Here is a 57,671-nt window from a genome sequence, read left to right on the forward strand (position 1 = left end):
GCCCGCACCGATTGCGCAGTATATTGCCCAATACCAAGAACAACACTCAAGCTCCATACCTCGGACGGTGCCTCCCTATGAATGATCAGCCTCGCAGCCTTGCCTCGACCCTGTTTTCGGTCGGCCTGCTATTAATAGCCATGGCATCGATCCAGTCGGGAGCCTCGCTGGCCAAAAGCATGTTTCCTATCATCGGCGCCCAGGGAACCACCACCCTGCGATTGACCGTTGCCAGCGTGATTATGGTGTTATTGCTGCGCCCATGGCGGGCGAAGCTCACCGCAAAATCACTGCGCACCGTCATTGTCTATGGCATGGCACTGGGCGGCATGAACTTCCTCTTCTATATGTCCCTGCGCACGGTTCCCCTGGGTATCGCGGTCGCGCTGGAGTTCACCGGGCCATTGGCCGTTGCCATCTATGCCTCACGCCGCGCCATCGACTTTTTGTGGATTGCCCTGGCCGCTGTCGGCTTGCTGCTATTGATTCCAACGGGCGCAACGGCGCAAGGCATTGATCTGCTGGGGGCCGGTTACGCATTGGGTGCTGGTGTCTGCTGGGCGCTGTACATTCTTTTCGGGCAAAAGGCCGGTGCCGACAACGGTATACAGACCGCCGCGCTGGGCGTCGTGATTGCCGCACTGTTCGTCGCCCCGATCGGCATTGTTCATGCGGGTGCGGCGCTGCTGACCCCATCCTTGATTCCGATCGCCATTGGTGTTGCCGTGCTGTCCACGGCCCTCCCCTATACGCTGGAAATGGTCGCCCTCACCCGCATGCCGGCCAGGACCTTCGGCACATTGATGAGCATCGAGCCGGCGGTGGGCGCCTTGTCCGGTCTGTTGTTCCTGCAGGAGTACCTGTCTTTGTCACAGTGGATGGCCATCCTGTGCATCATCCTGGCTTCCGTGGGTGCCACAATGACCATGGGCAGCGCCGCCAAGCCCGCCGTTGCAGCCGATTGACGGCCCGATTTGCACAGACTCTGGTATTTGCCGCTCATTTAGGCCATGTTTAGCCCCGCAACCCAGTTCCAGAAATGGACTTTTTCAGGACAGGGACCTCAAAACGCTTCATGCGTAAGCGAATACTGCCAGACCGGGCGATAGATCCGGGAACGCTACAAGGATAGCAATGAAACGAATTTTGATACTGATCGCCGTTCTTGCAGTTGCGGGCTGCGCGGCGACCTCCAAACCCCAGACCAAACACGGCAAGAAAGGCATCCACATCAACTGTTCGGGGTTGTCGTCCTCATGGGAACAGTGCTACGCCAGCGCCGCCAACTCGTGCGCCCCCAAGAACTACAAGGTCATCGCCAAATCCGGCGACGCCGTGGAAGAACCGGGTGATTATCCGTTCGGACTCAACCCCGCTGGCTACACCAGCCGCAGCATGATCGTTATCTGCAAATAATATGAAGCCATTCTGTCAGGCCCTCGGGCCTGCCAGCTGACGGCCAATCTCCTCATGGCTGGAATTCAGCACCCTGCGCTGCAGATCCGGCGTGACCAGCATTCGGGCCACCACCAATGCACCGATGCATTGCGACAGAATCGCCCAGGCCAGGCTGTCGCTCTCCAGCACCCGCGCCCAACTCTCCTGAAGCTGGCAGATCCAGTGCTCCGCCTGCTGTCGAATCAGAAGATCGGAGCGTGCAATCTCCGCTCCCAATGCCGGTAATGCACAACCGGTTTCCGGGTGCTCGACGTGGGACATACTCAAGTAGAGCTTCAGGCAACGCTCGAATTTGTCGCGATCCTGATCAGCCCCCAACCGCTCCAGGCTTTGACGTAGCTCACGCTCGACAATGGAAGCGAACAACTCGTCCTTCGACGCGAAGTGACTGTAGAACGCCCCACCACTCAAGCCGATGGCTTTCATCAAACCGTCGACACCCATCGTGGAAAAACCGGATTGCTTGGCCGACACCGCGCTGCTTTGCAGCAGTTTCTCTCGGGTTTCCAGCTTGTGATTGGCTGAATAACGCATTGCCCTTCCCTCACGTTCGATCATCTTGACGCCTGTCGAATCGTAGCATAACGTTCGTTTAGTTAACGATCGTTTACTAAAGGGGTCCAGGCAATGAATAACAAGAAGGTCGTACTGGTTGTCGGTGCGGGAGATGCCACGGGTGGCGCTATTGCCAAACGGTTTGCACAGGAGGGGTACGTTGCCTGTGTGACCCGTCGCAGCGCGGACAAACTCCAGCCTCTGGTCGATGCCATCAGGGCCGGCGGCGGTGAAGCCCACGGCTTCGCCTGCGATGCCCGCAAAGAAGACGATGTGGTTGCACTGGTCGAGCAAATCGAAAGCGACATCGGCCCGATCGAGGCGTTCGTGTTCAACATCGGCGCCAACGTGCCTTGCAGCATTCTCGAAGAAACCGCCCGCAAGTATTTCAAGATCTGGGAAATGGCCTGTTTCTCAGGCTTTCTCAATGGCCGGGAAGTGGCCAAGCGCATGGCCAAGCGGCAACGGGGCACTATCCTGTTCACCGGCGCCACCGCCGGCTTGCGCGGTGCTGCTGGTTTTGCCGCGTTTGCCGGCGCCAAGCACGGGATCCGTGCGCTGGCACAAAGCATGGCTCGGGAACTGGGGCCAATGAATATTCATGTCGCCCACGTCGTGGTCGACGGCGCCATCGATACCGATTTCATCCGTGAAAGCTTCCCCGAGAAGTACGCAACCAAGGACCAGGACGGCATTCTCAACCCAGAGCACATCGCCGAGAACTATTGGTACCTGCACAGCCAGCCCCGCGACGCCTGGACCTTCGAGCTGGACCTGCGCCCCTGGAGCGAACGCTGGTAATCCCCCCCCTACAACAACAAAAAGAGTGCATCGACCATGAGCAAAACCGTGGAGTTCTATTTCGACCTGGGCAGCCCCGCCACCTATCTGGCATACACCCAGCTGCCGAAGATCTGTGAGCAGACCGACAGCCAGCTGACCTATGTGCCAATCCTGCTCGGCGGCGTATTCAAAGCCACCGGCAACGCCTCCCCGGCGACCATCCCTGCCAAGGGCCGTTACATGTTCATCGACCTGGATCGGTACGCCAAACGCTACGGTGTGCCATTGAAAATCAACCCGCACTTCCCGATCAACACACTAGTACTCATGCGTGCCGTAACAGGCATGCAGTTGCGTCACCCTGAGCGCTTTGCCGCGTTCATCGATTGCCTGTTCAAGGCACTTTGGATCGAAGGTCGCAACCTCAATGATCCGGCGACTGTCGGGGCAGTACTGAGCGAAAACGGTTTCGACCCGGAAGAAATCCTGGCCCTGAGCGCCGAGGAAGAGGTTAAAACCGCCCTCAAGGAAGCCACCGAAAAAGCGGTGCAACGCGGTGTATTCGGTGCACCGAGCATGTTTGTCGGTGATCAGCTGTTCTTCGGCCAGGATCGACTGGACTTTGTCATCGAAGCCCTGAGTTAAAACCCGAGGACCAGGTCGACAACATGAGCCGGGCGCTGGAAACAGCGCCCGGGCTACATCCGGTCAAATAGCCGCAGTACGCGTGTTCAACCACTCCAGCGCAGCGCCGTCGAGCAACGGGCTCACACGCTCGCGCACTTCGGCGTGGTAAGCGTTGAACCAGTGCTTTTCCTCTTCGCTCAGCAGTGAGGTTTCCAGGCAGCGCGTGTCGATCGGGCACAGGGTCAGGGTTTCGAACTTGAGGAATTCGCCAAATTCGCTGCTGCCTGCCTCGCGGTTCATCGCCAGGTTCTCGATGCGCACACCCCAGCGGCCTGGACGGTAAGTGCCTGGTTCGATCGAGGTGATCATGCCTGGCAGCATGGCGGTTTGCGGCGCGGGTGCGGCCTGGTAGGCAATGACCTGCGGGCCTTCGTGAACGTTGAGGAAGTAACCGACGCCGTGACCGGTGCCGTGACCATAGTCGACGCTTTCGGCCCAGATTGGGGCCCGGGCAATGGCGTCCAGCAGTGGCGACAGGATTCCTTTGGGGAATTGCGCTCGGGACAGGGCGATCACGCCTTTGAGGACGCGGGTGCAATCGCGCTTCTGTTCTGGCGTCGGCGTGCCGACCGCGACCATCCGCGTGATGTCGGTGGTGCCACCCAGATACTGACCGCCGGAATCGATCAGCAACAAGCCGTCACCTTCGATCACCGCGTGCTCTTCTTCGGTGGCGTGGTAATGGGGCATGGCGCCGTTGGCGTTGAATGCGGCAATGGTGTTGAAGCTAAGCGACACGTAACCCGGCCGGCGTTCACGCGCCGCGGTCAGTTTTTCGTCGATGGTCAGTTCGGTAATGCGCTCACGGCCCCAGGCCGATTCGAGCCAGGTGAAGAATTCGCACAGCGCTGCGCCGTCCTGCTCCATGGCCTGGCGGATGTGTTCGGCGTCCGCCAGGCTCTTCTGGGACTTGGCCAGGGTGGTCGGATTCAGGCCTTCGAGCAGTTTGACACCGCTATCGAGGTTATCCAGCAAGCCCGCCGTTACCCGCGCCGGATCGACCAGCAAGCTCGCCCCTGTCGGCACGGCGCGCAGGGCGTCAGCCACTTCGCTGTAATCGCGCAAGGTCACGCCGTCCTGTTCCAGGACCGCACGCAGCTGCGCATCGACCTTGCTCAACGCGACGAACAGCGTCGCCTGCTGCTGGCTGATCAAGGCGAAAGAAACGAACACCGGATTGAACGACACATCGCCGCCGCGCAGGTTGAACAGCCAGGCGATGTCATCCAGGGTGGCGATGAAATGCCAGTCGGCACCACGTGCCTGCAGGGTTTCGCGCAGCTTGGCGAGTTTTTCGCCACGGCTGACGGTGGCTTGTGGCGGCAAGTGCTGATAGATCGGTTCGTTCGGCAGGATCGGGCGGTCGGTCCAGACTTCGCTCAACAGGTCGATGTCGGTGCGCAGGCGTGCGCCCCGCTCCTCCAGCTTGCTGCCCAGCGTGCGTGCGGAAGCCACGGCCATCACCGCGCCATCGACCGCGACCACGCCGCCTCGTGGGGTTTGCTCAGCCAACCAGTCCAGCGGCCCGGGTTGTCCCGGTTGCAGCTTGACCAGCTCGATGCCACTGCCGTTGAGTTCCTTGCTCGCTTGTTCCCAGTAACGGCTGTCGGCCCAGACGCCGGCGAAATCCGCGGTAACGATCAGGGTGCCGACCGAACCGTGGAAGCCCGACAACCATTGACGCCCTTGCCAGTAACCCGGCAAATATTCGGACAGGTGGGGATCGGCCGACGGCACCAGCAAGGCATGGATGCCCTCCCGGCTCATCAGCTCGCGGGTTTGCGCCAGGCGCTGGGGCACTGACCCGGTGATCGTAAACTGCGTATTCATCGTGACTCCTGCTAACCACTTGTCATTATTGTTCAGTGCCGATCGAAGTCGGCGCTTTGTTGCCCTATTGCCAGAATGACGGAGCACTGGCGCAGGCGGTTTTAATCAGCTGTACCGCTTGATCGATATCCTGTTCGGTGGTGAAACGCCCCAGGCTCAAGCGAATGGTGCGACTCGCCGTGCGGGCATCATGCCCCAGGGCCAGCAACACATGGGATGGCGCATTGCTGGCGGAATTACAGGCCGAGGTCGCGGAAAACGCCATCGAGGCGAGCAATGCCGCCGAGTTGAACTCGCCTTCACTGAAGGTCAGGCTCAACGTATGCGGGATGCGTTGAGTCACGCTGCCATTGAGCCGTACACCGGGAATGCTCAGCAATTGCCCAAGCAGGCGTTCGCGCAGATGCACGATCAAGGCTTTTTCTTCATCGAACAAAGCCGCCGCCAGGGCAAAGGCCGCGCCCATCGCGGCAATCTGGTGAGTCGCCAGGGTGCCGGAGCGCAGGCCGCCTTCATGACCGCCGCCGTGGATCTGCGCCAGCAAGCGCTGGTGCGCACGCGGGCCGACATACAGCGCGCCGATGCCTTTGGGGCCATAGAGCTTGTGCGCCGAGAAGGACATCAGGTCCACCGGCGACTGCGCCAGGTCGATCGCCACCTTGCCCGCGCCTTGCGCCGCGTCGACATGAAACAACGCATTGCGCTCGCGCACCACCTGGCCGATGGCCGGGATGTCGTTGACCGTGCCAAGTTCATTGTTGACCAGCATCAACGACACCAGGAAGGTGTCCTCGCGCATGGCTTCGCTGACCATTTGCGCGGTGATCAGGCCATCGGCGTCTGGCACCAGGTACGTCACCGCCACGCCGCTGTCCTGCAACTGCTTCGCGGTGTCGAGGATGGCCTTGTGTTCGATCTGGCTGGTGATGATGTGGCCGCAGGCCGAGCCGCGTGCCTGGGCAACACCCTTGAGTGCGAGGTTGTTGGATTCGGTGGCACCCGAAGTCCAGACGATCTGTTCAGGCGTGGCGCCGACCAGTTCGGCGACCTGGCGCCGCGCCTGCTCGACCGATTGCCGGGCCTGTTGGCCGAATGCGTGGGAGCTGGAGGCCGGATTGCCGAAGTTACCGTCAAAGCCCAGGCACTCGACCATGATCTTGATGACTCGCTCATCCACCGGCGTGGTGGCGGCGTAGTCGAAATACAGCGGACGTTTATTCATAAAAGACTCGCAGAGCGTGTTCCGGGATCAGGAGGCTCATGACTGCAAACGGCGAAACGCAGCCTTATGAGCTGCGTGCGGTTTTCAGAAGGTTACCAATACCTGATCGGATGCCGTTAAAGAAGTACAACTTCATTTAAAAGTGCGTCGGAACGCTCCTGAAAAGCCAGCTTAACAGGCATCGGGCAAGCGGTTGAAGCAATGCGTCAGCTAAAGCTATCGAGCAATATCGGATACAGCGACGCCACCAGCAGCGCGGCCATGCCCCAGTTGAACAGGCGCAACCAGCGCCGGTCCTTGAGAACGTTGCGCAACAGCGTGCCGCAGGCGGCCCAGACACCGACGCTCGGCAGGTTGATCAGGGCGAAAACCGCGGCAATCACAATCACATTGGTGAAATAGCCCTGCATCGGTGTGTAGGTGCTGATAGCACCGATGGCCATGATCCAGGCCTTGGGATTGACCCACTGGAACGCGGCGGCGCCCAGGTAGCTGATCGGCTTGGCCTCGCCTTTCTCAGTGTCCGAGACGGGACCGGAATGGGCGATTTTCCACGCCAGATACAGCAAGTACGCCGCACCGACGTAGCGCAGTACGGTGTAGAGCACAGGATAAGCCTGGAACACCGCGCCCAACCCTAAGCCCACTGCCACGACCAGCACGAAGAATCCGCAGGTGATGCCCAGCATGTGGGGGATGGTCCGCTGAAAGCCGAAGTTCACCCCGGATGCCAGCAACATGGTGTTGTTCGGACCGGGTGTGATCGAGGTGACGAGGGCAAACAGGGCAAAGCCCAGCAGCAGATCGAGTGAGAGTGTCATGGGTGGCAGTCCATCGGGGTCAGTCAGGTATTGACCCTATCGCGAACTCTCAGGGAAACCCACGGACAGTTAGGCGAAAGTTCGAGCAGTACAGTTTTGGCTCAGCTCTGGCGACCGTGCAGCTGTACAGCTCGCTCGGCGTTCATTTCGCCCTGCTTGTCGAAGCCAACGGCTTTTTGTGGCTCGCCGAGCAATTCGGCTTTTTTCGCGTGGTATTCGTCGAAGGACAAGCTGCGGCGATTCAGTGCTTCCAGCGCCAGCTCCCGGGTTTCTTCAGCGGTGTAGGGCCGCAATTCCGGGGAAACATGGCTGGCACATCCGGCAAGTACAGAGACCGCGAGCAGCAAGAAAGTGGCGATTAGAGGTTTCATCTTCGGCGTCCTGGCATCGGGTTCGGGGCAATGAACACAGGCTACTCGCGCCTTTGCCCGAGCAGAAATCAACGCTCTCGATAGTCGCTATCGGGTTTTTCTAATGCAGCCCTTGCAGCCCTCACATATTTCCTAACGATCTATAAATATCGTTTTATTGTATTTTGAGGAATAACAGACAACCCTTATAACAACTGCATCCACTGTTGCCCATGCAACTGTTTGCCAGGCAACAGTCATTCAACATACAGCCCCTGAAAATCAACAGCGTGGTCCTGCTCAAGGCGCTGAAAGCCCGGTAATCCGGGACCTCAAGGGATTGGTACAGCTTTTGCTCAACCCGGTGACTACTCACTGCTCGCTGAGCAACTGTTTGAAAAGGAACTGATCATGTCGCGTCCATTGAAAGTCGTTGCCCTCTCCGGTGGTACCTGGCGTCCTTCGCGCACGCTGGTGCTGACCCAAGCAATTTTGGCGCAATTGGCCGAGCAACTGCCGATCGACAGCAAGCTGATCGAACTGGGTGATATTGCCCGGCCACTGGGCGCGGCGCTGTCCCGTCAGGAACTGAGTGCCGACATCGAAGCCGAACTGCAAGCGATCGAAAACGCCGACTTGTTGATCGTCGCCGCGCCGGTTTATCGCGGTTCCTACCCGGGTCTGCTCAAGCACCTGTTCGATCTGATCGACCTGAATGCGCTGATCGACACACCGGTTCTGCTGGCCGCCACCGGTGGCAGCGACCGTCACGCGCTGGTGCTCGATCATCAACTGCGCCCCCTGTTCAGTTTCTTCCAGGCCCTGACCCTGCCGATTGGCGTCTACGCCACCGAAGCCGACTTCTCCAATTACCAAATAACCAGTGAGCCCTTGAAGGCGCGCATTCGTCTTGCTGCAGAACGCGCGGCGCCGTTGTTCGGCGTGCACCTCAACAATCTGCTGAAAATCGCTTAAGGATTTGTTCATGGAAGTTTTCTGGTTTCTGCCGACCCACGGCGACGGTCATTACCTGGGCACCACTCAAGGCGCACGCCCGGTAACACTCAATTATCTGAAACAGGTGGCCCAAGCTGCGGACAGCCTCGGTTACCACGGTGTGTTGATCCCGACCGGGCGCTCCTGCGAAGACTCGTGGGTGATCGCCTCGGCGCTGGTGCCGCTGACCGAACGCTTGCGGTATCTGGTGGCCATTCGGCCCGGGATCATCTCGCCGACCGTGTCGGCGCGCATGGCCGCGACCCTGGATCGACTGTCCGGTGGTCGTTTGCTGATCAACGTCGTGACCGGCGGCGACCCGGATGAAAACCGTGGCGACGGCAGTTTCCTCGATCACAGCGAACGCTACGAAGTCACTGACGAATTCCTCAAGATCTGGCGCCGGGTGCTGCAAGGCGAATCGGTGGATTTCGAAGGTAAACACCTGCGGGTGCAGAATGCCAAGGCGCTGTATCCGCCGGTGCAGAAACCTTATCCGCCGCTGTACTTCGGCGGCTCCTCCGATGCCGCCCATGACCTGGCGGCCGAACAGGTCGATGTCTACCTGACCTGGGGCGAGCCACCGGCTGCCGTGGCACAAAAACTCGCCGATGTCCGCGAGCGTGCCGCACGCAACGGACGCACGGTGAAGTTCGGGATTCGCTTGCACGTGATCGTGCGCGAAACTGCCGAAAAAGCGTGGAAAGCTGCTGACAAATTGATCGAACACATCAGCGACGAAACCATTGCAGCCGCGCAGAAATCGTTCTCGCGCTTCGACTCGGAAGGTCAGCGGCGCATGGCTGCACTGCATGATGGGCGTCGCGACAACCTGGAGATCTCGCCCAACCTGTGGGCCGGTGTCGGGCTGGTGCGCGGCGGTGCCGGGACGGCGCTGGTGGGCGATCCGCAGCAGGTGGCGGCGCGGATCAAGGAGTATGCGGACCTGGGAATCGAGAGTTTCATCTTCTCCGGATACCCGCACCTCGAAGAGGCCTATCGCTTTGCGGAACTGGTGTTCCCGCTGTTGCCCGAGCCGTATGCCAGCTTGGCTGGGCGCGGAGTCACCAATCTTACCGGGCCGTTTGGCGAAATGATCGCCAACGATGTGTTGCCCGCCAAAGCCTGACGCACCCCTGTAGGAGCCAGGCTTGCCGGCGAACCATACGACTCTGTGCATCAGATGCACCGCGTTATCGTTCTTCGCCGGCAAGCCTGGCTCCTACGGGGGCAGAGTGAAATTCAAGAAGGAAAACAGCGTGACTGCCAAACCGCAAAGCGCCCTGATACCCCCGTTGCAGACCGCCCGCCAATTGGCCGCCGAGTTTGCCTTGACCGCCGTCGAGCGCGACGAACGCGGCGGTACGCCCAAGGCCGAGCGTGATGCCCTGCGCCACAGTGGCCTGCTCGCATTAAGTATTCCCACCCAGTTCGGCGGCCTCGGCGCCCACTGGAGCGAAACCCTGACCATCGTCCGTGAGTTCGCCAAGGTCGACAGTTCGATTGCCCATGTTTTCGGTTTCCATCACCTGATGCTCGCCACCGTGCGCCTGTTCGCCCGGCCCGAGCAATGGCAGCCGTGGTTTGAACAAACCGCACGCAAGAACTGGTTCTGGGGCAATGCCCTCAACCCGCTGGACACTCGCACCGTGGTGAAAAACCTTGGCGGCTGGCGTGAGTTTTCCGGCAAGAAAAGTTTCTGCTCCGGCGCCAGCGATTCAGAAATGCTGATCGCCTCGGCGGTGGACGAAAACGCCGGCGGCAAGCTGTTGATCGCCGCCATTCCCAGCGGTCGCAGCGGCATCACCCTGCACAACGACTGGAACAACATCGGTCAGCGCCAGACCGACAGTGGCAGCGCCACCTTCGAACGGGTGCGGGTCGAAGAGTCGGAACTGCTGCTCGATCCGGGTCCGTTGAGTACACCCTTCGCCTGTCTGCGCCCGCTGATCGCCCAGCTCACGTTCACTCATATGTTCCTCGGCATCGCCGAAGGCGCCTTCGAAGAGGCGCGGCAATACACGCTGACCGAAACCCGGCCGTGGCATAAATCCACTGCCAAGGAGGTGCGCCAGGACCCTTATGTGCTCGGTCACTACGGCGAATTCTGGGTGGCCCTCGAAGGTGTACGGCTGCTGGTGGAACGTGCCGCCGAGTTGCTCGACAAGGCCTGGGCCAAAGGCCCGAACCTCAGCGCCGAAGAACGCGGGCATCTCGCCACCGCCATCGCCACGGCCAAGGTCGCGGCAACGCGCAATGGCCTGGAGCTGTGCAGCCGCCTGTTCGAAGTGACCGGCGCGCGTTCGACCCATGCCTCGCTGCGCCTGGACCGTCACTGGCGCAACTTGCGCACGCAAACCCTGCACGACCCGGTGGATTACAAACTCCAGGAACTGGGTGACTGGGCGCTGAACCAGGCCCTGCCGATTCCGACTTTCTATTCATAGCTTGCCCATCAAGGAGCGTGCCCCATGCAACTGCTGACCTTACCGCCCTCGCCCGCTCTGGCCACGTCGATCCGCGCCACGGCGCAGGTCTTCGAAGACCCGAAATCCCAGGCCTTGCTGGCGCATCTGCAACAAGTCGCACCCAGTGATGCCAGTGTGCTGATCATTGGTGAAACCGGCACCGGCAAAGAGTTGGTGGCGCGACATATCCACAACCTCGGCGCCCGGCGCAACCGGCCATTCGTGGCAGTGAACTGTGGTGCGTTCTCCGAATCCCTGGTCGAAGCCGAATTGTTCGGTCATGAAAAAGGTGCGTTCACCGGCGCCCTGAGTGCCAAGGCCGGCTGGTTCGAGGAAGCCGACGGGGGCACCTTGTTCCTCGATGAAATCGGCGATTTGCCGATGGCTATCCAGGTCAAGTTATTGCGCGTGCTGCAGGAGCGCGAAGTGGTGCGCCTGGGTTCGCGCAAGAGCATTCCCATCGATGTGCGCGTGCTCGCGGCCACCAACGTGCAACTGGAAAAGGCCATCAACGCCGGGCACTTTCGCGAAGACCTGTATTACCGGCTCGACGTCGTCAGCCTGGAATTGAGCCCGCTGCGCGACCGCCCGGGCGACATCCTGCCGCTGACTCGTCACTTCATCAACGCCTACAGCCAGCGCCTGGGTTACGGCACCATCACCATCAGCAAAGAGGCCGAACTGAAACTGCGCAGCTACAGTTGGCCGGGCAATATCCGCGAACTGGAAAACGTGATTCACCACACCCTGCTGATTTGCCGCAACGGCGTGATCGAACGCGATGACCTGCGCCTGTCGAACATGCGCATCGAGCGTCAGGACGACTATCACACCCAGGTCGACGACTGCGCCGAAGCCCTGCTCGACCGGGCCTTCCAGAAGCTCTTCGAACAACAGGCCGGCGCGCTGCATGAGAAAGTCGAAGACGCCTTGATGCGGGCGGCCTATCGTTTTGCCCACTACAACCAGGTGCACACCGCCGCCCTGCTGGGGCTGAGCCGCAACGTGACCCGCACGCGCCTGATCAAGATCGGTGAACTGGCGGTCAACAAACGCCGGCCAACGGAAAACATTCAGGGCGAGCGCTTGATGCAGCTATCGATCTAACCCACCAGATTGCAGTGCAACGCGTGGTCTTGGCTGCGTTCCAGGCTGCAGCACCCGGAACGAGCCGAAGGTGATGCTGTTGTCGGCGCAGTGGAGTCGCGATCTGGATGAGCGGATCAATCAGCTGACGTTGTTGCGGGACAAGTTGAATGGCTGCATTGGTTGCGGATGTTTGTCGATGGAGGCATGTCCGTTGCGTAATTTTGGTGATGTGTTGGGGGAGCAAGGGTCGGGGGCGCAGCTGCTGGACCCGAGTTGATTACATACCTGTGGCGAGGGGATTTATCCCCGTTGGACTGCGCAGCAGGCCCTTTTTTTAGGGCCGCTTCGCGGCCCAACGGGGCGGTGCGACGTTTCGCTAAATCCCCTCGCCACAACGCATTCGCTTAGAACCCCGGCGCGATCTGGCCTTTGTAACGGGTCAAAATGAACTGCCGCACCTCATCGGAGTTCAACGCCTTAGCCAGTTTCTGCAGGCCCGGATCGTTGATGTTGTCCGGCCGTGCCACCAGGAACTCGATGTACAGGCTCTTGCCCTTCTCCACGATCAAGGCACTGTTGGTATCGATCCCTGCCTCCAGGGCGTAGTTGGCGAAGACGAACGCCAGGTCGACCTGACTCACCGAACGCGCCAGCAAAGCGCCTTCGAGTTCACGGATTTTCAGGTGCTTGGGGTTTTCGACGATGTCCCGTTGGGTCGCCAGCGTGTTGCTCGGGTCCTTGAGCTTGATCAGACCCGCTTCGTGCAAGAGCACCAGGGCTCGGCCGGTGTTGACCGGATCGTTGGGGATTGAAACGGTGGCACCGTTCTTGAGCTCGACGATGTTTTTGATCCTGGTCGAATAAGCACCGAATGGCTCGATGTGCACGCCCACCACCGGCACCAGGTCGGTGTGACGGGTCTTGTTGTAGTCCTCGAGAAACGGCCGGTACTGGTAATAGTTGGCGTCGAGATTCTTCAGCGCCAGCTGCTGGTTGGGCTGGATGAAATCGGTGAACACCTTGATGTCCAGGTCCACGCCTTCCTTGGCCAGCGTCGGTTTGACGAATTCGAGGATTTCCGCGTGCGGCACCGGGGTGGCGCCGACGGTAAGCTTTTCGTTGGCGTGAGCGCTCAACGAGATTAAGGCAGCCAGTATGGCCAGGGGTTTTTTCATGCTGTGCTCCAATGCAGATTTTCAATGGCCGTCGTGGGGCGGACGTGGGGCCGGGTTTCAGGTTTTTGATTTGAATCGTCAACGGTGGCTGTAACGCGCCACCAATCGGTCGCCGCTCATTTGCAGGGCCTGGACCAGGATCAACAACAGCACCACGGTGACCACCATCACATCGGTCTGGAAACGCTGGTAGCCGTAGCGGATTGCCAGGTCGCCCAGACCGCCACCGCCGATCACCCCGGCCATTGCCGTGTAATCGACCAGCACGATCGCGGTGACCGTGACCGCCGCCAACAGCCCTCCCCGAGCCTCCGGCAACAAGGTGTAGCGAATGATTTGCCAAGTGTTGGCGCCCATGGCCTGGGTGGCCTCCACCACCCCGCGATCGACTTCGCGCAGCGCGGTTTCCACCAGTCGCGCGAAGAACGGCGTGCAACCGACCACCAGCGGTGGAATGGTCCCCGGCACCCCCAGCGAAGTGCCCACCAACAGGGTCGTCAGGGGGATCAGCACAATCAGCAAGATGATGAACGGCAGCGAACGCAGCATGTTCACGATCATCGACAGCACCCGGTAGACGCCGACGGCTTCATGCAGTTGGCGCTTGCCGGTGAGGAACAGCAGTACCCCCAGCGGCAATCCCAACAGCACGGTAAAACCGAGGGCCGCGCCGAGCATGCTCAAGGTGTCGAGGCAGGCCTGGCCGATATCGGCCCAATAAATGTTCTTGAACAATTCGGCCATGGTCACGACCAGTCATGACGTGGCGGTTTCACGCCATTGAGCAGCCAGTTGCCGACCACGTGGTACTTCCAGCGCACCGGGTCGTGCAGGGTGTGAACCCGGGCGTTGCGCCAGTGGCGATCGAAGTTGTGTTTTTTCAGGGTCGAGCGGGTGCCACCGAGTTCGAACAGTTTGTTGGTCGCTTCAATGGCGATTTCAGTGGTCAGCACCTTGGCCTTGGCAACGGCCAGGGACGCACGGGCAACGTTGTCTTCATCAGGTGCTGGACGCGCGGCATCCAGTGCACGACCGGCCCGTTCCAGCAAGGCTTCGGCGGCTTCCAGTCGAATCTCGAGGCCCCCGACCTGAATGATGGTCAGGGGATCTTCGCTGGCTTTTTCCACACCCGCGTCGATCCATGCCCGGGCGGATTGGCGGACGAACGCGATGGTGTCGCGCAGGGCCGCACGGGCGATGCCGGCATCGATGGCGGCGGTGGTCAACTGGGCGAACGGGCCGGCCAGGGTCGGGTTTTCGTAGGAGCGATACGTCGGGAACAGGTTGAACGCCGCGACGTGCAGATCCTCGGCCAAAACAGTGCCGCTGGAGGTGGTGCGCTGACCGATGCTGTCCCAGTCGTCGACAATCACCAGGCCCGGTGTGCCGCGTTCGACGAAGGCCAACTGGCCCTTCTGCTCTTCATCCAGCGCCAGCACCGCCAGCCAGTGGGCATACAGCGACCCGGTGCAGTAACCCTTGCGTCCATTGATCACATGACCGTCGCCGTAACGGCGGATGGTCGCCTGAATGTCCTGCACGTTTTTGCCGCCGGTTTCCGACAAGGCATTGGCAAACCGGTGGCCTTGCAGGGCCAGGCCGAAGAAATGCGCCTGCTGCTCCCGGGTGCCTTGCAAGCGGATGTCTTCGAGCAGGCAATAGTGGTTTTGCGGGATCTGCCCCAGGGACGGATCGGCCGCCGAAATGATCGCGATGACCTGCGCCAACACCGCGTAGGACACTTGGGCGCCGCCGAATTCCTTGGGCACGCTGATGCCCCACAGGCCACTGTTGGAATATAGATCGACGATCTCGGCGGGCACCTGGCGAGTGCGGTCGCGTTCCGCATCCTGCTCCAGCAGGATCGCGGCGACCTGTTCAGCCACTTGCAGCGCTTCGGCTTCGTCGGCGATCCGGTGGGCGGCCGGCGGGTTGATCGGATAAACGGCAGATTGGGACATACAAGACTCTCGATACCAGTGTTTATCGAAGGTCAGTGCAGCTTCTGTGCCTGACGGCGTGGGCTAATGTTTAAAGGGGTTTCAGGGTGTTTTCGAGGGAGTTTGTATGAGGAAGACCAGCAATCTGTTGCTTCACTGTTGATAGCCGAACATTGCCGATGAACCTTGTAGGAGCTGCCGCAGGTTCGGGCCGCGTTCGGACGATCTTTTTGTGAACTTGAAACATGCTGAAGATCAAAACAAAAGATCGCAGCCTCCGGCAGCTCCTACACTTGGTCGGCTGGAGAGCGATCTTCAATCCACAACAAGAAAAGGGAGAACCATCATGAGCGTTAAACCCATTCCAGAGGGTTATCACAGCATCACCCCGTACCTGGGCATTCAAAAAGCCGCCGAAGCCATCGATTTCTACAAAAAAGCCTTCGGCGCCATCGAGGTCATGCGCCTGGCCATGCCCGACGGCGGCATCGGCCACGCCGAACTGCGAATTGGCGATTGCCCTATCATGCTCGGCACTCCGTGCGATCAAGGGCCGCTGAGCAATCCGGACAACTCGCCGTCGGTGGGCCTGCATTTGTACGTGACCGATGTGGACAAGTCCTACAAACAGGCGATCGATGCTGGCGGCATCGTCGTTTCCGAGGTCAAGGATCAGTTTTACGGCGACCGTTCCGGGACCTTGAAGGATCCCTATGGGCACATGTGGTTTCTGGCCTCGCGCAAAGAGGATCTGACTCAGGAGCAGATCGAGCAACGGGCGAAGGAGATGTTTCAGCAAGGGTGACACACCGTGTAATCGTGTTGAATTCTGTAGGAGCCAGGCTTGCCGGCGAACGAGACCCCGCGGTGTATCTGTTGTACCGCGTTATCGTTCTTCGCGGGAAAGCCTCGCTCCTACAGCGCCTACCGTGAACACGAAACATTTTCTTTCATATCACCCTTCGGGATTTCGGGTGCTCATCCGTCCTATATAGATGCAGTCCTGTCGCGTAGGCAAAAGCCACGACCGGACCTTCCATTGGCCTCATCGCTGCGAAGCCCGTAGCAGAGGCCTTTTCATCGATATAAGACCCTTAATCATGTCGAAGAAATCCCATTCAAAAATCTGGTTCCTGGTCCATAGCTGGCTGGCACTGCCGATCTGGTTTTTCGTGCTGATCGTCTGTGTGACCGGCACGCTGGCGGTGGTCAGCCAGGAGATCGTCTGGCTGGCTAATCCGCAAATGCGCGCCAGCCAGCCGGCGGACGATGCGCCGCGGCTCAATTACGACCAGATCGTCGCCGCGATCAAGCAAGCCGAACCCGACATCATCGTCGACAGCATCAGCCGCCCCGACGAATCGCATTTCGCGCTGGACGTCGGCGTCACCTACCCCGACGGGCGTGCGTTGACGGTGTACGTCAACCCTTACACCGGTGCCATTCAGGGCCCCGCTCCGCAATTCAACTTCCAGGCGTTCACGCGTGCCCTGCATGGCTGGTGGCTGGTGCCGTTCACCAACGGCTACAGCTGGGGTTGGTACCTGGTGTCGTTCCTCAGCCTGCCGATGCTGGCCTCCCTGGTGACCGGGCTGGTGGTGTACAAGCGCTTCTGGAAAGGCTTTTTCCGGCCAACCCTGCGCATTCGCCATGGCGCACGTATTTTCTGGGGAGACTTCCACCGTCTCAGCGGCATCTGGTCGATCTGGTTCATCGCGGTGATTTCCGTCACCAGCACCTGGTTCCTGATCGAAGCGTTCATGTTCGATAACCAGATTTCCATCTCGACCGCGCCGGTGGCTGCCGTGGTCCCGCGTGAAAACGTGCCGCTCACCACCGATGGATCGCCCACACCGATGATCAGCCTGGAGGCGGCGATCCGCGAGGCCAAGGAGCGTATCCCGGGGCTCGACGAGAGCTTTGTCAGTATGCCGGCCAATGCCTACAGCTACCTGTCGGTGGGCGGGCGCAGTTGGTATCCGCTGATGTTCCAGACCGCCGACATCAACCCGTACACCGGCGAAGTCGCCGCCACGCGCCTGCTGTCGGACCGCTCGGGCCTGGAGTTCGTGACCGAGTCCATGCGTCCGCTGCACACCGGTGATTTCGGCGGTATCTGGATCAAGCTGATCTGGTGCTTCTTCGGCCTGCTGTTGAGCATGATGGTGCTCAGCGGCCTGTTGATCTGGACCAAGCGTACCGCCCTGGCCACGGCCAACGCGCTCAAGCGCAGCAACAAACGCCCACGCAACGAGCCTGTTACGGCCAGCAGCGGTGAAACCACGGAGGTCAGCCAATGAGCCAGGTCGCCACTCAAGCACCCCGTTCGACGCTGAGCCGCTTCTGGCACAAATGGCGTTTCCACATCAACGTTTTGCTGTTGCTGGTGCCGCTAGGTTTCATGCCCAAGTACTTCGCCGATGCCGCGCTGTTTCGCGGTGACACGGGCCTGGGGGAGCGGGAAATCGGCGAAGTCCAGGTCGGCCCCTGGAGCCTGCGCCTGGCCGAACTTCGTAACGAAGCACCACGGCCCGATGGTCCGGCCGGCTACATGAAGAGCTTCAATGCCGCGCTGTGTGACAGCTGCCGCGAGCAGGTCAAGGCGACTTACCTGCGCATCGGCAAGCCACGCAGCCTGCGCGCCGCCGGGGTGATTTTCTTTAGCACGCCCTACCGCATGGGCGCCATGCTGCCGGTCCCGGAAAAAACCAAAGCCGACGCCGAACTGTGGATCACCATGGAAGGCTGGGACGGCTCCATGCATCAGGCATCCATTCCTCTGAGCCAGGCCTCCCCCGCCACCCTCGCCTGGCTGTCCACCCAAGGAGGCAAACCATGATCAACCTTACCCGCCCTTTGAGCGCCGCGTTACTGGTGCTCTGCGCCAGTTTCAGCGCCAGCGCCCTGGCCCACAACCCGATGTGCGAATGCAAGGCCATCGACGCTGAGCAGATCCAGTGCACCGGCGGTTTTTCCGACGGCAGTGGTGCACCGGGCGTTACCCTGGACGTGATCGGCTACGACGAAACCATTCTGGTGCCGGGCAAGCTCGGGGCCGACTCGACCTTGACCTTCAAGAAGCCCGGGGCCGAGTTCTATGTGCTGTTCGACGCAGGGCCTGGCCATGTGGTCGAGATCGACCAGGCGGACATCGAAAGCCCATGAGTACGCCAACCACGCAAATCGTCCGCCCGGCCGGTGCCGGCCATGAAACCCTCTACGTCTTGCTGTTGTGCCTGATGATCCTGGCGGTGGCCGGTTCGGTGGTCGCCTGGCGCGGCGAGTCGCAGCAAGTGAGCAGCGTCAACAGCCATCAACTGGATGCCCGTCGCGATCTGAGCGCCTCCGAACAAGGTATCTACGCCGATTTGCGCGTGACGCTGGATGAGATTCACTTATTGGGCCAGGAACAACACAGCCTGCCGACACCTGAAACCCTCGCCGATGAAGGCTTTGCACCCTTTGCCCAGGACGCCAGTTCAGTCAGCCGAGGTGGCCATGCCTGGCAGTTGCTCGACGCCAAGGCGTACTTCGGACACAGCCAGAGCGTCACCGTGGCCGGCTCGTTCCTGATGCGCCTGAGCGCTGACGACGACGCCCCGGACATCTGGCTCAACCGCGCCACCGACCTCAAGGCCCCTGTCGACCTCAGCGATGCCACGCTCGAAGGCGCCGGCTGGCAGCAGATCGTCGCGCAATTCGATGCCGGCGTAACCCGCCAGCACCGGCACTGAACCCTCGCCTTCATCCGAGAGAAGACCGCTTTCCCATGCCTATTTCATCGCTACGCTCTTTCCTGCGCCTGTCACTGGTCGGCCTGCTGGCCTGCCTGCTGACACCCCTGGCCAGTGCCGATGAGGCCAAGCGCCTGCGCATCGGCATCACCCTGCACCCGTATTACAGCTACGTGGCCAACATTGTCGGCGACAAGGCCGAGGTGGTGCCGCTGATTCCGGCCGGCTTCAACCCCCACGCCTACGAGCCACGGGCCGAGGACATCAAGCGCATCAGCGGGCTCGACGTGATCGTGCTCAACGGCGTCGGCCATGACGATTTTGCCGACCGCATGATCGCTGCCAGTGAAACGCCGAACGTGCCGGTGATCGAGGCCAACGAAAACGTGCCGCTGTTGGCCGCCACCGGCGTCGCCGCGCGGGGTGCAGGCAAAGTGGTCAACCCGCACACCTTCCTGTCGATCAGCGCCTCGATTGCCCAGGTCAACAACATTGCCCGCGAACTGGGAAAACTCGACCCGGCCAACGCCAAGACCTACACCGAGAACGCCCGTGCCTACGGCAAGCGCCTGCGCAAGATGCGCGCCGACGCCCTGGCCAAATTGACCGAGGCGCCGAACGCCGAATTGCGCGTGGCCACAGTTCACGCCGCCTACGATTACCTGCTGCGCGAATTCGGCCTGGAAGTGACGGCGGTGGTCGAACCGGCCCACGGCATCGAACCCAGCCCGAGCCAGCTGAAAAAGACCATCGACCAACTGCGTGAGCTGGACGTCAAAGTGATCTTCTCGGAGATGGATTTCCCCTCCACCTACGTCGACACCATCCAGCGCGAATCCGGGGTGAAGCTGTACCCGCTGTCGCATATCTCCTACGGCGAATACACCGCCGACAAATACGAAAAGGAAATGACCGGCAACCTCAATACCGTGGTGCGGGCGATTCAGGAGTCTGGTGCATGACATCGAAAGAAACCATCCTGGCCGATGCAGAATCCCCTGAGGGAGCGAGCTTGCTCGCGAAGACGTCCAGTCAGGCGACATCATCATCGAATGACACACCGCAATCGCGAGCAGGCTCACTCCTACAGGTTTCGGGGCCGACCCTGGATTTTGCTCAAGTCGGCCTGACCCTCGGTCGCACGACGATCCTCGACAAAGTCACTTTTCAAGTCCGCCCCGGCAGCGTGCATGCGCTGGTCGGCCCCAACGGTGGCGGCAAAAGTTCGTTGATCAAGACCCTGCTCGGGCAGATGCCGCACCAGGGCCGCTTGAGCCTGCAATGGCCGGGCGAACCGGGGACGATCGGTTACGTGCCCCAGGCGCTGGAATTCGATCGCGGCCTGCCAATGACCGTCGACGATTTCATGGCCGCGATGTGCCAGCGGCGCCCGGCGTTCCTCGGTTTGAGCAAGCACTACGCGAAGGCAATTGGTGACGCGCTGGAGCGGGTCGGCATGCAGGACAAGCGCAAGCGCCGCATGGGCGCGCTGTCGGGTGGCGAGCGCCAGCGGGTGCTTTTGGCCCAAGGGCTGATTCCGGCGCCGCAATTGCTGGTGCTCGACGAACCGATGTCGGCCCTCGATGAAGCCGGCATCCGGGTGTTCGAACGCTTGCTGGGCGACTGGCGCGCAGCGGGCATCACCGTGCTGTGGATCGAGCACGATCTGGAAGCGGTCGGCCGCTTGGCCGATCACGTCACCGGGCTGAACCGCCGAGTGCTGTTCGACGCCACGCCGCAACAGGCGTTGACCCCGGATCGCCTGCTGACCTTGTTTTCGACCCATCCACGGAGCGCTGCCTGATGAGTTACGAAGCCTTTCGTTTGATGGTCCAGGGCTGGGCCTCGTCGGGTTACCTGCCTGAGGCGCTGGCCTATGGATTTGTCGTCAACGCCTTGCTCGCCGGCCTGTTGATCGGACCGGTGCTGGGCGGTTTGGGAACCTTGGTGGTGGTCAAGCGCTTCGCGTTTTTCTCCGAAGCGGTGGGTCACGCGGCGCTGACCGGCGTGGCCATCGGCATCCTGCTGGGCGAACCCTACACCGGGCCTTACGGTAGCCTGTTCGGCTACTGCCTGTTGTTCGGAATTTTGCTCAACTACCTGCGCAACCGAACGGGTCTGGCGCCGGATACGTTGATCGGTGTGTTTCTGTCGGTGTCGTTGGCGCTGGGCGCCAGTCTGCTGCTGATCCTGGCGGGCAAGATCAACGTACACATACTCGAAAACGTGCTGTTCGGTTCAGTGCTGACGGTCAACGGCAATGACCTGCTGGTGCTGGCCATCGTCGGTTCGCTGGTCATGGCCCTGGCCTTGCCGCTGTACAACCGCATCATGCTCGCCAGCTTCAACCCGCAATTGGCGGCGGTGCGCGGGGTGGCGGTGAAGTCCCTGGATTATCTGTTCGTGATTCTGGTGACGCTGATCACCGTCGCCGCCGTGAAAGTCATCGGCGCCATCCTGGTCGGTGCGCTGTTGGTGATACCGGCCGCGGCGGCGCGCTTGCTCAGCCAGTCACTGAAGGGCTTCTTCTGGTGCTCGGTGCTGATCGCCACGGTGAGCACGCTGTGCGGGATTCTCGGGCCGATTGTATTTGACCTGCCGATCCCGTCCGGTGCCGCGATCATCCTGGTGGCCGGTATCGCCTTCGCCCTGGCCGCCATCGCGCGCGGCGTCGTCCCCAGCCTCAAAGGGAACCTTGGATAAATGTCTTTTTCTCTGCGACAACTGACCCTGGCGCTCGCCCTGTGCGGGCTGGCCACGACATCCTTCGGCGCTGAGAGCAGCAAACCACTGCGGGTGCTGGCTTCACTGCCAATCACCTACGGTTTGGGCGAAGTGCTGCTCAAAGGCACCGATGTCAGCCTTGAGCGCGCAGCGCCAGCCAACCTGCCCGGCAGTCGCCAGACCGCCTACTTCACCGGCCGTGGCGCTCCGGCGCTGGCCAAACTGGCGACGGACGCCGATGCGGTGATCGGTTTGCGCTCGCTGTGGCCGGACGATCCGCTGTACCCGATCTCCCGGCGCAGCAACATCCGCATCATCGAAGTCGATGCCGCCCGTCCGGTGGATGGCGCCCTGCCCGGTATTGCCGTGCAGCCCAGCAACAAGGTCGATGGCTTGAACAGTCAACCCTGGCTGGCCAGCAATAATATGGGACGCATGGCCGACGTGATGGCGGCGGACCTGGTACGCCTGGCGCCTGGGGCCAAGCCTGCGATCGAGGCGAACCTGGCGACGCTGAAACAGCGTTTGCTCAAACTCAGCGCCGACAGCGAAGCGCGCCTTGCCACCGCTGACAACCTCAGCGTGATGAGCCTCAGCGATCATTTTGGCTACCTGATCGGTGGGCTCAATCTGGAGTTGATCGGCCTTGATGCGCGACCGGATGCCGAATGGACGCCTGAGGCACTGAAGACATTGACTGCGACGCTCAAGGACAATGATGTGGCGGTGGTGTTGCATCACCGGCAGCCCTCGGACGCGGTGAAAGCGGTAATTGCCGAGGCCGGGAGTCGGTTGGTGGTGTTGAGTGTCGACGCCGCTGATCCGGTGGCCGAGCTGGAGGGAGATGTGGATCTGGTGATCAAGGGATTGAGCGGCGCGTAGCGCCAGACACACCGCTTTATCGTTCTTCCCCCGTAGGAGCCAGGCTCGCCGGCGAAGAACGATGACGCGGTTCAACAGATACACCGCGGTGTCTGGTTCGCCTGTAGGAGCCAGGCTTGCCGGCGAAGAACGATAACGAGGTACAACAGATACACCGCAGCGCCCGGTTCGCGGGCAAGCCTCGCTCCTACAGGCGAACACGATTATGCGGTGTGGCAGATATACCGACGAATACAGGAATGAAAAAGCCCGCTGACCTTTCCGGTTCAGCGGGCTTTTTTTCAGGCGCTGACTCAGTGCGCCACAGCCGCCTGCTCGTCCATCTTCTGGCGCAGACTCAGCGGACGCATATCGGTCCAGGTCTCTTCAATGTAGGCCAGGCATTCCTTTTTCAGCCCGCTTTTGCCCACGGTACGCCACCCCTCAGGCACGGCTTTGTAGTCGGGCCAGATCGAGTATTGCTCTTCATGGTTGACCACGACCTGAAAGAGGATGTCCTCACGGTCGAATACTGACGTCATGCTGTCTCTCCATCGCTGTAGGGTGGGCTGTACGCTGTGTGCAGCCGCTATGTAGAAGGAACGTTCCAGGGCCCGGGAAATTTAGAGGCTGGCTGTGGCAGCAGCCAAGGCCCTGCCGAAAATCTCGGCCACTCGATCGATTTGTGCGGCGGTGATCACCAGTGGTGGCAGGAAGCGCACCACGGCACCATGGCGGCCGCCCAGTTCAAGGATCAAGCCTCGTTTGAGGCATTCGCGCTGCACCAGCGGCGCCAGTCGTGCAAACGACGGTGGATGACCCAAGGCATCCGGCGCGCCGGTCGGATCGACCAGTTCCACGCCGAGCATCAAGCCTCGACCGCGAATATCGCCCAGATGCGGGAAATCGCGCTGCAGGATGCGCAGGTGCTCGCTCAGGCGTTCGCCCATGGCCGCGGCATGTTCGCAAACCTTGTGTTCGACCAGGTAACGCATCACCGCGGAACCGGCGGCCATTGCCATTTGATTGCCGCGGAAGGTCCCGGCATGGGCGCCCGGCAGCCAGGTGTCGAGCCAGTCGCGATAGACCACCACGGCTAATGGCAAGCTGCCACCGATGGCCTTGGACATCACCACCACGTCCGGGATGATCCCGGCGTGCTCGAAAGCAAACATCTTGCCGGTGCGGGCAAAGCCGCTCTGAATCTCGTCGACGATCAACGCCACGCCGGCTTTTTCGGTAATCCGGCGCAAGCCGCGCAACCAGTCGAGATCGGCCGGGATCACCCCGCCCTCCCCCTGTACCACTTCAACGATCACTGCCGCTGGCAGTTGCACGCCGGCCTCGGGATCGTTCAACAGGTTTTCCAGGTAGTTGAGGTTAGCCTTCACCCCCTGCGCGCCACCCAGGCCAAACGGGCAACGATAATCATAAGGGTACGGCATGAACTGCACGGCGCTACTGAGCAAGGCGCCCAGAGGCTTTTTCGGCCCGAGGTTGCCCATCAGGCTCAGCGCGCCCTGGCTCATGCCGTGGTAGCCACCCTGGAACGACAGCACGGTACTGCGGCCGGTGGCCGTACGCACCAGTTTCAGCGCGGCTTCCACCGCATCGGTACCGGTGGGGCCGCAGAACTGGATCTTCGCTTCAGCCGCCAAGGCTGGCGGTAACAAGCCGAACAGGTCCTGCACGAACTGATCCTTGACCGGCGTGGTCAGGTCCAGAGTGTGCAGCGGCAGTTCGTCGCTCAGCACGCGCTGGATCGCTTCAATCACCACCGGGTGGTTGTGCCCCAGGGCCAGCGTCCCGGCGCCGGCCAGGCAATCGATGAACGTGCGGCCTTCGACGTCTTCGACATACAGGCCCTTGGCGCGCTTGAGTGCCAGGGGAATACGTCGCGGGTAGCTGCGGGCGTTGGACTCCTGCTGGCTTTGACGCGCCAGCAACGGCGATTCGTTGAACTGATAAAGCGTCTCGGCCGGCACCGGAGTGATCCGGGCCGACTGATCTTCCATAAGCCTGGTAGCGACTGACATCTCTCGACCCCTCAATAAGGTTTTCCTGTTCTGGAAACGCATCAGGAGCCCAAGGATTTAGACCTTCGACAACGCTTTGTGCATGGGGATGGCATGGAGGCCCGCTACCGCGAACGCTTGGGCGTACGCCTGATAACCCAGGCGTCGGTAAAAGGCTTCGCCGGTGCGGGTGCTGTTGAGTCGTGAATGACGCAGGCCCTGTTCGATCAACCAGCCTTCGAGATCGCGCACCAGCGCCTGCCCGACCCCGCGACGAAACCATTCCGGTAGTACGTAACAGAACGCTACCTTGCCGTTGCTGGCGGCCATGGCGACACCCACGGGCTTGTCCTGCAACAGCGCGATGGTCAGGTACAACCGCCGGTCGGTGAACCAGGGAAGAATGTGTTCGGTGGTCTTGTTGTGGGTCCAGTTGGCAACGGTTCGTCGGTTGTTGCGATGGTCGAGTGCGCAACCGACCCGGATGGAGCGCTCGATGATGCGACTGATGATGCCGGCGTCGGCCGGGGTCGCCTTGCAGGTGCGTACGGATGCTTCCATGGTGCGGTCACCTCAATCCATTGAGTATGAGCAACGATAGTCCTGCGAGGTCCGGGCGGCCAATTGAGAGAAGTTACATCTGATGTGCGACAGAGATTCCTGTAATTGGATGGACTCGCCCCAGCCGAGGCGTCAATGCGCCACGATGGCAGTCTAAACAGCCAACGACAGCGAGGGCGAGTCCATGAAAAATCATAGTTCGATTGATCAATCCCTGTCTTCTTCCGATTTGTCGGCCTGCACAACTTTGGCGGTCGATCTGGCCAAGCAGGTCTTTCAGGTCGCCGGTGAAGATGTCCTTGGCCAAGTGCGCTACGAGCAGCGGATCAAGTCGCGTGAGGCGTTTTATGAGTTTCTCCAGCAGTTGCCGCCTCATGTCGTGATTTTGATGGAGACCGGTCCGGGTGCTCAAGCCTGGGCCCGGCAGCTGCAAGACAAAGGCAATCTGGCGCGGATTCTTCCAGCCGGTTTGGTGGCCACACACCGCAGCGGGCCTAAAAATGATCGCAACGATGCGCTGGCGATTCTGCGGGCGGGTCGCGATGAAAAAATCTGCGCGGTACCGGTCAAAAGCGTTGCGGCGCTGGCAATGCAAGCGCTGCATCGCGCCCGTCAGGGCTATGTGCGTCGACGCACAGCGGTAAGCAATCAGATGCGCGGCCTGCTGCTCGAGCACGGCGTGGCCTTGGCGCAGGGCGATGTTGCGATCAGTCAGAAAATTCCGCGGGTACTGGAAGATGCCACCCAGCCGGTGCCGGGCCTGCTGCGTGAACTGATCCACGAACTGTTGGCCGAGTGGCGCCATTTGGGCGAGCGCATCAGCGTGCTGACGGGACGCCTGGAAGTGGCCGCCAACGCCGACATGACGGCGAAGCGACTGATGACTGTGCGCGGCATCGGCCCAGTCACTGCCACGGCACTGGTGGCCAAGGAAAGCAAGCCTGAGCGATTTCCCAATGCCCGCAAGTTTGCCGCGTACTTTGGCATGGTACCTGACCAGCACAGTAGCGGGCAGACGGTCCGGCTGGGGGACATGACCAAGCGAGGTGATGTTTATTTACGCAGCCTGATGATCCAGGGAGCCCATGCGGTGCTGCAACAACTACGACCTGATTCCCAGCAACCCGATGACCGCCGCTTGTTGCGGTGGATGAGCCGACTGGGCCGTAAGGAGGCTGCGATCAGGCTAGCCAACCGCAACCTGCGAATCGTCTGGGTGCTTCTACAGAATGACCAGTCTTATCGTCGCCATGCTGGTGATGGTCAGCAAGCGACGATGAGCCACTGAGCGACAGAGTTCTGCCACCGAGGTACTGACTGTCTGACCCTTTGCTGAAAAAAATTGACCCCAGGTAAGACCGGCGTGGATTGATGCCTAAGCTCCTACTGGCCTTCGAGGCCTGACTGTAATCGGCATACCACGAGCTCTTCCAATTTTGGCCAGAGGCCGAAGACGGCTTCCACGAATAGGCCTAATACATAGATGCAACGGGGCGACAGTTTTTCAAAAGCGGGTAGACAGTGGGGGCGAGTCCATACATAGGAGCTGCCGCAGGCTGCGATCTTTTGATCTTGCTTTTATAAAGATCAAAAGATCGCAGCCTGCGGCAGCTCCTACAGAGGTTGTGTGGTGTTTTAGACGGGTTGCAACGGCATCGTCAGCTCCACCCGCAATCCATCCGGCCGACTGTCGAAACGCAAAGTACAGCCGCAGCGCTGGACGATCGCCTGGACAATCGCCAGGCCGAGGCCGCAGCCGTTGCTCTGGCCGTTGCGCCAGAAGCGTTGGGTCAGGTGTTGCAGGTCGTCCTCGGCAATACCCGGGCCGTGGTCGCGTACCAAAAACTGCACGCGATTACCGGTGGTTTGCAGGCTCAGCTCCACCGGCCCCTCGCCGGGGGTATGGCGCAAGGCGTTGTCCAACAGGTTGCGCAGTGCGGCAATCGACAACACAGCGGGCATTTTCACCGGGGCGTGAGAGACCTTGGTCGGCAACTGGAGCCTGATGCGTTGACGATCACCACCGGCCGTGTCCTGAATCGCGAGTTTCGCCACCTGCTCGGCATTGCATTGCACGCCATCATCAAACGACAGGCTGCCCTCGACCCGCGCCAGCAACAACAATTGTTCAAGCGTGCGGTGCAGGCGATCGGCACCCTCTTCGGCCCGGGCCAGGGATTGATCCCGGGCCGCGCCTTCGGTCATGCGCGCCACTTGCAGGTGGGTCTTGATCGCGGTCAGCGGGCTGCGCAGTTCATGGGCTGCGTCACCGGTCAGTCGACGTTCACGTTCGATGGTCTTGCCGATGCGCTGGAACAACTGGTTCTGCGTGTCGAGCAACGGTTGCAGTTCGCTGGGCAACGGCTGGACCTGCAAAGGTTCCAGGGAGTCCGGGCTGCGGCGCATCAAAGCGTCGCGCATGCGGTTGAGCGGCGCCAGTCCCTGGCCGATGCCGAGCCAGAGCAGGCACAGGCAACCGAGCAGCGCCACGCCCACCGGCACCGAAGCGGCCAGCAGGATCGACATGTTCAGCGCCTCGCGTTCAATCTGCCGGTCAGCCGTGGTGATCCGCAGGTCGCCACGGGCCAGGGTGAAACTGCGCCACGGCGCGCCGTCGATGATCTGGTCGTGGAAACCCATTTTCTCGGCTTCCAGGGTTTGCCCCGGATCACTGTGGCTGCGGGCGAGGATCTCCCCCCGCAACGAACTGACCTGACACGCCATGCCACCGGGAATGTTCAGTTGTTCGGCACTGAAATGAGTGCCCTCACCCTTGCTCGGCAACGCCGGCAATTGCTCCATGAGCCCGGCGACCATGCGCGCCGACGCCACCAGGCGCTGGTCGAGGGAAAACATCATCTGATTGCGCAAATCGCTGAGCATCCAGGCTGCAGCCAAGGCCCAGATAAGGGCAAAAGCGCCGCCGAGCGTCAGGCTCAGGCGCAAACGCAGGCTCATCACTTTTTCAATTCCTCTCCGTCATCGGCCGGTCCCAGGCGATAGCCCAGGCCGCGCACGGTCTCGACAATGCCATTACCAAGTTTGCGCCGCAGGTGATGGATATGCACGTTGAGGGCGTTGCTTTCCAGTTCGTCGTTGAATCCGTAGACGCTGTCTTTCAACTGCTCGGTGGACAGCACCCGACCACGGTTGTGCAACAAGGCTTGCAACAGTGACTGTTCGCGACGGGAAAGGTCCACTGGCTGACCACCAAGCATGGTTTCGCGGCTGCTCGGGTCGTACGTCAACCGGCCGTGTTCGATCAGGTTGACGCTGCGCCCCGCCACCCGCCGCAACAGGGTGTGCAGGCGTGCGGCGAGTTCGCGCAGGTCGAACGGCTTGAGCAGGTAATCGTCGGCACCGGCCTGCAAGCCGTCGACACGATCTGTGACCGAGTCGCGGGCCGTGAGGATCAGCACCGGCAGTTCCAGGCCGTTGTGACGCAGTTGCTGCAACAGTTTCAGACCGTCCTCATCGGGCAAGCCGAGGTCGAGCACCATCACGTCGAACTCCGCGACCTTGAGCATCGCGCGGGCAGCGGACGCAGTGGCGACATGTTCCACGGTCAGGCCCTGGGCTTTCAGGCCGGCGACGATGCCGCTGGCAATCAACTCATCGTCTTCGCAAACCAGTACGTGCATGGGTGCTCCATGAATAAAAACACGAGTGAAGCAAGCCAGGATTAAGCCGCAATTATGGCAAGGTGCACCCCAGACGAGAAGCAAGGTCTTCCATTCAGTCGTCGCACCAGCGTATCAGAGGGTATTAGATAATCGCCGGGATATTTGAGCGCTTTTTGCTTAGTTGGATCAGACAACCCGGTTTCAAACCGAAACAAACTCTATGTAAAAAACATACAAATCCAAATTACATCACGATAATCTGAATCCGCAATCAACTTAAACCAACTATCATCCCCAAAGAACACTCTTCATTACTGGAAGCAAACTACCTGACTGAAAGGAATCAGATTATGCCAACACTCAAGAACTTTGTTGCCGTCGACTGGCGCTCCGGCAAAGACGCCATACACTTCTTTTTCAAAGACACCAACAAATACTCTCGCTTCAACATTGGCGACAACGAAGTCCCGGATGGATACCCTAGTGATATATCGAACAACAATTGGAAAGAGCTTCACCCCCACATCAAAAATCTGCGCTTCGGCTTCACCACCACCAACCTGTTCGAAGACAAAAATAGCTCTGATGCAGATTCGTCGTGGTTATTTTTTTATAAAGACGGTATACCAACGGTCTGCAAATATGATCAGGATACTGACAAAGTCATCTATATAAAATCCGTACTACAATCAGTATGGTCACCCCTGTATCGTTTCTTTCCTCTAATCGTAGCAGGCACATGGTGGCAGACTTCTGACGTTAGCAGAGCACACTTTCGCTTCCTCATGAGCGACGGTCGCTACTTGCGCATCGACTATAGAATATCGGCGCCAGACGCCGCAAGGTATGAATATGAGGGGATACCAGATATTGCGTGTGACGACATCACCGACAGCACATGGCCGGGCCTGGCGCAATACAAAGAACGAATCATCACTGCCGTACAAAACGATCGGTCTTTCGCCGATAACTATTACTATATTTTCCTGACGAACAACGAATACATCAGGTACAACATCGATAAAAACAAGGCCGACTCAGCACCGATCAAGGTCGATGACACCTCTTGGCCTGGACTCTTACGCGGCTAAACCTCATCCAGAGACCATGGCAGCAAAGCGTGGCGGTTAATCACCGGTTAATCGCCACCCTGCATTGTGCACCTCACTTGCACAGGGATAAGGCTTACCCATGCGTCGACTCTTTTTACTTTTTGTCCTGTTGATCTCGGGTCTGGCCCAGGCCGGGACCAATCCGTTCGAGACAAAACCCGACTTTCTCCCGGTCGGCAAAGCGTTCGTTTTCACCTCTGAACGCCTTGAGTCCGGTGAAACCCAGCTGTTCTGGCAGATTGCCGATGGCTATTACCTGTATCAGAAGCGCTTGAAGTTCGACGGTTTGCCTGTCGACCAGCATCCCGTGCTGCCGGAAGGTGAATTCCACAGCGATGAATTCTTCGGCGAACAGCAGGTATATCGCCAAGGTCTTGAGCTGAAGATCCCGGCAAGCGCGAGCGGCCAGATCAAGGTCGGCTTCCAGGGCTGTGCCGATGCCGGCCTGTGTTATCCGCCACAAACCCAGGTCGTGGATCTGGGCGGTAAATCCCTGAATGCCGCGGTAGACGAAGCACCGGACCAGGCTCTGGCCAGCAATCTGCAGCAACGAGCACTGGGTTGGAGTCTGTTGGTGTTCTTCGGGCTGGGCCTGCTGCTGGCGTTCACCCCGTGTTCGCTGCCGATGCTGCCCATTCTGGCCGGGTTGATCGTCGGCAGCGGCGCTACGCCGAGGCGCGGCGTAGCCCTGGCCTGCAGTTATGTGGTGAGCATGGCGCTGGTGTACGCGGCGATGGGTGTGTTGGCTGCATCCCTCGGGGCGAACCTGCAAGCCTGGTTGCAGAACCCTTGGCTGCTGGGCAGTTTCGCGGCGATTTTCGTGCTGCTGGCGTTGCCGATGTTCGGCTTCTTCGAGCTGCAACTGCCGGTCGCGGTTCGTGATCGCCTGGAACACGTCTCACGCAATCAGCGTGGTGGCAGCCTGATCGGCGCCGGTGCGCTGGGCGCTCTGTCCGGCCTGTTGGTTGGCCCGTGCATGACCGCGCCACTGGCCGGCGCACTGCTCTACATCGCGCAAAGCGGCAACGCGTTGCATGGCGGGTTGATTCTGTTTGCCATGGGCATCGGCATCGGTGTGCCGTTGTTGCTGCTGGTGACGGTTGGCAATCGCTTCCTGCCCAAGCCTGGCGCCTGGATGAACCTGCTCAAAGGCATCTTCGGTTTCCTGTTCCTCGCCACTGCGTTGCTGATGCTGCGCCCGGTGCTGGATGAATCGCTGTGGGTCGGCTTGTGTGGTGCATTGCTGCTGATCGCGGCTTACAGCGCCTGGAAGCAGTCGGACGGTTTCGGGCGCATCGCTCATCTGTTCGGCGCCACTTCGCTCCTGCTTGGTTTGTGGGGCAGCCTGTTGATGATCGGCGCGGCGGGGGGCAGCGATAATCTGTTCAAGCCGTTGCAGGTCTTCCGCGCCTCCGGCTCGGCCGTCGCCGCCGCCGTGCCAACCGGCCACGACGCCTTCACCACGATCAAGGACCCTGCGGCCCTGCAGCGGGAACTCGACGCGGCGCAAGCGCAGGGCCAATGGGTGCTGCTGGACTACTACGCCGACTGGTGCGTGTCGTGCAAGGTCATGGAAAAACAAGTGTTCGGCAAAGCTCACGTCCTGCAAGCTCTGAACGACGTGCGCTTGCTCCGGCTGGATGTCACCGCCGACAATGCCGCCAGCCGCGAACTGCTCGGCCGTTACAAAGTGCCAGGCCCACCGAGCTTGCTGTGGATTGGTGTCGACGGCATCGAGCGACGCAGCCAGCGCATCACCGGCGAGGTCAATGCCGACACTTTCCTGCAACGCTGGACCACCACCCGAGACGCCCGTTAATGCTGACTTTTACTCTCGGCACCTTTGCCATCGCGCTTAACCATCTGCTGCTGATCAGTGCCTTGGTGCTGGCGACATTCGTCGGCTGGCGGGTGGCCAAGCGCGGTGGCGAGAATCCTGAGTCGGTGCTGTTCGGCCTGTTCCTGATCGGCATGCTCGCGGCGCGGATCGGTTTCGTCGCCGTTTACTGGCCGCACTATCGTAGCGATCCCTGGCAGGTCATCGACCTGCGCGACGGCGGTTTCCTCGCCTGGCCGGGGGTCATCGCGCTGGTGCTCGCCACGCTGTACCGTGGCTGGCGTCGCCCGGGCCTGCGCCGTCCGCTGGGCTTCGGCGTGGCCAGCGGCCTGGCGTTCTGGTTGCTGGCGACCTTCTCGCTGACCATTTTTGAACAAGGCACGCGCCTGCCGGACATTAGCCTGCGCAATTCCGCCGGTGAAACCGTGCAATTGGCGGACTACAAGGGTGGCCCGCTGGTGATCAATCTCTGGGCCACCTGGTGCCCGCCGTGCCGCCGGGAAATGCCGGTGCTGGAACACGCCCAGCAACAGCGCCCTGACCTGACCTTCCTGTTCGTCAATCAGGCCGAAAGCATGCAAAGCGTCAGCACGTTCCTGGAAACCCAGGGCCTGAGCCTGTCCAACGTGCTGTTCGACGGCAGCGGTCGCCTGGGTCAGGCCGTCGGCTCCATGGCATTACCAACTACATTGTTCTATAGCCCCGACGGTCGCCTGTTGGGCAGTCATCTGGGCGAGCTGTCGCAAGCCAGCCTGGCCCGCGCCCTGGAAAACTTCGATTCCGTACCTGCCACTTCTTCAAGGAAACTGCCATGCCCCGCCTCCGCCATCTGCTGACCCTGAGCCTGGGTGCCGCCCTGCTGCACCTGCCGACGGTGCAGGCCGAAGAGCTGCCCGAGGCGATCAAGAAGATCGAAGCGAAGGGCGCGAAAATCGTCGGTCAATTCGACGCCCCCGACGGCTTGCGCGGGTACGCGGCGCAATACCAGAACCGCGGCATGGCGCTGTACCTGACGCCCGATGGCAAGCACGTTTTGCTGGGCAATCTGTACGACGCCGAAGGCAATGACCTGAGCAGCGCGCCGTTGCAGAAACTGGTGTACGCACCCATGTCCAAGGAAGTCTGGGGCAAGATGGAAGCGAGCAACTGGATCGCCGACGGCAAGAAGGAGGCACCGCGGATCGTCTACATGTTCAGCGACCCGAACTGCCCTTACTGCAGCATGTTCTGGGAACAGGCGCGGCCGTGGGTCAAGGCTGGCAAGGTCCAGTTGCGGCACATCATGGTCGGGATCATTCGTGAGGACAGCCCGGGCAAATCCGCCGCGCTGCTCGCTGCCAAGGATCCGCAAAAGGCCCTGTACGACCACGAAGCCGCTGGCAAGGGCAGCTCGCTCAAGGCATTGAAGGATGTGCCGCCGGCGATCCAGGCGAAACTCGCGGCCAATATGCAACTGATGGAAGACCTGGAGCTGCAAGCCACTCCGGCGATTTTCTATATGGATGACAAGGGCGAGTTGCAGCAACAGCAAGGGGCGCCGTCGCCGGACAAGTTGGCGAAGATTCTTGGGCCGAAGTGACCTCATCGGCCCCATCGCGAGCAAGCTCGCTCCCACAGGTGATCGCATTTCCCTGTGGGAGCGAGCTTGCTCGCGATGGGGCCATTACAATCGACTAATTTCTCTGGGCTAAAAACTCGAGCAACGCCTTGGTGACAAACTCCGGATTCTCCAGATTGGAAATATGCCCCGCCTCCGGCACCAGCACATACGGGCAACCAATCAACCCGGCCATTTCCATTGTTTCACTGGGCGGACGTGGCTTGTCCTGATCGCCACAGATCAGCAGCGTGGTCGCGGCATTCAACTCGCCCAGACGCGGCAACAAATCATCCCGACCAAAGGTAATTCGCCCCATCGGCACGATGCTTTCGCGCAACCGCTCAGGCGGCAGCGCGGCGAGTTTGGCGCGAAACGCCTGGTACAGCGCCGACTGCGGATCGATGCCCGGACGGAAGAAGATCGGCACCACGATATCCAGCAATTGCGCTGAGATGACGCCGGTTTCTTCAATCATCTTGAACAGCGAAAAGTAGTACTGCCGGGTCGGTTCCGGCTCTTCACCGACGTAGGTGTCCATCAACACCAGCCCGTTGAGCCGTTGCGGCGCCGCCAATGCCAGACGTACACCCCACATGCCCCCCACCGACAGGCCGACAAGGGTCACACGGTCGATATCCAGATGATCGAGCAGCGCCAAAGCCTGACGTGCGATGTCATCCAGCGACGTTGTACCGGCAGACAGCGGTCCGGATTCACCGTGGCCCCACAAGTCCAGGGCGATCACCCGATATTGTTGCGACAATACGGCAATCTGCGGTGCCCACATGGCCTGGTCCCACAGGTAACTGCCGGCCAGCAGGACTGCCGGGCCGGTGCCTTGGTCGATGTAGTGGAGGGGTTGGCCGTCAATGGTTACGAAGGGCATCGAGTGGCTCCGCCAGTGAAAATAGAGCAGGAAGACTGAGCGGCTAAAGGTTTGCAGTCAATCACACGATTGTATGCGTCTGTACCGGCCTCTTCGCGAGCAAGCCCGCTCCCACGGGTTCGTTGGTGAACACAATATGTGTGGACACCGCAAAACCCTGTGGGAGCGGGCTTGCTCGCGAAGGGGCCGGTACAGACGCTGAAGGACTAAAGCCCCTCCAACTCCGCCATCAAATCATTCAACCGATCGACCTTCTCCTCGGTGATATCGCTGGCCGCCAACCCGTCGATGTACCCGGCCAGTTCCTCCACCGTGCTGCATTCGAACATCGCTCGCAGCGGCACATCGCGCTGCAGGGTTTTCTGCACCCGCGAGGCGATTTGCGTGGCCAGCAGCGAATGCCCGCCCAGTTCGAAGAAGTTGTCGCGGATGCCGACCTTCTCCACCTTCAGCACCTCGGCCCAGATATCCGCCAATGTCTGCTCCAGGTCATTGCGCGGCGCCTGGTAGTCCTGGCTTTGCAACTGGCCGATCTCCAGCGCCGGCAGGGCCTTGCGGTCCAGTTTGCCGTTGGCGTTGAGCGGCATCTTGTCGAGCCACAGCCAGTGCAGCGGCACCATGTATTCCGGCAGCTCGGCGCGCAGGCGTTGCTTGATGGGCTCCAGACGTTCAGCCGGATTGAGCGTTGAATCCGCCGCCACCAGATAGCCCACCAGATGCTTGCCATTGACCCCTTCCTGCACACCAACCGCCGCGTCGCGGACTTCCGGCTGTTCATGCAGGCGCGCTTCGATTTCACCCAGTTCGATGCGGTAACCGCGAATCTTCACCTGATGGTCGATACGCCCGACGTATTCCAGCACGCCGTCACTGCGACGGCGCGCCAGGTCGCCGGTGCGATACAGGCGATCACCCGGTGCACCGAACGGGTTCGGCACAAAGACCTGGGCCGTGCGCAGCGGATCGCTGACGTAGCCGCGCCCAACCCCGGTGCCGGCGACGCACAACTCGCCCACCGCACCCAGCGGTACCAGTTCCAGCGCGCCGTCGAGCAGGTACAGGCGGTTGTTGTCGGTCGGTGTACCGATCGGCAAATAGCTGCCGCGGGTGGAGGCCATGTCGACGCGGAAGAACGCCACGTCATCCGAGCATTCCGCCGGGCCATAGGCATTCACCAGCCCGATATCCGGGTAGCGCAGCAGCCATTGATGCGCCAGTTCCGGCGGCATCGCCTCCCCTGTCGGCAGCATCCAGCGCAGGCCGTCGAGGCTCATGCGTTCCTGGGCGAGCATGCCCTGGATCAGCGACGGCACGCTCTCCAGCACGGTGACCCCCTGGCTTTCAACGTGGGCCAGCAAACCTTGCGGGTCGTGGGCGATGGTGTTCGGCACGACGTCCAACCGAGCGCCGAACAACGGCGCGGCGAGGAATTGCCAGACCGAAATATCGAAGCTTTGCGAAGCGGTCTGGGCAATCACGTCAGCCTCGCTCAGGCTCAGGTACGGCACCTTGCTCAACTGGTTGTTGAGCATGCCGCGCTGTTCGACCATCACGCCTTTGGGCAAACCGGTGGAGCCGGAGGTGTAGATCACGTAGGCCAGGTTATCCGGCCCGCTGTAGATGCCCGGATTGGCCACCGATACATCGCTCGCCTGCACCTCTTCCCAAACCAGCAACCGAGGCCGACTGGCGCAACCAAATTCGTCCAGCAACGCCAGCGCTTGGGCGTGACAGGCTCGGGTGCACACCAGCAACGGCGTGCGACTCAAGTCAATGATGCGGCTCAGGCGCTGGCTCGGCAGCCCCGGATCCAGTGGCAGATAACCCGCACCCGCCTTGAAGCTGCCGATGATCATGCCGAGCAAATCCAGGCTGCGTTCGGCCATCAGTGCCACCGGTTGATCCAGCCCGACGCCAGCGGCAATCAGTGCATGACCGAGGCGGTTACTGCGCTGGTTCAGCTCCAGGTAGCTGTAGTGCTGATCCAGGCAACTGGCGGCAATCCGCTGCGGATGCGCAGCCACTTGCGCTTCAAACAATGCAACGTAGCTCTGCTCCAGCGGGTATGTGTGTTCGCTCTGGTTGCAGCCATGGATCAGGAAATCCTGCTCTTCGTCTCCCAGTAGCGGCAAGTCTGCCATGTCGCCATGGAAACCCTCGACCAGTGCCAACAGCAGGCGCTTGAACTCGCCGAGCATGCGTTCGACGGTGGACTCATCGAAGTAACGCTGGTCATAGGACAGGTGCAAGCCCAGGTCATCACCCGGATAGCACACCGCCGTCAGCGGGAAGTTGGTGTGGGTACGGCCCGAATCCGAAGTCGCATTCAGACTTTGCGCACGGTCCAGCACCGAGACTTCCACCGGGGCGTTTTCGAACACGAACAGGCTGTCGAACAGCGGCTGGCCCTTGGGCAGCTCGCTGTTTTCCTGAATGTTCACCAGCGGCAGGTACTCGTACTCACGCAGTTGCATGTTGCTGTCGAGCAAACCGCTCAGCCATTGGCGCACGCTGCAACGCTGATCGTCGTCAGGCATCTTCACCCGCAGCGCGATGCTGTTGATGAACAGGCCGACGGTGCGTTGCATCTCTGGCATCTCGACCGGACGTCCGGCCACCGTGACGCCAAACAGCACGTCGCGATCCCCGCTCAACCGGCGCAATACCAGGGCCCACGCCGCCTGGGCAAAGGTGTTGATGGTCAGCTGGTGCGCCTGGGCCAGTTCACGCAGCCGTGCACCGTCACGGGCATCGAGGCGGGTGTAGCGGTCACCGACGATCATGCCGCCGCTGTCGCCGGCATGTTCGCGCAGGAACGGCCGGTCACTCGGGATCGGCGTGGTCCGCTCAAAGCCATGCAGGTTGGTTTTCCACCACTGCCGCGCTTCGGCCAGGCTCTGGTGTTGCAACCAGGCGATGTAGTCGCGATAACGCGGCGGCACGGCCAACTGCGCTTCCCGGCCTTCGCCGAGGGCGGTGTAGATCTCGAAGAAATCGTTCATCAGCAACGAACGGCACCAGGCATCGATCAGGATGTGGTGATTGCTCATCATGAACCAGTAACGCGCCGCGCCAACCCGGATCAGGCGCAGGTGGAACGGTGCCTGGTTGAGCAGATCGAACCCGGCCTCGCGCTCGGACTTGAGCAAGGCTTGCAGCTTCGGCTCCTGCTCGGCGGCGGCGATCTCGCTCCAGTCCAGGTATTCGATCGGCGTACTGCCCGGCTTGTGGATAACCTGCAGCATGTCTTCGCCGACGTTCCAGCAGAACGATGCGCGCAGGGCTTCGTGGCGGGCGATCACCGCTTGCCAGGCCTGGGCGAAACGCTGCGCATCGAGCTCGCTGTTGATGCGGTAGCGATCCTGCATGTAGTACAGGCCCGTGCCTGGTTCCAGCAGGGTGTGCAGCAGCATGCCTTCCTGCATCGGCGTCAGCGGGTAGACGTCCTCGATCACCGCTGCGGGAATCGGCAGTGCATCCAGTTGCGCCTGGTTCAGTTTCGCCAGCGGGAAGTCCGACGGCGTCATGCCGCCCGCGTCATCGCGCAGGCAGTGCTCGATCAGACTGCGCAATTCGCCCAGGTAAGCATCGGCCAACTCACTGATGATCTGTGGATCATAGCGTTCGGCACTGAAGGTCCAGCGCAGCACCAGCTCGCCGCCGTAGACCTGACTGTCGACGCTCAACTCATTAGGCAACGGCGCCTGCGCATCGTGGGCCGCACCAATGGCTTCATCCAGCGGATGGAACAGCGCATCGGCAGCAAAGCTCTGGTCGAACTGACCCAGGTAGTTGAAGATGATCGGCGCCACCGGCAGCTCGGCCATGCGCTGGCGACTCGGCTCATCCGCCAGATAACGCAGCACGCCATACCCCAGCCCTTTGTGTGGCACGGCACGCAATTGCTCCTTGATCGCCTTGATCGATGCGCCCTGCCCGGCCGCCTCCTCGATGTTCGAGGGTGTCAGGCGCAGCGGATAAGAGCTGGTGAACCAGCCGACGGTGCGGGTCAGGTCGATCTCGTCGAACAGCGCCTCGCGGCCATGGCCTTCGAGTTGAATCAGCGCCGACTCGTGACCGCTCCAACGGCACAGCACACGGGCCAAGGCGGTCAGCAGTAGGTCGTTGACCTGGGTGCGATAAGCACTCGGCGCCTGTTGCAGCAATTGCCGGGTGCGCTCGCTGTCGAGGCGCACGCTGACGGTTTGCGCATGACAATGCTGTCGACCACCTTCAGGACGATCACAGGGCAGTTCGGCGCTCGGCCCGGCCAATTGCGCCTGCCACCAGTCCAGTTCTTCACGCAGGGATTCGCTGCCAGCGTACGCCTGCAAGCGTGCGGCCCAGTCCTTGAAGGCGCTGGTTTTGGCCGGCAGTTTCACCGGCTGTTGCGCATCGAGTTGGCGATAGACGTTTTGCAGATCGTCCAGCAGCACGCGCCATGAAACGCCATCGATCACCAGGTGGTGAATCGCGATGAACAAGCGTTGCTGACCTTCAGGACCATCGACCAGCAACACGCGCAGCAATGGCCCCTCTTCGAGATCGAGGCTGCGCTGGGCGTCGGCGAACAGGGCGGCGCATTTGTCCATGGAGGAAACGCGTACTTGCCACAGTACCGGCATATCGGAAATCGCCTGGTGCTGCGCCTGCCATCGACCGCCAACCTGGCTGAAGCGCAAGCGCAACGCATCGTGCTGCTCAATGACCGCCAGCAACGCTTGCTCCAGGCGATGGGGTTCCAGGGTCACGCTCGGTTGCAGCAGCAACGCCTGGTTCCAGTGTTGGCGCTGGGGGATGGCGGTGTCGAAGAACCAGAGCTGGATCGGCGTCAGGCGCGACTCGCCGCTGAGCAAACCTTGCTCGGCGGTGACCTGCTCGGTGCGGGTCGCCACGGCGGCGAGGGTCTGCACGGTCTGATGCTGGAACAGGTCGCGGGGGCTGAAGTGGATGCCCTGCTGCCGCGCCCGGCTGACCACCTGAATCGACAGGATCGAGTCGCCACCCAGCTCGAAGAAGTTATCGTTGAGCCCGACCTGCTCGACGTTCAGCACTTCGCACCAGATCTGCGCCAACGTCAGCTCCAGCTCGTTGCTTGGCGCCACATAGTGCTGACGGTTCAACTCCGGGTCTGGCGCCGGCAGTGCGCGGCGGTCGAGTTTGCCGTTGGCGGTCAGCGGCATGCTTGCCAGCAGGATCAGGTGAGTCGGCACCATGTAATCCGGCAGCTGGGATTTGAGGTGCGACTTGAGTGATTCACGCAGTACGGTTTGTTGCGACTCGTCCTGTTCGGCGACGTCGGATACCAGATAGCCAACCAGTTGTTTGCCGCTCGGCGCATCGAGCGCCAACACAACCGCTTCACGCACCGATTCATTTTCCAGCAAACGGGTTTCGATCTCGCCCAGTTCGATGCGGAAACCACGAATTTTCACTTGATGGTCGATACGCCCGAGGTATTCCACCAGGCCATCGGCGCGCTGGCGCACCAGATCGCCGGTGCGGTAGATACGCCCGCCGTTGCCCGCAAAGGGATCGGCTACAAAGCGTTCCGCGGTCATGCCCGCACGTTGGTGATAACCCTGGGCCAGGCCGGCACCACCGACGTACAACTCGCCGGTCGCACCCTGCGGCACCAACGCCAGGTCGGCATCGAGAATGTACGCCACGCGATCGCCGATCACATTGCCGATCGGCACGCTGCCGGCGCCTTCTTCCAACACCTCGGGCGCCAGGCTGGCCAGTGGCATGACCACGGTTTCCGTCGGGCCGTAGGCGTTGAAGAACAGGTTCGGCTTGAACGCTGCACGAATCCGCGCCAGGTGTTCACCGGTCAGCGCTTCGCCGCCGGTGATGATCATGCGCACCGGCAGGGTTGCGTTTTGCGTCGCCAGCCACTGCGCCAACTGGCTGCCGTAGCTCGGTGTGAAGCCGAGGATGTTGATGTTGTGGCGACGGATCAGACCGCAGATCTCTTGCGCGTCCCATTGGCCCTGAGCACGCAGCACAACTTGAGCACCGCTCAGCAGCGGCACCAACAGGCGCTCGGTGGCGGCGTCGAAATTGATCGAATAGAAGTGCAACTCGCAGTCGTCCGGGCGCATACCGAAACGCTTGATCACCGCGCGGCAATGCATGGCGATTTCGCCGTGGGACACCACCACGCCTTTCGGTTTACCGGTGGAGCCCGATGTGTAAATCAGGTACGCCTGATGTTGTGGCAGGCTGATGTATGGCAGTTCGGAGACTGGATAATTGGCAAGCGGCGCCGTGTCTTCCTCCAGGCACCAGCGGCCGACGCCCGCGGGCAAATCGCCAAGGGCCTGGAACATCGCCGCGTCACTGAGCAGCAAGCCGACGCCGCTGTCTTCGATCATGTAGTGCAAGCGATCCAGCGGGTATTCCGGGTCCAGCGGCACGTAGGCGCCACCGGCCTTGAGGATCGCCAGCAGGCCGATAACCATCTCCAGCGAACGCTCCAGCGCCAGGCCCACGCGCACCTGCGGGCCGACTCCGCGCTCGCGCAGCATCCAGGCCAGGCGATTGGCGCGGCTGTCGAGTTCGGCGTAGCTCAGGGTTTTCCCGGCAAAGGTCAGTGCCGGCGCATCGGGGCGCGCCAGGGCTTGTTCGCTGAACAGCTGATGGATGCACTGGTCGAGTCGATGCTCGCCCAGCTCGACGCCTAGGCTGTCGAGCAGCAGTTGTTGTTCGCCGGCGTCGAGCAACGGCAGCTCACTGAGGCGCCGCTGCGGATCGGCAATCAGCGCCTCCAGCAGGTTGCGCCAATGGGCGGCCATGCGCGCAATGCGCGGCTCATCGAACAGATCGGTGCTGTAGGTCAGGCAGCAACCGAGGCGATGGTCGAGGTCGGTGACTTCCAGGTTGAGGTCGAACTTGGTCGCGCGGGCATCGTTGGCCAGGTATTGCACGGTCATGCCGGCCAGGGTGCGGCTCTGCTGGAACTCCCAGCGCTGCACGTTGCACATCACCTGGAACAACGGGTTGTAGGCGGCGCTGCGCGGTGGCTGCAAGGCTTCCACCAGATGATCGAACGGCAGGTCCTGATGGGACTGGCCCTCGATCACGGTGTGGCGAACCTGCTCGAACAATTCGCCGACGGACATCTGCCCATCGAGCTGGCAACGCAGCACCTGGGTGTTGAGGAACGCGCCGATCAGCCCTTCGCTTTCCGGGCGAATCCGGTTGGCTACCGGCGCGCCGATGCGCAGGTCGGTCTGGCCGCTATAGCGATACAGCAGCGTGGCCAAGGCAGCGGTCATGGTCATGAATAGGGTCAAACCGTTTTGCGCATTGAAGGCGCGCACCCGTGTCGCCAGCTCATCGCTCAGGTCGAAACGGTACAACTCACCCTGGTGGCTTTGCACCGGTGGACGCGGACGGTCAGCCGGCAATTCCAGCAGCGGATGCTCACGGCCCAGTTGTGCCGTCCAGTAGTCGAGCTGGCGCTGACGCTCACCGGACTCCAGCCATTGGCGCTGCCAGACGCTGTAATCCAGGTACTGCACCGGCAACGCTGCCAGCGGTGATTCGCGGCCGTCGACGAAGGCTTCGTACAGCGCACTGAGTTCCCGGGCAAAGATGTCCATCGCCCAGCCTTCGGTGACGATGTGGTGCAGGGTCAGCACCAGGTAGTGTTCCTGCTCGGCGGTCTTGACCAGGCAGGCGCGAAGCAGCGGTCCGGTTTCCAGATCGAAGGGTTTGTGCGCTTCATCGTCGGCCAGTTGCTGGACTTGCCACTCACGGCCATCTGCATCCAGCGCGGTGAAGTCCTTGCAGTCCATTCGCACACCTGTCTCGGCATGCACCTGCTGACGAGCGACGCCATCGACGCTCGGGAAAGTCGTGCGCAGGGTTTCGTGACGCATGATCAAGGCCTGCAGCGCAGCCTCGAAACGCTCGACATCCAGCACCCCGCGCAAGCGCGCCATGCCGCCGACGTTGTAGGCCGGGCTGTCCGGCTCCATCTGCCAGAGGAACCACATGCGCTGCTGGGAATAGGACAGCGGCACCGCTTGGCTGCGGTCGACTTTGGCGATCGGCGGCTGTTCGTTGGTACGGCCGCTGGCCTGGATCAGGCGCACCTGTTCGGCAAAGGGGCCCAGCTCACTGTGTTTGAACAGCGCGCGCAGCGGCAACTCGACGTCGCAAGCCTGGCGCGTGCGGGAGATGATTTGCGTGGCCAGCAGCGAGTGGCCGCCGAGGGCGAAGAAGTCGTCGCGCAGGCCGACTTGCCCGAGGCCCAGCACTTCACACCAGATGCCGGCGATTTGTTGTTCCAGCTCGGTCACTGGCGCGACGTGTTCCCGCACCTGCCACTGCGGTTCCGGCAAGGCACGACGGTCGAGTTTGCCGCTCGGGCTGAGGGGCATCTGGTCCAGGCGCATCAGTTGTGCCGGGACCATGTATTCCGGCAGTTCGGCTGCCAGTGCAGTTTTCAGGCGGGTGTTTTGGGCTTCTTCGGATTCAGTGGAATCGGCGGTGTAGTAACCGATCAGCTGGCCACCGGCCGACGTTTCGCGCACCAGCACCACGGCTTGGGCGACACCGACTTGCGCCAACAGCCGCGCTTCGATTTCTTCCGGTTCGACACGGAAGCCGCGCAGCTTGATCTGCTGATCGAGACGTCCGAGGTATTCGATCACGCCATCGGTGGTCCAGCGCGCTCGGTCACCGGTGCGGTACAGACGCGCGCCCGGCTCGCCCAGTGGATCGACCACAAAACGCTCGGCGGTCAGGCCCGGGCGGCCCAGATAACCGCGGGCCAGGCCGATGCCGCTGATGCACAGTTCACCCGGCACGCCGGCCGGTACGGGATTCAGATCATTGTCGAGTACACGGCAGATCACGTTGCCCAGCGGCCGGCCAATCGGCGAGCGCTCGCCATCAGCACGGGAGCAGTGCCAATGGGTCACGTTGATCGCGGTTTCGGTCGGGCCGTAGCGGTTGTGCAACTGCACGGCCGGCAGTTGTTCCAATACGCGGTTGCGCAGTTCGGCGGGCAGCGCTTCGCCACCGGAGAACAGCCGACGCAGGCTGGTGCTTTCGGCGCTGAGCGGTTCGTCGATGAACAACGCCAGCAGCGGCGGCACGAAGTGCAGCGTGGTCACGCCGTATGCTTGAACCAGTTGCGCGATGCGATGCGGATCGCGGTGTTCACCGGGCCCGGCGATCAGTAGCCGGGCCCCTGTGATCAACGGCCAGAAGCACTCCCACACCGATACGTCGAAACTGATCGGCGCTTTTTGCATCAGCACATCGGTTTCATTCAGGTGGTAAGTGTTCTGCATCCATTGCAGACGTTCGGCGAGGGCCGCGTGGGTGTTGCCGACGCCTTTGGGTTGGCCGGTCGAACCGGAGGTGTAGATCACATAGGCCAGGTTGTCGCCATGCAGGTGCAGGCCCGGCGTGTGGCTGGGCCAGTTTTCCAGATGCAGGGCGTCCATCGCGATCACGCTGACGCCGTCAGCCGCTGGCAAGCGATCGAGCAGTTGGGTTTGCGTCAGCAGCAACTCGACGCCGCTGTCGCTGAGCATATAGGCCAGGCGTTCGGCCGGGTAATCCGGATCGAGTGGCACGTAGGCGCCACCGGCCTTGATGATCGCCAGCAGACCGATCAGCAGTTGCGGCGAACGCTCGGCGGCAATGGCCACGCACACATCCGGGCCGACGCCTTTGTCGCGCAGGTAGTGGGCCAGACGATTGGCCTGGGTGTGCAGCTCGGCGAAATCGAGGCTGCCGCCGTCCCACAGCAGCGCGGTGCGTTCCGGGGTCAGGCGTGCCTGTTCGTTGAGCAGTTCCGGGAGCCAGTGGCTGGCGCGCGGGCACGGTGCAACGGCCCACTGCGCTTGCTGATCGGACTCAAGCCCGGTCAGCAGTTGCAGATCACCGATGACGGTTTTCGGTTGCTCACTGATGGCGCGCAACAGGTTGCTGTAATGCTCGGCCAGACGCTCGATGGTGGCTGCATCGAACAGCTCGCTGGCGTAGTCAAAGGACAGGCTCAAGCGACCGTTGCGGTCTTCTTCGCTGTGCAATTGCAGGTCGAACTTGGCCTCGCGACTGTGCCACGGCAGCTCTTCGGCGAGCAGCCCCGGCAAGCGTTTCAAGGCGCTGAGATCGCGTTGCTGGTGGTTGAACATGACCTGGAACAGGCCCTGCTCGCGCGCCTGCGGGAAGGCCTCGAGCAGTTGTTCGAACGGCAGATCCTGATGCGCCTGTGCACCCAACGCGGCCTGCCGGGTTTGCGCCAGCAGCTCAACGAATGGCAGTCGCGAATCCACCTCGGCACGCAGCACCTGAGTGTTGATGAAAAAACCGATCAGACCCTGGGTTTCCAGGCGCGGACGGTTGGCATTCGGCACGCCGATGCGGATGTCGCGCGCACCGCTGTAGCGATGCAACAAGGTCTGGAACGCGGCCAGCAACAGCATGTACGGTGTAGCTTCATGGGCCTGGGCAGTCTGGCGAATGGCATCGCTCAGCGCCGCCCCCAGACGCACGGTGTGGCGCGCGGCGCTGTGCAGCTGTTGCGCCGAACGCGGGTGGTCGGTGGCCAAGTTCAGGGTTGGATGCTCCTCACCCAACTGCGCCTTCCAGTAAGCCAGTTGGCGCTCGCCCTCCCCTTGCGCCAGCCACTGGCGCTGCCAGCTGCCGTAGTCGGCGTACTGGGTCGGCAGTGGCGCAAGCGTGGCCAGTTGTCCTTGCGCAGCCGCCGCGTACAGCCGGGAGAATTCGTCGATCAACACATTCATCGACCAGCCATCAGCGATGATGTGGTGCATGGTTACCAGCAGCTGGTGATCTTCGTCGTCGAGGCGCACCAGCGTCACCCAGAGCAACGGACCTTTCTGCAGATCGAACTGAGTGCGCGCTTCATCCTCGCGGATTTGCAGCGCCCGGGCTTCACGCTCGGCCATCGGCAAATCGCTGATGTCGATGCATTGCAGATTGAATTCAGCGGCCGCATCGACCTGCTGCAACGCCACCCCGTCACGCTCGAAGAAGCGCGTGCGCAGGGATTCGTGCCGCTCGATCAACTGCTGGAAACTGGCGCGCAGGGCGTCTTCGTCCAGCTCGCCACGCAGGCGCAAGGCACCGGGAATGTTGTAGGCGCTGCTCTGCGGATCAAGCTGCCAGGTGATCCACAGCCGATTCTGCGCCAGGGATTGCGGCATGGCTTCGCTGCGCGACAGCGTGGTGATCGCGCCTTGGGCGAGGCCACCGTCCTGCTGTTGCCGCGCCACCTCGTCGGCGAAGGCGCCAAGGGTCGGCGCTTCGAACAGCAGGCGCAGGTTTAGCTCCAGGCCGAGTGTTTCCCGTAGGCGCGCCACCACTTGCGTGGCCGCGATGGAGTTACCGCCCAGCAGGAAGAAGTGATCGTCGGCAGCGACCTGTTTGACCTGCAATTGCTCGCACCAGATCTGGCCGATCAGGCTTTGCAACTCCGAACCGGATTCGCTGTTCTCTGCGCTTTCTGTGACAGCCGAAGGGAACACCGCGTAACTGTCGAGGCTGCCATCGGCCAAGCGATTGCGGCACGCCGAGCGTTGCAGCTTGCCGCTGGAGGTCTTGGGCAAGGCGCCAGGATTGAGCAACACCACCACGCTCGGCGCTTCCTGATAGGCCTCGGCGACGGACTGGCGGATGGCCTTGATCAAGGCGTCGGGCGGGAGAATTTTTTGCACGCTACGGCTGATCTCCGCGGCGATACCGATGCCTTCCTGACCGTCGACATTTACCGCAAAAGCCGCGACGCGCCCCTTGCGCACCACCTCCACTTCACGTTCGACGGTCTGCTCGATGTCCTGTGGATAAAGGTTGTGGCCGCGCACGATCAGCATGTCTTTCAGGCGCCCTGTGATGAACAGCTCACCGTCGCGCATGAAGCCCAGGTCACCGGTACGCAGCCATTTTTTATCTGCGTGCTGGACGAAGGTCTTGGCCGAGGCCTCGGGGTTGCGCCAGTAGCCGTGGGCGATGCTCGGCCCGCTGGCCCAGACTTCGCCGACCGCGTTGTCAGCGAGTTCGCTGAGCAACGCCGGGTCAATGATCAACACCGCGTGATCCGGCTGGCTGATGCCGCAGCTCATGATCGCGCTGCCCTCGCCGGCTTCGGCACGGTTTTGCGCCAGGGCCTGATCGTCCACCCGCAGGTTGCCGATGCCTTGGCCACGCGGGGTACCGGCAACGAACAACGTGGCTTCCGCCAGACCGTAGGAGGCCATGAAACTGTCTTCGGAGAAACCGCAGGTGGCGAACTTCTCGGCGAAGCGTTCCAGGGTGTCGAGACGAATCGGTTCCGACCCGGAATACGCCACGCGCCAGCCGCTCAGGTCGAGGCGCTCCAGGGCGGACTCACTGACCCGTTCACTGCACAGGCGATAGGCAAAATCCGGCCCGCCGCTAATAGTGCCGCCGTATTCACTGATCGCTTCGAGCCAGCGCAGAGGTCGGCCGAGGAAGTACGCCGGCGACATCAACACGCAAGGCACGCCGCTGAAAATCGGCTGCAACAGGCCACCGATCAGGCCCATGTCGTGGTACAGCGGCAGCCAGCTGACGATCACGTCGTCGGGGTTCAGGTCGATGCCAAAACCGTGGCGGATCAGCAATTCGTTGGCCACCAGGTTGCCGTGGCTGACCTGCACGCCTTTAGGCAATGCGGTGGAACCGGAAGTGTATTGCAGGAAGGCGATGTCATCGCCTGCAAGGGCAGGCGCGACCCAGCGCTCGGCGTGGCCTCTGTCGAGGGTATCGACACACAACAGCGGCGGCGCCCCTTCGATTTGCAGCAGCGAATCGCGCAGGCTGGCACTGGTCAGCAGCAGGCGCGGCTCGGCATCGCCGATGATCGACAACAACCGCTCCTGATGATGCCGACGCGCCGACTCCGGCGGATAGGCCGGCACCGCGATCACCCCGGCATACAGGCAACCGAAAAACGCCGCGACGTAATCAGGACCACTGGGAAACAGCAACACCGCGCGATCGCCCAAACCGGCCTCTGCCTGCAGCGCACCGGCAATCGTCCGCGCCCGCTGATCCAGTTCGCGATAACTGAGCACCACAGCCTGGTCCCGGGTTTCGGCGAGAAAACGCAAGGCCACCCGATCCGGCGTCAGGGCCGCGCGGCGCTGGAGGGCTTGGACCAGTGTGCTGGGGAGTTCGAACGCGTCGGTCATGAGGTTTCCTGCCTGAATTCGGCTTGCAATTGGAATCGGTGTCGTAACGTCACGCCCCATCGGGGGGCATGCAGGACGCGGTCTTCGCCGACCGCGCAAGGCATTGGCAATGCTGTGGTGTCCGGGGCTGCAGCCCGAAGCCATTCACCAATGAGAACGGATGACCTTGGCAAATAATTAGTCGACAGCCCTGCGCACCAACCAGGCCAAGGCGCGACAGCGTGTCGCAGTTCTCACTCCGCACCTTTGAGGAGCATTAGTTCTCTTTCTCAATTGACAATCATTATCATTCAACATAATTTGTCGCTCGATGTGTAGGGCGACCCCGGCCTTCTTGTCGTCCCACTAACCTATTGGCAGCAAGGTGATCTCCAATGACGGAACAAGCGTCCACAAGCAGGTGCGATTCGCCGCTACTTCAGGCATTCGTCGACAATCGGCTGATACTGGTCAAGATTGCAGCCCGCATCACCGGCTGCCGCTCGCGCGCTGAAGATGTGGTGCAAGACGCGTTCTTCCGCCTGCAATCGGCGCCGAACATCACCTCCTCGTTCAAGGCGCAGCTCAGCTATCTGTTCCAGATCGTGCGCAACCTGGCGATCGACCACTACCGCAAGCAGGCCCTGGAACAGAAATATTCCGGCCCGGAAGAAGAAGGCCTCAACGTGGTCATCCAGGGTGCCTCTCCGGAAACCTCGCACATCAACTTCTCCACCCTGGAAAACATCGCCGACGCATTGACCGAGCTGCCGAGCCGGACGCGTTATGCTTTTGAGATGTACCGCTTACATGGCGTGCCGCAGAAGGACATTGCCAAGGAGTTGGGGGTGTCGCCGACGTTGGTGAACTTCATGATTCGCGATGCGTTGGTGCATTGCAGGAAGGTATCGGGGAGTCGGGCGGATACGTTTGCCCAGCGTTGAGGGCGTGCCGAAGGCAGAAATTCGATCTTATAAATCTTTCAGTTCGACGGGTACGGGCGTTTCGTGGCGGCGAGCGCGGACCAATTCCGCCAGATCAAGATCATCCAGCCGCTCCATCATGGCTTCGAAGACATCGGCAGGGACCATGTAGCCCATTACACGATTGTGGTTGAGGATCGCGACCGCACTGCCATGGGCGCCGCTCAATACTGCCAAGGGATTTTTCTTCAGTTCAGACATGCTGACTGCAGCATCAGCCAGTACGCTTTGCATGATCATGACTCCAGGACGACTCCACTTCAGGGGACGAATTTATATTTCGGTTCAGGTGGTTCGTGGCGGATCAATAGTCACGCAGCAAACCTGAACTGTGTTCGCTGAAGCTGCTGCCAAGCGCACTGCCGTGGAAATTCAGTTTGCTGATCTTGTTGCCGTGGCTCGGTGCAAAGCCATCAGACGGCTGGCAGTCTTCGGAATAACAGCTGTGAGTACTGGCCCCCGAACAGGCGCTCAACAGCAAAGCACCGGGGGTTAGCGCGACTTGATTGTGTTTGAGATCACTTTTCAGATTCCTGTGGGGAGGCGTAGTGGTTTAAACGCGAGCCTCCATCCTAGGCCGTACACCCAACGACCATAATGAAACCTTGCTGAGTGATAGCGTCGGTTCAGGATCGCCGGTTTCTCAATAAAAAGGACGTCAATTACGGACGTCCTTCTGTTTATCACCGCTCACTTTCGGTCGCGCCTTCATACACTACTGGGCGGGTCGACATTATCCAGGGCGCGATTGACCAACAGCTCGCCAACTACCGCCAACTGCTGAATCGACAACGCCAGGCTGCGTGGCGAACCTTCGAGCTTACAAGCCAGATCGGTCGTAAGGACGTTTAGCGACGCGAGCGTTTCGCAAGCGTGACAAAGCAAGGTTTCAGTGTCGACGTTGGGAACAATAGTAAACACGTGACAGATGGGATCGGCGTGATTCGGATTTCGTAGGCGTTTGGTGACAGCGCGATGACTGGCTTTCGAGAGCTGGTCGAGATCGACGGAAGCGGTTTGCGCTTCTGGAGGGTCAGGCGTGATTTTCTTCATCGTTTGCGTTCCTAGAATTATTAAAGGAACTGCCAGCATCACTTCCACATGATGGGGTGGCAGCTGTGCGCAGGTGTGGAAGACCGGGGATCTAGGAACCCGGCGCACCCGAAAGTGCCCCGCGCACAGCCGCCATAATTTAACAGCACACATAAAAAAGTGACTGCATAAATTCAGGTGGCGCCTGTGCGCCTAGATCACAAGAAGGGCTTCCACACCCTTGTCGCTGATTTTGCAGCGACAAAGGGAAGGTTATCTGGGTGATTGGGGGCAATACAAGATGGGCGATTTCGACGCGTGCTGAGGGAAATTTCCTACATTTTCGGCACCTAATCAACAGGTTGACCACTACAAGCTGACCAAGGTAATTTCGCCACTGAGGTAAAAGTGGCGGCGATGCGCGCTCGCCGTTCGAGTCGGAATGCGTATTGAGTAGCTGGAAAGGAACTCAAGAATCCTGCATGTTCAAGGAAGGTTAGTCCTCCCCCTTTCTGAAAGTGAGCAACGACAGGATTAAAATCATGGCCACCACACTTTTGTCTTTGAAGACCGCAGCCACAGAAAAAACCGTCCCCATCAACATGCAGGTCGAATTTAGAAAGCGAGACTTGATCGATATGGCTGTAGCCATTTCTGGAAGCGATCGGACCAGCTTCATACTGGATGCTGCCTGTAAAAAAGCAGAGGAAGTCATCCTGAATCAGCGCCTATTCAGCCTTGCAAGCCGTGAGTTTGACGCGTTCGATCAAGCCTTACAGTCGAATCTCGTCAGGAATAGCGAACGTCTACGTCAATTGCTCCAACGACCGCCTCGGTGGAGCTAAACGCCCCGGAAAACTGACTATGAGTCACGGTCTGCACTCCTTTGATTGTGGTGAAGAATCGATCAACGCTTACCTGACGAAACGGGCTCTCGAAGCGCGCAAAATGTTCCAGATCTCACGACGTTTCACTCTCTGCCACCGTTTTTGCCACTGACCATCACAACACATTCAGGGGCATGGTTTACCGGTTATCCGTCCAGAGTGGCAAAACATCCGCTTATTTGTGCTAATGCAAGCGGTAAACCGTTGCCTGCATCGGGAGGTTCTGCGCACGAAATTCCCGGCATCCAGCCCACCGCTAGCCCTCCCCCACACCAATGTATTAAAGACAGCTGTTTTCCCGGAGCCTACATTCGCTCACAGGCAAGGACGCATTTCAACCAGACACTCACGTCGAAGACACTGAGTAAAATGCGCTATTTAGCCATCCTCCTCATAGTCATCATCTTCGCCACCCTTGCTGTAGCGTTGTATGGCTGGTATCGCCACCTGCGAGATGATGACGATCACCTTGTTTAGCCTGCGTTCCTTTGGTAGGCGCTGCACAAACCCCATCGATTCCAGGTGGCGCACTCAGCTAGACGATACCCAGATGCACCCAGCGCGACCGTAATATGAAGTCAGGTCTCAGGATTGGATGCATGCTCCCCTTGAGCTCTCACCCCGAACAACCGATCGGCTATCTGCCGACCTCGCTCCAGCCCTTCCTCCGTCAACCAGATCGATTTGTTTTTGTTCACGGGATTGCTGATGAAACCCTGTTCATGCAATCGGTTCATGGTCTCGAAGTCGAACCCTTTCCAGTACCATTTATATACCTCTACCATGCGAGAGAGCAGATCACCTACCAGGTGTGCCTGGGCGACCGCTTGCGGCCATCAGGCAAAACCCCCAGCCAAATGCCAACCAATGCCCTGTGCCATGTCGTTACATAGCGAAGCCCCACCCCCCGCAAAACACTCATAGCAAGCCAAAACAGAAGCCTGAGAGCAAGCAATAATTTCAATAAATACTTCTCAATGGACAAAATTAAACCCCCATGCCACGATTCGTGCACTGACTTATTTTTCGTAATATCGCCAACTTTGGGCTAAACCTATGAAATTCTCAAAATTAACCATTACTGACTGGCGCCAATTTTCAGACATCGAAGTTAAATTCCACCCCCGCATGACAATCATTACGGGCGCAAATGGAACCGGAAAAACAACGATACTTAAACTTCTTGCACAACACTTCGGATGGAATCACCCATTACTATCAACACCTATTAAAATCGCTGGAAAATCATCATTTGTATATACTACCGGAGTATTTCGACAGCTACTTTCCGACCACAGTAAACCTAACGACCGGATATTCAAGATAGGCGATCTAACATACAGCAACAACACCTCCGCAAAATTATCCGTACCGGAAAACGAAGCCGCAGTTTTTACAATCCACATTGACAACATGCAGGCGATCTACGGACTAAGCATCAACTCACACAGATCAATACAGAACTATCAGCAAATCAATTCAATTCCTACAAGCCCTATAACTGCCGAGCTCGCCTATCAAACCTACAACAACGAACTAATGCAAAAGTTCCTCCACGGATACAGCCAGCACTCGGCAGTATACCGAATGAAGGAAACAATAATCTCGATGGCCATGTTCGGTGCCGGCAACGAATTTGTACAAAAAAACGATGAACTCGCTGCACTTTTCACCAACTTCAAAAAAGTGTTATCCGAAGTTCTTCCACCCTCGATTGGTTTTCTAGACATTAACGTCCGCATACCCGACGTAGTACTAGTCACCAAAACCGGCGATTTCATGATAGATGCCGCTTCAGGCGGCCTGATGTCACTACTTGATCTCGCATGGCAAATATTCCTATATTCCGTCGGAAAAGAGGAGTTTACAGTTCTTCTTGACGAGCCCGAAAACCATCTTCACCCCTCAATGCAAAGAACTTTGCTAGCTCGACTGACAAATGCCTTCCCGCAGGCCCAATTCATTGTAGCCACGCACAGCCCATTCATGGTCTCCTCAGTTAGGGACAGTGCCGTATATGCACTGCAATACATGAGCGAAAATATGAAAATTGAAACTACTGAGTTCAGCAGATCAGGAGTTTTATCACTAGAACTAAATTTAGACACGCGTGCAGCAACTGCGAACGAGATTCTTCGTGACGTCCTAGGAGTGCCAGTATCTCTTCCCCAATGGGCAGAAAACGATTTGCGCACCATCACTGCCAGCTTTACCGCACAAAGTATTACACCCGAGGGAATCACCCGCTTGCGGCAGGAACTGGAAAACGCAGGTCTCGGTGAGTATTATCCTGAGGCGTTGAAAATGGCCGTGGAACGTAAACCATGATAAAGCTCACAAAGCTGGCAGAACCAAAGGTTTTACTAGACAATGCCGAAAATTGGACATCCACCCTTCTGGACAAACTGAAAGCCGGAATTGATCCCACTGCAGCAGAAAAGTCGCGTTATCGTCACAAAGATATTAAAGCGAAACTTGAAGAGGAAACTGGTGGAAAATGCGCCTACTGCGAAAGCAAACTAAAGCATATTCACCACGGGGATGTTGAACATATTTATCCAAAATCTCTTGATGCCAGCAAGCAATTTGAGTGGGCAAATTTGACTTTAGCTTGCGAAATATGTAATCAGAACAAGTCTAACCGAGACCCCTACCTAGAGCACATCATAGACCCCTATCTGAAGCAACCTAGCGAACATATATGCTTTGTAGGCCCCATGGCTTTCCCCCTAGGCACACCGGAAGGGATAAATAGCATTGCACTGCTAGACTTGAACCGCCCCCCTCTAGTTCTCATGAGAACTGAAAGCATGGAAAAGGTCATGAAAATCTTTGACACGCTTCTGCGCCCCGACCTTCCCTTACCCTCTAAGAAAGCAATCTACGAAGACCTTCTAAAAAACACAGCCTCAGACGACTCTCAATATTCGGCGGTAGCTAAAAGCATCGTAGCCACAATGAAGCTTCGGCTTCCAGCAGAGATTATTAACCCGGCATAATTTCATAGCCGGATTGTTCCCAGGCGCACATGGAACGATCCGCTTGTTGACGTAGGTATAACTCTATGCCGAGCAAGCCCATCACCAGTGATTATATTTGACTGCAACCGAACCGACTGGACGTTTGCCAAAAAATCTTAGGCAGTCCTTTACTGTGCTCCCATACAGTATGAAAAAAAGATCACCCGTTAGCCGGTTTCAAGTCAAGGCTAATGTCAACACGCCATTAGAAAAGTGACTACTCAGGTGGATCGAGTCGATCCATCGCCCGGTTCACCTTAAGCTCACCTAACATGATGACCTGCGCAATATCTAACAGGGAATTGCGCCTGGGTCCCTCCATATGATCCGCTAAATCTATGGTAATAACATTGGCCGACGCCAGCGATACACAGGCATGCGCCAGCAGGGTTTCGGTATCGAGCTCTCGTTGACGGTGAATAGGAAAAAAGTACGGAAAAAGGGTATTGGTTTATTTTCGACAAAGGGACGATTTTATTATTCATATTAGATCGCCCACTTTTCGCTAAATAATAAATCCTCGCCTTTTTCCTATCCCACCCCCCCTTCTACTTGCACTTTTTCGCATCACGTCAAAGATAGAACCGACAATATTAATCGCCCGCTAGCAAAAGGAGAAAAGGAGTAAAAATCAATCAACAGGAAGAGCGACCCCAACATGAGCGAGACCAAAGAGAAGACTCACCTTTTTTAGACTACATGACTTACAAGATCCTACTCACCGCACATAGAAATTTCTGCACGCAACTTGTTTGCTGTCACGAACCCTGCCAACTGAACAAATACCACGATGAGAACACTCAACAGACAAGCGCCGCGAACAGACAAGGCACCCCACACCCAATACCTCGAAAACTCTAATTCTTTCATAAATACCATTTCACCAACGGCACCAACGACAAACGCAACTATCAACAAGACAACAACCAGAAAGACATTAACAATAACCTCATGCTTCAAATCCGTCAAAGCGCCAATAACTAAAACGTAAGCTTGTGGTCTTTGCAGCCTCAACTTTTTTGGAACATCCTTCATAACTCCTTCGACGTAATTAAAAAAAGCAAGCGAAAGAGCTCCAAACAACGCACCCAAAACGAATAGCACCGGATTAATATTGCTAAATATTGGACTCACCTCCCCAGCCGATCCCCACAACGACAAGAAGGATAAACCGAACGATGTCAAAAATACAAATAGAAGGCGAAACATTCTAACGCCTCAATGACTTACCTATTTTTGAATAAACGTCTGCAACCATTCGGGCATCGTTATCAAATCGACCCGGAGCAGGCTTCCCAGTTTCAAGTTCTAATTGACCTTCGTGCATCACCACATCGTCAGAAGGAACATCCAAGTCAAGTGTGACTATAGCAGATATACTTTTGTGTGTTTTTTTCCCACCATGCTCACCTTCTGTAGTTACGCTCCACTTACCCTCACCTTCTTCAATATAATCAACATAATCTTCAATAGGCGCAGTCGGAACTTTTAAATCGCCATATTCATTACTTAGTGTAATCTTCACTTCTTCTTGACCAAAAAGCTCTTTCATGGCCTTAAGAGCATCGCGAGCCCTGACATTTGTCTCTAAAATATTCGGAGATATAAGCTCCAGCTCGATTTTGTACACCTTCTTATGTGATCTTACAACATTCCAAAACTCACCTTTTATGGTTTTTGGCTCGATAAAAATCGAATAGTTAAACTCATCCAACACAGCGTCTCTTAATCCAGCATGAATAGCGTTTGCAATTTGCTCTTCAGTACCAAAACGCCAGTCATGCTGCACGAACACATATTGATCAATAATATCCACTATCGTGATAACAGGAACCCAATCATCGGCATCATGAGGAACGATATCACCAGGAATTTTATCGCCCACCTTTGTTATTTTGTGTTTAGCCGTTTTCCCTACCAAAAATCTGCCCTTCGGAAATTCATCAGCTACAGGTTCAACATAGGAGAACCCTACAAAACTATAACGAACTTTATTTTTTATAAATTCACGACCATCATCCTGAAGGGCCGACACGACAACCGCCCCCTTGGGTGTGGGTAAAGGCTTGGGAACAAGGGCGCCTTGCTTATTTTCGATCAGTGAGTATCGCAACACCAAAAACGGTTTGATTCCTTTCACAACAAAATCCTTCAGCGTCAATTAGGGGTTCAGCATTGCTCGGCAACGTAACCTTTTTAGAGAGTGATCTCAATATGCAATCACGCACAATAGTCGTATGCCGCTTCGCTCTGGCAGTTAAGCCAGCTTGCCTGACTACTCCCCTTTTCATAAGCGTCCCTTTCTTCGGAAGGTGGGTGTACCGCCTCAATGAGTTCCAGTCTCTGTGCCCCGCAGCACTCGTCACTTTTGGGATATCCCACTCCATCTCGAACAGCCGCTTACTCCGTCATGTCGAAGATCATGAAAATACAGATCCTCAATCTCAAGGAACAGGCATGCTCGGGTAAAGGATGCGGACACTGACTTGGCGTTGTAGGGAAAGATCCCCCTTTCCTTTTTGGGTATGGACTGAAGGATCACCCAAGCTTCGTCAGGCAGACAGCACCGCACGTCATTGCCGATCTTCTGCCCGGTTTTTTTTCATGTCACACACCAGGACGGCCCGTCGAGATCCGTCCAGATCCTCCCAACGAATCCTGGGTGATTTCCTCTGACCAACCCCTGCCCCCCCCCCCAATCCTGATAAACTCCCCCACCTCCCAGCCTCACCGATTCCAGATCCCCAATGTCCGTATCCAACGCCACACCCGCCCCACTCTCCCGCCGTTTCTCCGTCGCCCCGATGATGGACTGGACCGACCGTCACTGCCGTTTCTTCCTGCGCCTGCTCTCCAAGCATGCCCTGCTCTACACCGAAATGGTCACCACCGGGGCCCTGCTCAACGGTGATCACGAGCGGTTTCTGCGGCACAACGAGGCCGAGCATCCGCTGGCGTTGCAGTTGGGTGGCAGTGTGCCGCTGGACTTGGCGGCGTGTGCGCGGATGGCGCAGGAGCATGGGTACGATGAGGTGAATCTGAATGTTGGCTGCCCCAGTGACAGGGTGCAGAACAATATGATCGGGGCGTGCCTGATGGGGCATCCGCAGTTGGTGGCCGATTGTGTGAAGGCGATGCGTGATGCGGTGTCGATTCCGGTGACGGTGAAGCATCGGATCGGGATCAATGGGCGTGACAGTTATGAAGAGCTGTGCGATTTCGTCGGTACGGTGCGTGACGCCGGTTGCACCAGTTTTACCGTGCATGCGCGGATCGCGATTCTGGAGGGGTTGTCGCCGAAGGAGAATCGCGATATTCCGCCGCTGCGTTATGACGTAGCCGCGCGGTTGAAGGCGGATTTTCCGGAGCTGGAGATTATTCTCAACGGCGGGATCAAGAGCCTGGAAGCCTGTCATGAGCATTTGCAGACGTTCGACGGGGTGATGCTCGGGCGTGAGGCTTATCACAACCCTTACGTAATGGCCGAGGTGGATCAGCAGTTGTTTGGCAGCACTGCGCCGGTGATCACGCGCGCCGAGGCGTTGGCGCAGTTGCGGCCTTATATCGCTGCGCACCTGGACGCCGGGGGGGCGATGCACCATATCACTCGCCATGTGCTGGGGCTGGGCACCGGGTTTCCGGGGGCGCGCAAGTTTCGTCAGTTGCTGTCTGTGGATATCCACAAGGCGAAGGAGCCTTTGGCGTTGCTGGATCAGGCGGCCGGGTTGCTCGAGGGGCGCTGAGCGCCCCGCTGTTTCAGCGTTTGGGCAAATCGATGGTCACTTTCAAGCCGCCCCATTCGCTTTCGCGCAGCAGCAACACCCCGCCCCAGGTGTCGACGATGTCGCGCACGATGCCCAGGCCCAGGCCATGTCCGTCGGTCTGTTCATCCAGCCGGGTGCCGCGGCTGAATACCTGATCACGCTGGTCCTGGGGAATTCCCGGGCCGTCGTCTTCCACGCTTAGCTCGTAGGCTTGCGCAGTTTCGACCACGCTCAGGCGCACTTCGGCGTCCGCCCATTTGCAGGCGTTGTCCAACAGGTTGCCGAGCAGTTCCAGCAGGTCCTCGCGGTCCCAGGGCAGCTGCAGGCCGGTGGGCGCGACATAGCTGAGGTGCAGGTGTTCGCCGTGGATCATGTTCAGGGTGGCGAGCAACCCCGGCAATTCGGCATCGCAATCGAACAACGCCCCCGGCAAGGCGTCGCCGGCCAGACGGGCCCGGTTGAGTTCGCGATTGAGTC

General features: G+C 59.5%; 49 protein-coding genes and 3 pseudogenes (1 of these 52 running past the window's edge). 28 read left to right on the forward strand and 24 right to left on the reverse strand.

Annotation, left to right across the window (positions count from 1 at the left end; translation table 11 throughout):
* Positions 1–77: 77 nt before the first annotated feature.
* Together rhtA and ACA054_RS23440 are read left to right on the forward strand one after the other, a co-directional pair.
* Positions 78–965 carry a threonine/homoserine exporter RhtA gene (gene rhtA, locus ACA054_RS23435; RefSeq protein WP_497686382.1) on the forward strand — a complete coding sequence of 296 codons (888 nt, stop codon included), beginning with the start codon at positions 78–80 and terminating at the stop codon, positions 963–965.
* 169 nt (positions 966–1,134) lie between these two features.
* Complete coding sequence (locus ACA054_RS23440; protein WP_497686383.1) at positions 1,135–1,416, forward strand: hypothetical protein; 282 nt, start codon at positions 1,135–1,137, stop codon at positions 1,414–1,416.
* Between the two features lie 15 nt (positions 1,417–1,431).
* Here ACA054_RS23440 and ACA054_RS23445 read toward each other — a convergent pair whose 3' ends face one another.
* Positions 1,432–1,992 carry a TetR/AcrR family transcriptional regulator gene (locus ACA054_RS23445; protein ID WP_497686384.1) on the reverse strand — a complete coding sequence of 187 codons (561 nt, stop codon included), beginning with the start codon at positions 1,990–1,992 and terminating at the stop codon, positions 1,432–1,434.
* A 93-nt stretch (positions 1,993–2,085) separates the two neighbouring features.
* Here ACA054_RS23445 and ACA054_RS23450 point away from each other — a divergent pair, with 93 nt between their 5' ends.
* On the forward strand, positions 2,086–2,814 hold the full coding sequence (locus ACA054_RS23450) for an SDR family oxidoreductase (RefSeq protein ID WP_497686385.1): 729 nt from the start codon (positions 2,086–2,088) through the stop codon (positions 2,812–2,814).
* A 36-nt stretch (positions 2,815–2,850) separates the two neighbouring features.
* Positions 2,851–3,441, forward strand: coding sequence for a 2-hydroxychromene-2-carboxylate isomerase (locus ACA054_RS23455; protein ID WP_497686386.1), 591 nt, complete (start codon positions 2,851–2,853; stop codon positions 3,439–3,441).
* A gap of 63 nt (positions 3,442–3,504) precedes the next feature.
* On the opposite strand, the gene ACA054_RS23460 is transcribed toward ACA054_RS23455, so the two are convergent.
* The 4 genes from ACA054_RS23460 to ACA054_RS23475 all read right to left on the reverse strand — a co-directional run bounded on the left by ACA054_RS23460 (position 3,505) and on the right by ACA054_RS23475 (position 7,727).
* Entirely contained in the window at positions 3,505–5,313 is a 1,809-nt protein-coding gene (locus tag ACA054_RS23460) for an aminopeptidase P family protein (RefSeq protein ID WP_497686387.1), read from the reverse strand.
* A 64-nt stretch (positions 5,314–5,377) separates the two neighbouring features.
* Entirely contained in the window at positions 5,378–6,535 is a 1,158-nt protein-coding gene (locus ACA054_RS23465) for an aminotransferase class V-fold PLP-dependent enzyme (protein WP_497686388.1), read from the reverse strand.
* A 206-nt stretch (positions 6,536–6,741) separates the two neighbouring features.
* Positions 6,742–7,356: a LysE family translocator gene (locus ACA054_RS23470; RefSeq protein ID WP_497686389.1), complete on the reverse strand. Its 615-nt coding sequence runs from the start codon at positions 7,354–7,356 to the stop codon at positions 6,742–6,744.
* Between the two features lie 101 nt (positions 7,357–7,457).
* Positions 7,458–7,727: a hypothetical protein gene (locus ACA054_RS23475; RefSeq protein ID WP_497635874.1), complete on the reverse strand. Its 270-nt coding sequence runs from the start codon at positions 7,725–7,727 to the stop codon at positions 7,458–7,460.
* Between the two features lie 390 nt (positions 7,728–8,117).
* On the opposite strand from ACA054_RS23475, the gene msuE reads away from it, so the two are divergent.
* The 5 genes and pseudogenes from msuE to ACA054_RS23500 form a co-directional block, all read left to right on the forward strand.
* The gene (msuE, locus tag ACA054_RS23480) at positions 8,118–8,681 is read left to right on the forward strand and encodes an FMN reductase (RefSeq protein ID WP_497686390.1); all 564 of its coding nucleotides are present in this window, start codon (positions 8,118–8,120) and stop codon (positions 8,679–8,681) included.
* A gap of 10 nt (positions 8,682–8,691) precedes the next feature.
* On the forward strand, positions 8,692–9,831 hold the full coding sequence (ssuD, locus tag ACA054_RS23485; RefSeq protein ID WP_497686391.1) for an FMNH2-dependent alkanesulfonate monooxygenase: 1,140 nt from the start codon (positions 8,692–8,694) through the stop codon (positions 9,829–9,831).
* Positions 9,832–9,961: 130 nt separating this feature from the next.
* Complete coding sequence (locus tag ACA054_RS23490) at positions 9,962–11,149, forward strand: acyl-CoA dehydrogenase family protein (protein ID WP_497686392.1); 1,188 nt, start codon at positions 9,962–9,964, stop codon at positions 11,147–11,149.
* 24 nt (positions 11,150–11,173) lie between these two features.
* A complete protein-coding gene (locus ACA054_RS23495; RefSeq protein ID WP_497686393.1) occupies positions 11,174–12,277 on the forward strand; it encodes a sigma-54 interaction domain-containing protein in 1,104 nt (367 codons plus the stop codon).
* A 76-nt stretch (positions 12,278–12,353) separates the two neighbouring features.
* Positions 12,354–12,536: pseudogene (locus ACA054_RS23500) on the forward strand (MerR family transcriptional regulator); the annotation flags it as partial.
* 127 nt (positions 12,537–12,663) lie between these two features.
* Here ACA054_RS23500 and ACA054_RS23505 read toward each other — a convergent pair.
* From ACA054_RS23505 to ACA054_RS23515, 3 genes are all read right to left on the reverse strand, one after another.
* A complete protein-coding gene (locus ACA054_RS23505) occupies positions 12,664–13,434 on the reverse strand; it encodes a MetQ/NlpA family ABC transporter substrate-binding protein (RefSeq protein ID WP_497686394.1) in 771 nt (256 codons plus the stop codon).
* 78 nt (positions 13,435–13,512) lie between these two features.
* On the reverse strand, positions 13,513–14,178 hold the full coding sequence (locus tag ACA054_RS23510) for a methionine ABC transporter permease (RefSeq protein ID WP_497686395.1): 666 nt from the start codon (positions 14,176–14,178) through the stop codon (positions 13,513–13,515).
* A gap of 2 nt (positions 14,179–14,180) precedes the next feature.
* The gene (locus tag ACA054_RS23515; RefSeq protein ID WP_497686396.1) at positions 14,181–15,395 is read right to left on the reverse strand and encodes an SfnB family sulfur acquisition oxidoreductase; all 1,215 of its coding nucleotides are present in this window, start codon (positions 15,393–15,395) and stop codon (positions 14,181–14,183) included.
* A 325-nt stretch (positions 15,396–15,720) separates the two neighbouring features.
* Here ACA054_RS23515 and ACA054_RS23520 point away from each other — a divergent pair, with 325 nt between their 5' ends.
* From ACA054_RS23520 to ACA054_RS23560, 9 genes are all read left to right on the forward strand, one after another.
* Positions 15,721–16,179: a VOC family protein gene (locus ACA054_RS23520; protein ID WP_497686397.1), complete on the forward strand. Its 459-nt coding sequence runs from the start codon at positions 15,721–15,723 to the stop codon at positions 16,177–16,179.
* Positions 16,180–16,474: 295 nt separating this feature from the next.
* A complete protein-coding gene (locus ACA054_RS23525) occupies positions 16,475–17,674 on the forward strand; it encodes a PepSY-associated TM helix domain-containing protein (RefSeq protein WP_497686398.1) in 1,200 nt (399 codons plus the stop codon).
* Positions 17,671–18,213 carry a PA2404 family protein gene (locus tag ACA054_RS23530; protein WP_497686399.1) on the forward strand — a complete coding sequence of 181 codons (543 nt, stop codon included), beginning with the start codon at positions 17,671–17,673 and terminating at the stop codon, positions 18,211–18,213. The genes ACA054_RS23525 and ACA054_RS23530 overlap by 4 nt, the downstream gene beginning before the upstream one ends.
* Complete coding sequence (locus ACA054_RS23535; RefSeq protein WP_497686400.1) at positions 18,210–18,539, forward strand: hypothetical protein; 330 nt, start codon at positions 18,210–18,212, stop codon at positions 18,537–18,539. The genes ACA054_RS23530 and ACA054_RS23535 overlap by 4 nt, the downstream gene beginning before the upstream one ends.
* Positions 18,536–19,108: a DUF6162 family protein gene (locus tag ACA054_RS23540; protein WP_497686401.1), complete on the forward strand. Its 573-nt coding sequence runs from the start codon at positions 18,536–18,538 to the stop codon at positions 19,106–19,108. The genes ACA054_RS23535 and ACA054_RS23540 overlap by 4 nt, the downstream gene beginning before the upstream one ends.
* A 35-nt stretch (positions 19,109–19,143) precedes the next feature.
* Entirely contained in the window at positions 19,144–20,070 is a 927-nt protein-coding gene (locus ACA054_RS23545) for a metal ABC transporter substrate-binding protein (protein WP_497686402.1), read from the forward strand.
* Complete coding sequence (locus ACA054_RS23550) at positions 20,067–20,912, forward strand: metal ABC transporter ATP-binding protein (protein ID WP_497686403.1); 846 nt, start codon at positions 20,067–20,069, stop codon at positions 20,910–20,912. The genes ACA054_RS23545 and ACA054_RS23550 overlap by 4 nt, the downstream gene beginning before the upstream one ends.
* Positions 20,912–21,811 carry a metal ABC transporter permease gene (locus ACA054_RS23555; RefSeq protein ID WP_497686404.1) on the forward strand — a complete coding sequence of 300 codons (900 nt, stop codon included), beginning with the start codon at positions 20,912–20,914 and terminating at the stop codon, positions 21,809–21,811. Before ACA054_RS23550 ends, ACA054_RS23555 begins: the two co-directional genes overlap by 1 nt.
* Positions 21,812–22,714, forward strand: a complete 903-nt coding sequence (locus ACA054_RS23560) for a metal ABC transporter substrate-binding protein (RefSeq protein ID WP_497686405.1) — start codon at positions 21,812–21,814, stop codon at positions 22,712–22,714.
* A 293-nt stretch (positions 22,715–23,007) separates the two neighbouring features.
* Here the strand turns inward: ACA054_RS23560 and ACA054_RS23565 are convergent, their stop codons facing one another.
* From ACA054_RS23565 to ACA054_RS23575, 3 genes are all read right to left on the reverse strand, one after another.
* A complete protein-coding gene (locus ACA054_RS23565; protein WP_128608950.1) occupies positions 23,008–23,235 on the reverse strand; it encodes an MbtH family protein in 228 nt (75 codons plus the stop codon).
* A gap of 81 nt (positions 23,236–23,316) precedes the next feature.
* On the reverse strand, positions 23,317–24,729 hold the full coding sequence (locus ACA054_RS23570) for an aspartate aminotransferase family protein (RefSeq protein ID WP_497686406.1): 1,413 nt from the start codon (positions 24,727–24,729) through the stop codon (positions 23,317–23,319).
* A gap of 57 nt (positions 24,730–24,786) precedes the next feature.
* Positions 24,787–25,269: a GNAT family N-acetyltransferase gene (locus tag ACA054_RS23575; protein WP_497686407.1), complete on the reverse strand. Its 483-nt coding sequence runs from the start codon at positions 25,267–25,269 to the stop codon at positions 24,787–24,789.
* A gap of 229 nt (positions 25,270–25,498) precedes the next feature.
* Here ACA054_RS23575 and ACA054_RS23580 point away from each other — a divergent pair, with 229 nt between their 5' ends.
* Entirely contained in the window at positions 25,499–26,557 is a 1,059-nt protein-coding gene (locus ACA054_RS23580) for an IS110 family RNA-guided transposase (protein WP_497690228.1), read from the forward strand.
* A 347-nt stretch (positions 26,558–26,904) separates the two neighbouring features.
* Here the strand turns inward: ACA054_RS23580 and ACA054_RS23585 are convergent, their stop codons facing one another.
* Both ACA054_RS23585 and ACA054_RS23590 read right to left on the reverse strand, forming a co-directional pair.
* Positions 26,905–28,230 carry an ATP-binding protein gene (locus ACA054_RS23585; protein ID WP_497686408.1) on the reverse strand — a complete coding sequence of 442 codons (1,326 nt, stop codon included), beginning with the start codon at positions 28,228–28,230 and terminating at the stop codon, positions 26,905–26,907.
* On the reverse strand, positions 28,227–28,910 hold the full coding sequence (locus tag ACA054_RS23590) for a response regulator (protein ID WP_497686409.1): 684 nt from the start codon (positions 28,908–28,910) through the stop codon (positions 28,227–28,229). The genes ACA054_RS23585 and ACA054_RS23590 overlap by 4 nt, the downstream gene beginning before the upstream one ends.
* A gap of 332 nt (positions 28,911–29,242) precedes the next feature.
* Between ACA054_RS23590 and ACA054_RS23595 the strand changes: the two genes are divergently transcribed.
* From ACA054_RS23595 to dsbG, 4 genes are all read left to right on the forward strand, one after another.
* A complete protein-coding gene (locus tag ACA054_RS23595; RefSeq protein WP_497686410.1) occupies positions 29,243–29,983 on the forward strand; it encodes a hypothetical protein in 741 nt (246 codons plus the stop codon).
* 100 nt (positions 29,984–30,083) lie between these two features.
* A complete protein-coding gene (gene dsbD, locus ACA054_RS23600) occupies positions 30,084–31,823 on the forward strand; it encodes a protein-disulfide reductase DsbD (protein ID WP_497686411.1) in 1,740 nt (579 codons plus the stop codon).
* Positions 31,823–32,677: a prolipoprotein diacylglyceryl transferase family protein gene (locus tag ACA054_RS23605; protein WP_497686412.1), complete on the forward strand. Its 855-nt coding sequence runs from the start codon at positions 31,823–31,825 to the stop codon at positions 32,675–32,677. Before dsbD ends, ACA054_RS23605 begins: the two co-directional genes overlap by 1 nt.
* On the forward strand, positions 32,653–33,420 hold the full coding sequence (gene dsbG / locus ACA054_RS23610; RefSeq protein ID WP_497686413.1) for a thiol:disulfide interchange protein DsbG: 768 nt from the start codon (positions 32,653–32,655) through the stop codon (positions 33,418–33,420). The genes ACA054_RS23605 and dsbG overlap by 25 nt, the downstream gene beginning before the upstream one ends.
* A 94-nt stretch (positions 33,421–33,514) precedes the next feature.
* On the opposite strand, the gene ACA054_RS23615 is transcribed toward dsbG, so the two are convergent.
* Positions 33,515–34,327 (reverse strand): alpha/beta fold hydrolase, encoded by an 813-nt coding sequence (locus ACA054_RS23615; RefSeq protein ID WP_497686414.1) that lies wholly within the window; start codon positions 34,325–34,327, stop codon positions 33,515–33,517.
* 206 nt (positions 34,328–34,533) lie between these two features.
* A complete protein-coding gene (locus tag ACA054_RS23620) occupies positions 34,534–47,529 on the reverse strand; it encodes a non-ribosomal peptide synthetase (protein ID WP_497686415.1) in 12,996 nt (4,331 codons plus the stop codon).
* A gap of 374 nt (positions 47,530–47,903) precedes the next feature.
* On the opposite strand from ACA054_RS23620, the gene ACA054_RS23625 reads away from it, so the two are divergent.
* On the forward strand, positions 47,904–48,452 hold the full coding sequence (locus ACA054_RS23625; protein WP_188265168.1) for an RNA polymerase factor sigma-70: 549 nt from the start codon (positions 47,904–47,906) through the stop codon (positions 48,450–48,452).
* A 27-nt stretch (positions 48,453–48,479) separates the two neighbouring features.
* Here ACA054_RS23625 and ACA054_RS23630 read toward each other — a convergent pair whose 3' ends face one another.
* The 3 genes from ACA054_RS23630 to ACA054_RS23640 all read right to left on the reverse strand — a co-directional run bounded on the left by ACA054_RS23630 (position 48,480) and on the right by ACA054_RS23640 (position 49,544).
* On the reverse strand, positions 48,480–48,725 hold the full coding sequence (locus ACA054_RS23630; RefSeq protein ID WP_497686416.1) for a type II toxin-antitoxin system Phd/YefM family antitoxin: 246 nt from the start codon (positions 48,723–48,725) through the stop codon (positions 48,480–48,482).
* A 70-nt stretch (positions 48,726–48,795) separates the two neighbouring features.
* Positions 48,796–49,020, reverse strand: a complete 225-nt coding sequence (locus ACA054_RS23635) for a hypothetical protein (protein ID WP_497690361.1) — start codon at positions 49,018–49,020, stop codon at positions 48,796–48,798.
* Between the two features lie 179 nt (positions 49,021–49,199).
* Positions 49,200–49,544 carry a DUF6124 family protein gene (locus ACA054_RS23640; protein ID WP_497686417.1) on the reverse strand — a complete coding sequence of 115 codons (345 nt, stop codon included), beginning with the start codon at positions 49,542–49,544 and terminating at the stop codon, positions 49,200–49,202.
* A 521-nt stretch (positions 49,545–50,065) separates the two neighbouring features.
* Between ACA054_RS23640 and ACA054_RS23645 the strand changes: the two genes are divergently transcribed.
* On the forward strand, positions 50,066–50,368 hold the full coding sequence (locus ACA054_RS23645) for a type II toxin-antitoxin system TacA family antitoxin (RefSeq protein ID WP_497686418.1): 303 nt from the start codon (positions 50,066–50,068) through the stop codon (positions 50,366–50,368).
* Positions 50,369–50,988: 620 nt separating this feature from the next.
* Here the strand turns inward: ACA054_RS23645 and ACA054_RS23650 are convergent.
* On the reverse strand, positions 50,989–51,195 hold the full coding sequence (locus tag ACA054_RS23650) for a DUF6429 family protein (protein WP_497686419.1): 207 nt from the start codon (positions 51,193–51,195) through the stop codon (positions 50,989–50,991).
* A 271-nt stretch (positions 51,196–51,466) separates the two neighbouring features.
* On the opposite strand from ACA054_RS23650, the gene ACA054_RS23655 reads away from it, so the two are divergent.
* Together ACA054_RS23655 and ACA054_RS23660 are read left to right on the forward strand one after the other, a co-directional pair.
* Positions 51,467–52,738 carry an AAA family ATPase gene (locus ACA054_RS23655; protein ID WP_497686420.1) on the forward strand — a complete coding sequence of 424 codons (1,272 nt, stop codon included), beginning with the start codon at positions 51,467–51,469 and terminating at the stop codon, positions 52,736–52,738.
* Complete coding sequence (locus tag ACA054_RS23660) at positions 52,735–53,409, forward strand: HNH endonuclease (protein WP_497686421.1); 675 nt, start codon at positions 52,735–52,737, stop codon at positions 53,407–53,409. Before ACA054_RS23655 ends, ACA054_RS23660 begins: the two co-directional genes overlap by 4 nt.
* A 238-nt stretch (positions 53,410–53,647) precedes the next feature.
* On the opposite strand, the pseudogene ACA054_RS23665 reads toward ACA054_RS23660, so the two are convergent.
* The 4 genes and pseudogenes from ACA054_RS23665 to ACA054_RS23680 form a co-directional block, all read right to left on the reverse strand.
* Positions 53,648–53,836, reverse strand: a pseudogene (locus ACA054_RS23665) (DUF6124 family protein); the annotation flags it as partial.
* Between the two features lie 308 nt (positions 53,837–54,144).
* A complete protein-coding gene (locus ACA054_RS23670) occupies positions 54,145–54,639 on the reverse strand; it encodes a hypothetical protein (RefSeq protein WP_497686422.1) in 495 nt (164 codons plus the stop codon).
* A 1-nt stretch (position 54,640) separates the two neighbouring features.
* Positions 54,641–55,570 carry a hypothetical protein gene (locus tag ACA054_RS23675; RefSeq protein ID WP_497686423.1) on the reverse strand — a complete coding sequence of 310 codons (930 nt, stop codon included), beginning with the start codon at positions 55,568–55,570 and terminating at the stop codon, positions 54,641–54,643.
* 157 nt (positions 55,571–55,727) lie between these two features.
* Positions 55,728–56,105, reverse strand: a pseudogene (locus tag ACA054_RS23680) (tyrosine-type recombinase/integrase); the annotation flags it as partial.
* 72 nt (positions 56,106–56,177) lie between these two features.
* Between ACA054_RS23680 and dusA the strand changes: the two are divergent.
* A complete protein-coding gene (dusA, locus tag ACA054_RS23685; RefSeq protein ID WP_180202523.1) occupies positions 56,178–57,173 on the forward strand; it encodes a tRNA dihydrouridine(20/20a) synthase DusA in 996 nt (331 codons plus the stop codon).
* A gap of 13 nt (positions 57,174–57,186) precedes the next feature.
* On the opposite strand, the gene ACA054_RS23690 is transcribed toward dusA, so the two are convergent.
* On the reverse strand, positions 57,187–57,671 hold the final stretch of the coding sequence (locus tag ACA054_RS23690) for a sensor histidine kinase (RefSeq protein WP_497686424.1). 829 nt of this gene lie beyond the right edge of the window; 485 of the gene's 1,314 nt are visible here — the last part of the coding sequence; its start codon lies off the right edge, out of view — the gene reads right to left on this strand; its stop codon occupies positions 57,187–57,189.

Source organism: Pseudomonas sp. LBUM1653 (assembly GCF_059716115.1).

Coding starts and splice junctions, on each gene's coding strand:
- rhtA (WP_497686382.1), top strand. CDS start 78: ATGAATGATCAGCCTCGCAGCCTTGCCTCGACCCTGTTTTCGGTCGGC.
- ACA054_RS23440 (WP_497686383.1), top strand. CDS start 1,135: ATGAAACGAATTTTGATACTGATCGCCGTTCTTGCAGTTGCGGGCTGC.
- ACA054_RS23445 (WP_497686384.1), bottom strand. CDS start 1,992: ATGCGTTATTCAGCCAATCACAAGCTGGAAACCCGAGAGAAACTGCTG.
- ACA054_RS23450 (WP_497686385.1), top strand. CDS start 2,086: ATGAATAACAAGAAGGTCGTACTGGTTGTCGGTGCGGGAGATGCCACG.
- ACA054_RS23455 (WP_497686386.1), top strand. CDS start 2,851: ATGAGCAAAACCGTGGAGTTCTATTTCGACCTGGGCAGCCCCGCCACC.
- ACA054_RS23460 (WP_497686387.1), bottom strand. CDS start 5,313: ATGAATACGCAGTTTACGATCACCGGGTCAGTGCCCCAGCGCCTGGCG.
- ACA054_RS23465 (WP_497686388.1), bottom strand. CDS start 6,535: ATGAATAAACGTCCGCTGTATTTCGACTACGCCGCCACCACGCCGGTG.
- ACA054_RS23470 (WP_497686389.1), bottom strand. CDS start 7,356: ATGACACTCTCACTCGATCTGCTGCTGGGCTTTGCCCTGTTTGCCCTC.
- ACA054_RS23475 (WP_497635874.1), bottom strand. CDS start 7,727: ATGAAACCTCTAATCGCCACTTTCTTGCTGCTCGCGGTCTCTGTACTT.
- msuE (WP_497686390.1), top strand. CDS start 8,118: ATGTCGCGTCCATTGAAAGTCGTTGCCCTCTCCGGTGGTACCTGGCGT.
- ssuD (WP_497686391.1), top strand. CDS start 8,692: ATGGAAGTTTTCTGGTTTCTGCCGACCCACGGCGACGGTCATTACCTG.
- ACA054_RS23495 (WP_497686393.1), top strand. CDS start 11,174: ATGCAACTGCTGACCTTACCGCCCTCGCCCGCTCTGGCCACGTCGATC.
- ACA054_RS23505 (WP_497686394.1), bottom strand. CDS start 13,434: ATGAAAAAACCCCTGGCCATACTGGCTGCCTTAATCTCGTTGAGCGCT.
- ACA054_RS23510 (WP_497686395.1), bottom strand. CDS start 14,178: ATGGCCGAATTGTTCAAGAACATTTATTGGGCCGATATCGGCCAGGCC.
- ACA054_RS23515 (WP_497686396.1), bottom strand. CDS start 15,395: ATGTCCCAATCTGCCGTTTATCCGATCAACCCGCCGGCCGCCCACCGG.
- ACA054_RS23520 (WP_497686397.1), top strand. CDS start 15,721: ATGAGCGTTAAACCCATTCCAGAGGGTTATCACAGCATCACCCCGTAC.
- ACA054_RS23525 (WP_497686398.1), top strand. CDS start 16,475: ATGTCGAAGAAATCCCATTCAAAAATCTGGTTCCTGGTCCATAGCTGG.
- ACA054_RS23530 (WP_497686399.1), top strand. CDS start 17,671: ATGAGCCAGGTCGCCACTCAAGCACCCCGTTCGACGCTGAGCCGCTTC.
- ACA054_RS23535 (WP_497686400.1), top strand. CDS start 18,210: ATGATCAACCTTACCCGCCCTTTGAGCGCCGCGTTACTGGTGCTCTGC.
- ACA054_RS23540 (WP_497686401.1), top strand. CDS start 18,536: ATGAGTACGCCAACCACGCAAATCGTCCGCCCGGCCGGTGCCGGCCAT.
- ACA054_RS23545 (WP_497686402.1), top strand. CDS start 19,144: ATGCCTATTTCATCGCTACGCTCTTTCCTGCGCCTGTCACTGGTCGGC.
- ACA054_RS23550 (WP_497686403.1), top strand. CDS start 20,067: ATGACATCGAAAGAAACCATCCTGGCCGATGCAGAATCCCCTGAGGGA.
- ACA054_RS23555 (WP_497686404.1), top strand. CDS start 20,912: ATGAGTTACGAAGCCTTTCGTTTGATGGTCCAGGGCTGGGCCTCGTCG.
- ACA054_RS23560 (WP_497686405.1), top strand. CDS start 21,812: ATGTCTTTTTCTCTGCGACAACTGACCCTGGCGCTCGCCCTGTGCGGG.
- ACA054_RS23565 (WP_128608950.1), bottom strand. CDS start 23,235: ATGACGTCAGTATTCGACCGTGAGGACATCCTCTTTCAGGTCGTGGTC.
- ACA054_RS23570 (WP_497686406.1), bottom strand. CDS start 24,729: ATGTCAGTCGCTACCAGGCTTATGGAAGATCAGTCGGCCCGGATCACT.
- ACA054_RS23575 (WP_497686407.1), bottom strand. CDS start 25,269: ATGGAAGCATCCGTACGCACCTGCAAGGCGACCCCGGCCGACGCCGGC.
- ACA054_RS23590 (WP_497686409.1), bottom strand. CDS start 28,910: ATGCACGTACTGGTTTGCGAAGACGATGAGTTGATTGCCAGCGGCATC.
- ACA054_RS23595 (WP_497686410.1), top strand. CDS start 29,243: ATGCCAACACTCAAGAACTTTGTTGCCGTCGACTGGCGCTCCGGCAAA.
- dsbD (WP_497686411.1), top strand. CDS start 30,084: ATGCGTCGACTCTTTTTACTTTTTGTCCTGTTGATCTCGGGTCTGGCC.
- ACA054_RS23605 (WP_497686412.1), top strand. CDS start 31,823: ATGCTGACTTTTACTCTCGGCACCTTTGCCATCGCGCTTAACCATCTG.
- dsbG (WP_497686413.1), top strand. CDS start 32,653: ATGCCCCGCCTCCGCCATCTGCTGACCCTGAGCCTGGGTGCCGCCCTG.
- ACA054_RS23615 (WP_497686414.1), bottom strand. CDS start 34,327: ATGCCCTTCGTAACCATTGACGGCCAACCCCTCCACTACATCGACCAA.
- ACA054_RS23620 (WP_497686415.1), bottom strand. CDS start 47,529: ATGACCGACGCGTTCGAACTCCCCAGCACACTGGTCCAAGCCCTCCAG.
- ACA054_RS23625 (WP_188265168.1), top strand. CDS start 47,904: ATGACGGAACAAGCGTCCACAAGCAGGTGCGATTCGCCGCTACTTCAG.
- ACA054_RS23630 (WP_497686416.1), bottom strand. CDS start 48,725: ATGCAAAGCGTACTGGCTGATGCTGCAGTCAGCATGTCTGAACTGAAG.
- ACA054_RS23640 (WP_497686417.1), bottom strand. CDS start 49,544: ATGAAGAAAATCACGCCTGACCCTCCAGAAGCGCAAACCGCTTCCGTC.
- ACA054_RS23645 (WP_497686418.1), top strand. CDS start 50,066: ATGGCCACCACACTTTTGTCTTTGAAGACCGCAGCCACAGAAAAAACC.
- ACA054_RS23650 (WP_497686419.1), bottom strand. CDS start 51,195: ATGGTAGAGGTATATAAATGGTACTGGAAAGGGTTCGACTTCGAGACC.
- ACA054_RS23655 (WP_497686420.1), top strand. CDS start 51,467: ATGAAATTCTCAAAATTAACCATTACTGACTGGCGCCAATTTTCAGAC.
- ACA054_RS23660 (WP_497686421.1), top strand. CDS start 52,735: ATGATAAAGCTCACAAAGCTGGCAGAACCAAAGGTTTTACTAGACAAT.
- ACA054_RS23670 (WP_497686422.1), bottom strand. CDS start 54,639: ATGTTTCGCCTTCTATTTGTATTTTTGACATCGTTCGGTTTATCCTTC.
- dusA (WP_180202523.1), top strand. CDS start 56,178: ATGTCCGTATCCAACGCCACACCCGCCCCACTCTCCCGCCGTTTCTCC.